We start from the raw sequence: 55,429 nt of genomic DNA on the forward strand, positions 1-55,429 counted from the left end.
TGGTCAATGACGGGCTGGGTATTGCGGTGTCGCGTGCCACGCTGAACCGCTATCTGCACCCTGTACATCAGCGCCCCAAAAGCCCAGCGCAGGGGAAAAAAGCGCTGAAGGCAGGTGCGGTGCCTGGGACCTTACAATTGCACTATCGGCGTTTATCGCTGGGGATGGATGACGGCGGCGATCGTCATTTGCTGTGGGCGCGGGAACCGATTAGCGGCTGGTGTCAGGCGCGGGTCTATTCCGGCATCTCGCTGGCACTGGTCAAAAACTGGCTGAATGATACCCTGGCACGCTGTCCGGCTGAGATTCAATGTCTTGAGACTGAAAGGGTGAAGTGGCTGGAGATTGAGTTGCCGGGCATGACGACCACCCGTCTGCCGCCGCCGGATATTACGACCCTCGCTTTCAGCGAGCCATTGCCGACGCTTATCCCCGCAGCAACGGATGCTGATGCGCTGGTGCAACGGTTGTGTGAACTGTGGAATACCGGGAAAAAGCAGAAGAAACTGGGGGAGTGTACGCCGCAGGGTTTTCTACAAACCTACGCTGCGGCGTTAAGGTCTAGATGATTTCCAGCACCTGTTCCGGCGGGCGACCAATGCGCGCCTGACCGTCTTTCACCACAATCGGGCGTTCCATCAGCTTCGGATGGGCTACCATCGCGGCAAGCAGCGCGTCTTCGCTCAGCGCGCCGTCAGCCAGATTCAGCTCTTTATACAGATCTTCTTTCTGGCGCATCAGCTCCCGGGCGCTGTCCATGCCGAGCATTTTCAGCAGCGTTTTAAGCGTCTCCGCCGTTGTCGGGGTGTCGAGGTACAGCACCACGTCCGGCTCAACGCCGTTTTCTGTCAACAGCGCTAAGGTTTCGCGGCTCTTGGAGCAGCGTGGGTTGTGGTAAATCGTAACCGCATGACTCATCGGGGGTCCTTACATCTTGGTATAGGGTTTAAACGTCTCTTGCAACTGCCGGAACTGATCGATGCGTGCATCATACCGGGCCTGTTGCAGGCTGCCGAGTTTGACCTGCGAACTGGCGCTACTCAGCAGGGAGATCGCCTGATCGAGGCGGCCAACCAGCGCCATGTTTTCGGCACGCGCGGCGAGTTCCTGGTCACGATTGCCGAGCTTGCCTTCTGCCTGCGCCAGCAAATCCCAACCGTTCACGTCGTCTTTGTAGGTAAAGGTGTAGCGATTGAGCAGGGTAGCCGCTTCCGCCGCTCTGCCTGACTGCAGCAGGGCGTTGGCGAGGTTCAGCTGTAATACGGGACTGACGCGCAAATCTTTCGCTGCTTTCAGGCGATTGACCGCTTCATCGTTCTTATTCTGCCCCAGCGAAATGTCGGTGGCGAGGTCGAGATACCAGGCGTTCTGTGGATCGGCGGCCAGCAAAGGCTGCAACTGTTTAGTGGCTTCCGCATAGTTGCTGGACTCCATCGCCTGTAGAGCACGACCGTACTGGGCGGCATGTTGCTCGCGAATATTGCCTTTCGCCCAGGTATTGAGCAGATCGGTATCCAGCTGATTTTTCCCGCTGTTATACATGCCCAGCGTGCGTGCTTTGGCCATGTAGAAATCCTCCGAAGACTGCACCACCACCGGGCGCATCTGGTTGGCGCGGTTACGGGCATCGGACAGTCGGCTTTCCGGCAGGGGGTGGGTCAGCAGCATCTCTGGCGGTCTGGACGAATAGCGTGACTGGTCCATCAGCTTATCCATAAACTGCGGCATCGCTTGCGGATCGAACCCGGAACGTTGCAGCACTTGAATGCCGATGCGGTCAGCCTCTTCTTCGTTCTGACGGGTGAAGCTGATAAGCCCCTGTTGGGTGCCTGCCAGGGTGCCGGTCAGCGCCGCCATCCCGGCCTGTGGGCTGGCCATCGCCAGCAGAATAGAACCTAACGCGCCGACCCAGGTCAGGGGCGCGTTACGTTTCTGATCTTCCATCGCACGGGCAAGGTGGCGCTGGGTGACGTGTGAAATTTCGTGCGCCATGACCGACGCCAGCTGGCTTTCGCTATCGGCATAGCGGAACAGCGCCGAGTGCAGCACCACGTTTCCGCCGAAGAAGGCGAAGGCGTTAAGTTCGTCGTTATTAATCAAGAAGAAATGGAACGGGGTTCGTACTGAGTTAGCATGAGACACCAGGCGCATACCGAGGCCGTTGATGTATTGCACCAGCAGGGGATCGTTAATAAGCGGCGCACTGCCGCGCAGCTGACGCACATAAAAGTCGCCCATCTGCAACTCTTGTCCGATAGACAAGGTGCTTCCTGCGGTGGTGCCCATATCCGGCAGCGAGTCTGCGGGGTCCGCCAAGGCGGGTAAGGCCGGGCCCAGGGTCAACGACGCGATGAGAGTCGCAACCAGCGTTTTTTTTAACTGCCTGAACATAACTCGGTCCTGTAAGTAGGGTGTGCCAGTTTGACCGACAACACGGCGTAACGTTCCACTGTCGGTTGCACTGGCAGTTTAGCTGGCTGTTGCACGCCTGGAAATACCCCTGCGTGACTTTTGCTTTCCGGTGCGATGGGGTTAAAAAGCGCAGGCAATTTTGTGACATTTCGATACAATTCACGCGGGCCTTTTGCCCGCAATTCAGGGAACGGTGTAGTTATGCTCCAAATGTTAATGCAGTGGTATCGTCGTCGTTTCAGCGACCCGGAAGCGATAGCGCTGCTGGTCATTTTAGTTGCCGGTTTCGGCATTCTGTTTTTCTTCAGTGGGTTGCTGGCTCCGCTTTTGGTGGCGATTGTTCTGGCCTACCTGCTCGAATGGCCTACCGTCCGGCTGGAGCGTATTGGCTGCTCGCGGCGCTGGGCCACCTCCATTGTTCTGATCTTTTTTGTCGGCATTCTGATGCTAATGGCCTTTGTGGTGATGCCGGTGGCCTGGCAACAGGGCATCTATCTGATCCGCGATATGCCCGGGATGCTTAACAAGCTCTCTGATTTCGCCGCCACATTGCCGCGTCGTTATCCGGCCCTGATGGATGCCGGGATTATTGACGCGATGGCGGAAAATCTGCGCACCCGTATGCTCGGCATGGGCGACTCGGTGGTGAAATACTCGTTGGCGTCGCTGGTTGGGCTGCTGACGCTGGCGGTCTATCTGGTGCTGGTACCGCTGATGGTGTTCTTCCTCGTTAAAGATAAAGAGCAGATGCTCAACGCGGTGCGCCGCGTGCTGCCGCGTAATCGCGGGCTGGCAGGGCAGGTATGGAAGGAGATGAACCAGCAAATCACCAACTACATTCGCGGCAAAGTGCTGGAGATGATTGTCGTCGGGGTTGCCACCTGGATTGGCTTCATCCTCTTTGGCCTCAATTACTCGCTGCTGTTGGCGGTGCTGGTGGGGCTGTCGGTATTAATCCCTTACATCGGCGCGTTCGTGGTCACTATTCCGGTTATTTGCGTGGCGCTGTTCCAGTTCGGGCTCGGCACCGAGTTCTGGAGCCTGTTCGCGGTGTACCTGATTATTCAGGGTCTTGACGGCAACTTGCTGGTGCCGGTGCTGTTCTCCGAAGCGGTGAACCTGCATCCGCTGGTGATCATTCTGTCGGTGGTCATTTTCGGCGGCCTGTGGGGATTCTGGGGCGTATTCTTCGCCATTCCGCTGGCGACGCTAATCAAAGCGGTGGTTCACGCCTGGCCGGATACCGTGGCGGTTGAGGATGCGAACTAAACGCTTCACGACTCACAGGGGCTGAGTGACAACGATGTTGAGAAGCCATTATTTAAAGGATTACACCGCGCAGCAGATAGTCCAGCGCGCGATGCGCATCATCCCCTACTCGGTTAACGTGATGGATGAGCATGGGGTGATTATCGCCTCCGGCGAGCCCGCGCGTATTCAGCAGCGCCATGAAGGGGCGATTCTGGCGCTGAAAGAGAACCGGGTGGTCGAGATTGATTCGGCCACCGCCAATCAGCTGAAAGGCGTAAGGCCCGGAATCAATTTGCCGATCTCCTTTAACGGACAGTTGATTGGTGTGCTGGGCATTACCGGCGAGCCGGACAAAGTCAGGGCCTACGCCGAACTGGTGAAAATGGCCTCTGAGCTGATCATCGAGCACATGGCGCTTATCGAACAGAAACAGTGGGATAAGCGCTATCGTGAGGAGTTGATCAACAAGCTAATTCAGTTTGAAAACTCACCGGAATCGCTACAGTCGATGGCGGCGTATCTGGGGATCGACCTGGCGCAGCCGCGGGTGGTGATGGTTATCGAACTGCGCCAGCCGGACAGAGAAGCACTGCGCAATCTGATCGACTATTTCGATACCCGCGCCCGCGATCATCTGGTGACCTTCACCGATTTCAATGAGCTGATTATCATCAAGCCGATCGTCCTGAAAAATGGCGAATGGGACGTCCGCCAGGAGATGAGCGCCCTGCAAAGCTTTAAATCCTGGGCGACCTCTTCGGGCTTTAGCCGGATTATTATTGGCGGCTATTTCCCCGGCGATACCGGGCTGCACCGCTCGTTACAGTCAGCCCGTGCCACCCAGGCGCTGGTCAAACGGCAGAAGCTCAAAAATCAGTATGTTTTCTATCACGACCATGCGCTGCCTGCGCTGCTCGGCGGCGTGTCCGAGAGCTGGCAGGTGCAGGAACTGTCACGTCTGTGGCTGCATCTGGTGGCCAACGATCCCAAAGGCGTCCTGCAGCAGACCCTGCGGGCATGGTTTGAGCAGAACTGTGACCTTACTCAAACGGCGAAGGCGCTGCACATTCACGTCAATACCTTACGTTACCGTTTGCAGCGTTGTGAAGAGATTACCCGTATAAAAATCAACGAGTTGAAGAATATGCTCTGGCTGTATATCGGCATGGAGCTGCAATGTGAATCTGTCGGATCCCACAATTTACCCCCCTCATCGACGGCCAAAGTTCGTTAAAAGCGCCAGGTAAACCGTCGACGATCGTTCGCATACTGCGCCTTCACAACATGGAGGCGCAACGCATGACGTCGATATCCGCATTAGGAGCCATTGCTGCACTGGTGGTGGCCATCGTTTTAATTCTGAGAAAGGTTTCTCCCGCTTACGGCATGATGGTCGGGGCGCTGGTCGGTGGCCTGGTGGGCGGTGCAGATTTGTTGCAAACCGTGACGCTAATGGTGACCGGGGCGCAGGGCATCACTAACGCCGTGCTGCGTATTCTCGCGGCCGGGGTGCTGGCTGGCGTGCTAATTGAATCCGGCGCGGCGAATACCATTGCCGAAACGGTGGTGAAGAAGGTGGGCGAAACGCGGGCGCTGCTGGCGCTGGCGATTGCTACAATGTGCCTGACGGCAGTGGGTGTTTTTATCGACGTAGCGGTGATCACCGTGGCCCCGATTGCGCTGTCGATTGCCCGTCGGGCTTCGCTTTCAAAAACCGCCATTTTGCTGGCGATGGTCGGCGGCGGTAAAGCGGGGAACGTGATGTCGCCGAACCCGAACGCCATTGCCGCAGCCGATAACTTCCACGTGCCGCTGACCTCGGTGATGTTGGCCGGGGTGATCCCGGGCCTGTTCGGGTTGGCGCTGGCCTATCTGCTGGCAAAACGGCTGAGCAAAAAAGGCAGCCCGGTCACCGAAGACGAAGTGATTTCCCACGGCGACACGCGCGCAAAACCGGGTTTCCTGGTCTCAATTAGTGCCCCGCTGGTGGCGATTGTACTGCTGTCGCTGCGCCCGATTGCCGGGATTGCTATCGATCCGCTGATTGCGCTGCCGCTCGGCGGGCTGATCGGGGCGTTGCTGATGGGACGCATTAAGCAAAGCAACCACTATATGACCGCCGGTCTGGCGCGTATGGCACCGGTGGCGATCATGCTGCTGGGCACCGGTACGCTGGCAGGGATCATCGCCAATTCGGAATTAAAGGATGTTCTGATTAATGGCCTGACGGCCTCGGGTTTACCGGCGTATCTGTTGGCACCGATTTCCGGGGCGATCATGTCGATGGCGACCGCCTCAACGACCGCAGGCACCGCCGTGGCATCGGGCGTGTTTGCGCCTACGCTGATTGAGCTGGGCGTTTCCGCTCTGGCTGGAGCGGCGATGATCCACGCGGGGGCCACGGTGCTCGACCATTTGCCGCACGGCAGCTTCTTCCACGCCACCGGGGGCAGCGTCAGCATGATCATCCGCGAACGTTTGAAACTGATGCCGTATGAAACGCTGGTCGGTCTGGCGATTACGATTGTTTCTACCCTGATGTTTGGCGTCTTTGGACTTGCAGGATAACCGTTATGAAAATTGTTATTGCCCCGGATTCATTCAAGGAAAGTTTGTCGGCGATGGCGGTTGCGACTGCCATTGAACAGGGATTTCGTCAGATTTACCCGGACGCACAGTACGTCAAAGTGCCGATGGCCGATGGCGGCGAAGGCACGGTGGAATCGATGGTGGAAGCCAGCGGCGGCCAGTACCTATATCAGCAGGTGAGGGGGCCGCTCGGGCAGCCGGTGCAGGCGCGTTGGGGGCTGATGGGCGATGGCGAAACGGCCATCATTGAAATGGCCTCGGCCTCCGGGCTGCATCATGTGCCGATGGCGCAGCGTAATCCGCTGATAACCACCAGCTACGGCACCGGGGAACTGATTCAGGCGGCGCTCGAGCGCGGCGTGAAGCGCATCATTCTGGGGATTGGCGGCAGTGCGACTAACGACGGCGGGGCGGGTATGATGCAGGCGCTTGGCGTGCGGTTGACCGATGCGCAAGGCCAGGAACTTGCCCCCGGCGGTGAGGCGCTCCGCACGCTTACAGGCATCGACCTCCGCGCCTGCCATCCGAAACTGGGTGACGTGACGCTGACCGTGGCCTGCGACGTGAATAATCCGCTGTGCGGCCCGCAGGGCGCATCGGCGATATTTGGGCCGCAGAAAGGGGCGACGCCAGAGATGATCGACACACTCGACGCCGCGCTGTCGCAGTGGGGCATGCTCATCGAACAGCAGACCGGGCGTGAGGTGCTGAACGCGCCGGGGGCAGGTGCGGCAGGCGGCATGGGCAGTGCGCTGCTCGGGCTGCTGAACGCCGAACTGCGGGCCGGGGTTGAGATTGTGGTGGAAACGCTCAAGCTTGAACAGGCGGTGCAGGATGCGGATTTGGTCATCACCGGTGAAGGGCGGCTCGATAGCCAGAGTATTTTCGGCAAGACGCCAATTGGCGTGGCGCGGGTGGCGAAGCTGCACGGTAAGCCGGTCATCGCCCTGGCCGGTGGCCTGAAAAACGATCACGAAGTTGTGTATCAGCACGGGATTGATGCCGCGTTTTCGATTCTGACCGGGGTGGTGACGCTGCCGGAAGCCTTAGAGGCGGCGGAATACAATCTGCGGATAACTGCCCGTAACGTAGCGGCGGTATGGAAGATGGCAGGTCATTGAGTTTGTATGCCCGGTAAGCGCTAGCACCACCGGGCACACTGCTATCAGGCGTTCTCTTTCAGCCAGTTCAGCACCACGTCGTGGTGATTGCTGGTTTTGAAATCGTCGAATACGTGCTCGACTTTGCCATCGGCGTCGATCAGGAAACTGATGCGATGGATACCGTCGTAGGTTTTACCCATGAACGTCTTCTCGCCCCAGATACCAAACTGTTCGCAGACCTGATGGTCCTCGTCAGAGAGCAGGGTAAAATTCAGCAGTTCTTTTTCGGCAAAACGGGAGAGCTTTTCCGGTTTGTCGGTGCTGATACCCAGCACTTCAACACCCACTTTCTTTAACTCGTCCATATTGTCACGTAAGCCACAGGCCTGCACGGTGCAGCCCGGAGTCATGGCTTTCGGGTAGAAATAAACCAGAACACGCTGTCCCTGGAAGTCGGTTAAATTTACTTGCTCACCGTCTTGATCGGCCAAGCTAAATTTCGGTGCGATGTCACCGGCTTTCAGTGGGGTCATTACGAAACTCCATCTTGTTCATCATGCTGTGAATAATTGACGATGTTTATACTGCCTTGCGCTTTCAGTTCTGTACACAGGTCTTTAAAGGCTTGCTCGATCTTTGCCGCATTTTGCGACATCGGACTGTGGGCGGTAACCTGAATAAACAGCTGCGGCGCGGTCTCTTTTTCACCCGGTTGGGTACGGGAAACCAGCTCCGCGATATTCATCCCGTGCGCGTCCAACAGTCCGGTGAAGCGCTCGATAATATGCGGTGAGTCAGGCACTTCCACCTGCACCCATACGGTGGAAGGCTGTGCCGGGCGCGGCTGTGCTGAGGTGCGCTTCATCACAATCAGCAGATCCAGTTCCGCCCCTTTTAACGGCAACGTAGATTCAATGAGGGTAATGGCATTCCAGGTGCCGGAGAGCAGCATAATAAAGGTAAATTCATCGCCGAGCATCGCCAGGCGGCTGTCCTCGATATTACAGCCACAGCTACTGACGTGACGCGTGATGGTGTTTACGATCCCTGGGCGGTCGGCACCCAGCGCGGTAATCACCAAATAGTGATGTAGGGAGGCTGTCAAACCTGTTCTTCCTGTGAAAAGGGGAGGTTGCGTCTAGGAAAGCATAAAAAAAACCGGCATACAACATCCTGAGTGCCTCCGGTCTCTTGCTTTTATAACAAGACCAAACGTACCATTGAGGCTCTTGTCCGCACATCTGCACTGAGGATGGCCCATGTTCACGGGAAGTATTGTAGCGCTTGTCACGCCGATGGATGACAAAGGTCAGGTCGACCGCTCCAGCCTGAAAAAACTGATTGATTACCACGTCGCCAATGGAACCTCGGCGATTGTGTCGGTAGGGACTACCGGTGAGTCTGCCACCCTCAGCCATGACGAGCATGGTGATGTGGTATTGATGACCGTTGATCTTGCCGATGGCCGCATTCCGGTGATTGCAGGCACGGGGGCGAATGCCACCTCAGAGGCTATTAGCCTGACCCAGCGCTTCAATAACAGCGGTATTGTCGGTTGTCTGACGGTAACCCCGTACTACAACCGCCCGACGCAGGAAGGTCTGTTCCAGCATTTCAAAGCGATTGCAGAACATACTGATTTGCCACAAATTCTGTATAATGTGCCGTCCCGTACCGGCTGCGACATGCTGCCGGAAACCGTAGGACGTCTGGCCAACGTAAAAAATATTATCGGTATTAAGGAAGCCACCGGGAACTTAAGTCGCGTTCACCAGATCAAAGAGCTGGTTTCAGACGACTTTATTCTGCTCAGTGGTGACGATGCGACCGCGCTCGACTTCATGCAGCTGGGCGGCCACGGGGTCATTTCCGTGACCACTAACGTAGCCGCGCGCGAAATGGCAGAAATGTGTAAACTGGCCGCCGAAGGTCGCTTTACCGAAGCGCGTGCGATTAACCAGCGTCTGATGCCGTTGCACAATAAATTATTTGTCGAACCCAATCCTATCCCAGTGAAATGGGCGTGTATGGAGTTGGGTCTTGTGGCGACCGATACGCTGCGCCTGCCAATGACCCCGATCACTGCCCATGGCCGTGACGAGGTGGCATCCGCGCTGAAGCATGCCGGTTTGCTGTAAAGTTTAGGGAGATTTGATGGCTTACTCAGTACAGAAGTCGCAGCTGGCAAAAGTTGCGGGTGTTTCGCTTGTTCTGCTGCTCGCAGCCTGTAGTTCGGATTCGCGCTATAAGCGCCAGGTGAGTGGTGATGAGGCCTATCTGCAGGCACCGCCGCTGGCTGAACTTCACGCGCCTGCTGGCATGATCCTGCCGATTCAGAACGGCGATTACAACATCCCGGTTGCTCGCGGCGACGGAGCCACGGGTAAAGCGCTGGACATTCGTCCGCCTGCGCAGCCGTTAGCGCTGGTCTCCGGGGCGCGTACCCAGTTCACCGGTGATACCGCATCGCTGTTGGTCGAAAGTGGCCGTAGCGGCAATTTGTGGCCGCAGGTCGTGAGCATCATTCAGGGCAAGAATTACACCATTGACAAGCGTGATGATGCCTCTCAGTCTTTGACCACCGACTGGATCCAGTGGAGCCGTCTGGACGAAGATCAGCAGTATCGCGGTCGTTATCAGGTCTCCGTCAAACCGCAGGGCTATCAACAAGCCGTGGTGGTGAAACTGCTGAATCTGGAACAGGCAGGCAAACCGGTGGCTGATGCCGCGTCGTTGCAGCGTTACAGCGCTGAAATGCTGAACGTGATTTCTGCGGGTCTCGATAAGAACGCCACCACCGCGCAGAACGCTGCGCAGAGCCGTGATGGGGCAACCTTTGACGTGCAGAGCGCTGCGGATGACACCGGCCTGCCAATGCTGGTGGTGCGTGGACCGTTCAACCAGGTGTGGCAGAAACTGCCAGCCACGCTTGAGAAAGCGGGTATGAAAGTGACTGACAGCAACCGTTCTCAGGGCAGCATCAACGTTACCTACAAACCGTTGTCTGACAGCAGCTGGCGTGACCTCGGTGCAAGCGATCCTGGCCTAAGCTCTGGAGACTACAAACTCCAGGTCGGCGACCTCGATAACCGCAGCAGCATGCAGTTCATCGATCCGAAAGGACATACGCTGACCCAGTCGCAGAACGACGCTCTGGTGGCCGTATTCCAGGCAGCATTTAAGTAAGAAATAAAAGGGCTGGAGCAATCCGGCCCTTTTTTCTGTTATCATACGCAAACGTGTGCGTCGGCAGAAAAACCCGATTTTAATGTCTAATTTCCTACCCGGAGTATTGAAAGATGCAAAAGCAAGCTGAGTTGTATCGCGGCAAAGCGAAAACCGTTTACAGCACGGAAAACCCGGACCTGTTGGTGCTCGAATTCCGCAACGATACGTCAGCAGGTGACGGAGCGCGTATTGAACAGTTCGATCGTAAAGGGATGGTGAATAACAAGTTCAACCATTTCATCATGACCAAACTGGAAGAAGCGGGCATCCCGACCCAGATGGAACAGCTGCTGTCCGATACCGAGTGTCTGGTGAAAAAGCTGGAGATGGTGCCGGTGGAGTGCGTTATCCGCAACCGTGCGGCGGGCTCGCTGGTCAAGCGTCTGGGCATTGAAGAAGGTATCGAACTGAATCCACCGCTGTTCGACCTGTTCCTGAAAAACGATGAAATGCACGACCCGATGGTGAACGAGTCCTACTGCGAAACCTTTTGCTGGGTCAATAAAGAAAACCTGGCGACCATGCGTGAGCTGACCTACAAAGCCAACGACGTGCTGAAGAAGCTGTTTGACGATGCGGGTCTGATCCTCGTCGATTTCAAACTGGAGTTCGGTCTGTTCAACGGCAAAGTGGTGCTGGGTGATGAATTCTCCCCGGACGGCAGCCGCCTGTGGGATAAAAACACCATGGATAAAATGGACAAAGACCGTTTCCGCCAGAGCCTCGGCGGCCTGATTGAAGCCTACGAAGAAGTGGCGCGTCGTCTGGGTGTTAAGCTAGATTAAGGCTAACGCCTTATAAACTAAGAGGATGCCTGGCATCCTCTTTTGTTATCTACCTTGTTAACTATGGTAATTCTCCGCTTAACCGCCTACGATCACTGTATCAGAAACACGAAATACAGAGGTTGTTATGCGTTGGCAAGGTCGTCGTGAAAGCGACAATGTAGAAGACAGACGAAACGATTCCGGCGGAATGCCACCTATGATGGGCGGCGGGCGCGGCGGTTTTCGTCTCCCCAGCGGCAAAGGCGGGATCATTCTGCTGATTGTGGTGGTGGTCGCGGGCTATTACGGCGTCGACCTCACCGGCATGCTTACCGGCCAGCCAATGCAGCAACAGCAATCGACGCAGCGCTCCATCAGCCCGAATGATGACGAAGCCGCTAAATTCACCTCGGTTATTCTCGCCACCACCGAAGATACCTGGGGCCAGATTTTCCAGAAAATGGGCCGTCAGTATCAGCAGCCCAAACTGGTGATGTATCGGGGCGCGACCCGGACCGGGTGCGGCACCGGCCAGTCGGTAATGGGACCGTTCTACTGCCCGGCAGATGCCACCGTGTATATCGATCTCTCCTTCTATGATGACATGAAAAACAAACTCGGTGCCGACGGTGATTTCGCCCAGGGCTACGTGATTGCGCATGAAGTCGGTCATCACGTGCAGAAACTGCTCGGTATCGAGCCGAAAGTGCGGCAGATGCAACAGAATGCCTCCCAGGCTGAGGTCAATCATCTGTCGGTCAAAATGGAGTTACAGGCGGATTGCTTTGCGGGCGTCTGGGGCCACAGTATGCAGCAGCAGGGCGTGCTGGAAGCCGGGGACGTACAGGAAGCACTAAACGCAGCCGAAGCGATTGGCGACGATCGCCTGCAACAGCAGAGTCAGGGGCGCGTGGTGCCGGACAGCTTCACCCACGGCACTTCTGAGCAGCGCTACAGCTGGTTCAAACGTGGCTTTGACGGCGGTGACCCGGCGCAGTGCAACACCTTCGGTAAAACCGCGCTCAACTAAATCATGATCGACAGGGAAGGTTTTCTCGCGTTCAGCGCGACCATGAAAGTGCAGGGCATTCGCCGCCTGCTGGTGTTGAGCGGCGAGGCCGACTGGAGCGCACAGCAGGCATTATGCCTGCGTCAGTGGCTGGGTGGCGACGGGCTGTTTGTCAGCCCGGCCCCGCAGCCGGGACCTTACTGTGCCCCGTCGGCGCTCAAAACTCTGCTCGGGCGTGAGTTTGAACATGCCTTTTTTGATGCCCGAAGTGGTTTTGACGTCGCGGCCTTCGCTGCCCTCGCCGGAACGCTCACCGCCGGAAGCTGGTTGGTGCTGCTGGTGCCGGATTTTCATCGCTGGCTGTTGTTGCCTGATACCGATTCGGTTCGCTGGAGCGAGAGCGCCGCCGCCATTCCCACCCCGCATTTCGTCCACCATTTTTGCCGTACCTTACAGGCCGATCCCGAGGCCCTGGTCTGGCATCAGCATCAGCCTTTGGTATTACCGGACGTTATCGCTCGTCCGCGCTGGTACGCAGCAAACGGGGAGCCGCAGGCCGAACAGGCGGCGATCCTCGCCGCCCTGAACACCCTGCCGCCGGGCGTGGCGGTAGTGACCGCCGAACGCGGACGCGGCAAATCTGCACTGGCGGGAATGCACCTGCGTACGCTCTCTACCCCGGCAGTCGTCACTGCTCCGGCGAAAGCTGCCACCGACGTGCTGGCCCACTTCGCCGGGGAGCATTTTCACTTTATGGCCCCCGATGCGCTACTGGCTTCCACGGCACAGGCCGACTGGCTAATCGTCGATGAAGCCGCCGCCATTCCCGGTCCGTTGCTCGAGCGGCTGGTTAGCCGTTTTCCCCGCACGCTGTTGACCACTACCGTGCAGGGTTATGAAGGCACCGGGCGCGGGTTTCTGCTCAAGTTCTGCGCTCGCTTTCCACATCTGACCGCCTTCAGCCTTAATCAACCTGTGCGCTGGGCCAGCGGCTGTCCACTTGAAGCCTTTATCAGCCGCGCACTGCTATTTGACGACCACTTGCCTGCGCTGTCGGCTCCCGGCCCGCTTAACATTCAGCCTGTGGAACAAGGTGCCTGGGAACAGGCACCCGACCTGCCCATGGCGATGTATCGTCTGCTGAGCGCCGCGCATTATCGCACTTCGCCGCTTGATTTACGGCGGATGATGGACGCCCCGGGCCAGCATTTTATCCGCGCCCATGAAGATGAAGCGCTTACCGGGGCCCTGTGGCTGGTGGAGGAGGGCGGGCTCAGTCCGGCGCTGAGCGAAGCGGTCTGGGCAGGCTTTCGTCGACCGCGCGGCAATCTGGTGGCGCAGTCTCTGGCGGCGCATGGCGGCAGCCCGCAGGCGGCAACGTTGCGCAGCCGACGCATCAGCCGGATTGCCATTCATCCGCAGCGCCAGCGCCACGGCATCGGCCAGCGGATGATTGAGAGCGTTATCGCCCGGACGCCCGACAGCGATTACCTGTCGGTCAGCTTTGGTTTCACCGATGAGCTGTGGCGTTTCTGGCAGCGCTGTGGCTTTCGTCTGGTGCGCCTTGGCACTCATCGTGAGGCCAGTAGCGGCTGCTATACCGCGATGGCGGTCTATCCGCTCACCGCCGCAGGCCATCAGCTGGCAGACCGGGAACAGGCCCGCTTCGAGCGTGATACTCCCTGGCTCGCCGCCTGGCGAGATGAGGGTATTCCGACTGCGAACCTGCCGTCAGAAGCTATTCTTACAGAAGATGACTGGCGCGAACTGGCCGGATTTGCCTTCGCCCATCGTCCGCTGATGGCGGCGCTGGGCAGCCTCAACCGATTGATAACGTCGGTCGAGTTACCGCTGCCTGCGCTGAGAGATGCTCTTCAGCCACAAAACACTCCGCTTGCAGTGCAGGGCGGCCGTAAAGCCCTGCTGGCGATGCAGCGCCAGGACGTCGCCACCGCGCTGGAGTTTCTCGATGCAGATCGTTGCCGGACGCTGGCGGAACAGGTCAAAAACCTGCAATTTTTTTAACCAAGTCATTCAGTTAAATGTCATGGTGATTACCCTTCAGCGGCGTAAACTTTCGGGTAACAACGTAAGGAGATAACCATGAAACATGATCATTTTGTTGTGCAAAGTCCCTCGGCTCCGGCGAAGCAACTGCTGCTGCTGTTTCATGGTGTGGGCGATAACCCTGTGGCGATGGGGCTGATTGGTAGCGGATTTGCGCCGTTGTTTCCAGACGCGCTGATTGTCAGCGTCGGTGGCGTTGAGCCGTGCGGCCCGACGGGTCGGCAGTGGTTTTCGGTGCAGGGCGTAACGGAAGAAAACCGTCAGCAGCGCGTCGATACCATCATGCCGACCTTTATCGATACCGTGCGCCACTGGCAGAAAGAGAGCGGCGTCAGCCCGCAGGCCACCGCGCTGATTGGTTTCTCGCAGGGGGCTATCATGTCGCTCGAAAGCACCAAAGCCGCGCCGGGTCTCGCATCACGGGTGATTGCCTTTAATGGGCGTTTCGCCACGTTGCCGACACAGGCCAGCACTGCGACCACCGTGCATCTGATTCACGGTGGTGAAGACCGGGTGATTGATTTGGCCTATGCGGTAGCGGCTCAGGAAGCGCTCATCCAGGCAGGCGGCGACGTTACCCTGGATATCGTCGACGAGCTCGGTCACGCGATAGATGACCGCAGCATGCAGCTCGCACTCGATCACCTGCGCTTCACCGTGCCGAAGCACTATTTCGACGAAGCGCTCAGCGGCAGCAAACCGCAGGACGGGGATATTGTTGAGTTTCTGTAGTCTTCGCCTATCGGAATCAACGAGGGTCAAGACAATGCTTCTGGAAATGCTGATAACGAGAGACATAGCCGCGATTCGCCTGGCGGCACTACGTTTGCTGAGCCTACGCGCCCTGTAGGCCTGCTAAGCGCAGCGCCAGCAGGCAGCCATACCAGATCCAATAAAAAAGCGCCCATGGGGCGCTTTCGTGTTTTGCTTAAGGCTTCTTCTTCGGCCACTCGTCGTCGTCATCCCATTTATCGTTGAAATCACGATGCGGGGGAAGGTCCGGCTTGTTTGCCAGAAACTTTTTATGGTCAACGCGCTTGAGATCTTTGATGACGTTAAGGATAACGCCCAACAAAAATACCAGCACCAGGATCCACCAATATTTAGCCAGCCAGTCCATGCCTGATACCTCTTCGAGTGATGCCGCTTACGCGACCAGTTGTTCCATGATCCGCTGATACATCCGGGCCAAAAGCTGCAGGTCGGCGGCGTTAACACATTCATTGATTTTATGAATAGTGGCATTCACCGGACCCAGCTCCACCACCTGTGCGCCCATCTGTGCGATAAAGCGCCCGTCGGAGGTGCCACCCGTGGTCAGCAGCTGCGGTTTAATTTCATTATAGTGCTCAATGGCGTTCACTACCGCATCGACCAGCTTACCGCGTCCGGTAAGAAACGGTTGGCCTGACACCCACCACTCCACGCTGTAGCGCAGCTGATGTTTCTCCAGCAGCGCCACGACCTTCTGTTTGATCATCTCGTCGGTCAGTTCGGTGCTGAAACGGAAGTTGAACTGCACGAACAGATCGCCCGGAATAACGTTGTTGCTGCCAGTGCCTGCCTTGATATTGGCAATCTGCATGCTGGTTTGCGGGAAGAATTCGTTGCCCTGATCCCACTCGATTTGCACCAGCTCGTTGAGCATCGGTGCCGCGCGGTGAACTGGGTTATCCGCCAGGTGCGGATAGGCCACGTGACCCTGCACGCCATGAATGGTCAGGTTGCAGGTCATCGAGCCGCGACGGCCATTTTTGACCACGTCGCCGACCACTTCGGTGCTGGACGGTTCGCCGACCAGGCAGTAGTCGAGGCGTTCGTGGCGGGCCATCAGCGCTTCGACCACTTTGACGGTGCCGTGTGTGGCGCTGGCTTCTTCATCGGAGGTAATTAAAAACGCCAGACGGCCTTTATGGTGAGGGTGCTGAGCGACGAAGCGTTCAGCCGCGACGACCATGGCCGCCAGCGAGCCTTTCATGTCCGCCGCGCCGCGACCGAACAGCATCCCGTCGCGGATGGTCGGTTCAAACGGAGGATTAATCCAGCGGTCGGCATCGCCTGCTGGCACCACGTCGGTATGGCCTGCAAACGCGAGGGTTTCCCCTTTGCCGCGCCACGCCCAGAAGTTCTGGGTATCGCCGAAGTCCATCGCTTCAACGGTAAAACCAATCGCACGCAGGCGCTCAATCATCAGCGCCTGGCAACCCGCATCATCGGGGCTAAGAGAAGGGCGGCGAATAAGCTGCTGAGCCAGCTCAATGACCGGGCATGACATACACTACACCTCGTTAAACGTCTGGTAACTGGAATCGCTAAAACCCAGCAGCATAGGCTGACCGGGCGCGCAGAGCAATGGGCGTTTGATGATCGCTGGCATTTCGAGCATCAGCGCGGCGGCGGCATCGGCGTGAGTGATGCTGGCCCGCAGTGATTCATCCAGTTTGCGCCAGGTCGTTCCGCGCGTATTCAGCAGCGCTTCCCAGCCCAGTTCGGCGATAAACGTGTCGAGTAATGCACGGTCAAGGCCATCTACCCGGTAATCGTGGAAGCGGTAGTCCAGCTGGTGGTCCTCCAGCCAGCGGCGAGCCTTCTTAATCGTGTCGCAGTTTTTAATGCCATACATCGTTATCATGATGAATCCTTTTGCGCTGTAGCAGGTGAATCGCTCATATATTTTAATAAGCCAGAAATCATACGCGAAATAGCGCTTAGACCCTACTTATCCGCCAGCAAAATATCAACCCAGGCAAACTGCCTGGAATTTCAGTTAAAGCGCATAATCATGTGAACTCCGGTGAAAGCATGAATGTTTCAAAATATTGCAGTGAGTCACATTAAAGTTCTGGCTATCGGTCATAGTGACTGTAAACCCCGCGGTACGGTGTCTGGTGACAGTTCTCACAGTATTACGTGATGTCATCTTCACAATTCCGGGCGCTTTTTGTACACTACCCACAATAATAAGAGAGGCTGTTATGATCGAACGTGAACTGGGTAACTGGAAAGATTTTATCGAAGATATGCTTCGTAAATAATCTTTTTGTGGGTAATGCGCGTACTGTTTAAACACATTTGTGCAACACCGCAGCAATAATAAAAGGCGACCTCAGGTCGCCTTTTGCTTTTTATTGTTCAGATTATTGCGGCTTCTCTTTCAGCGGGAAGCGACGACGCACTAACACGAAGAACAGCGGCACGAAGAAGATAGCCAGAACGGTGGCGGAAATCATCCCGCCTATCACACCGGTTCCAACCGCGTGCTGACTGCCAGAGCCAGCGCCGGTGCTGGTGGCCATCGGCAGCACGCCGAAGATAAACGCCAGCGAGGTCATCAGAATAGGACGCAGACGCTGACGACAGGCATACAGCGTGGCCTCCAGCAAATCACGGCCTTTCTCATTCATCTCATTGGCAAACTCGACGATCAGAATAGCGTTCTTCGCCGCGAGGCCGATAACCGTCAGCAGCCCGACCTGGAAGTAGACGTCATTTTCGAGCCCGCGCATCCAGGTGGCAAACAGCGCGCCGATAACCCCAAGCGGCACCACCAGCATCACCGAGAACGGTACTGACCAGCTCTCATACAGCGCCGCCAGACACAAGAACACCACCAGCAGCGAAATCGCATACAGCGCCGGGGCCTGCGCCCCTGAGAGACGTTCCTGATACGACATCGCCGTCCACTCCAGACCAAAACCGGTCGGCAACTGGGTGACCAGGTTCTCCATGATTTGCATCGCGGTGCCGGTACTCACCCCCGGGGCGGCCTCTCCGACAATTTCCAGGGCGGAATAGCCGTTGTAACGCTCCAGTCGCGGCGAACCGGTTTCCCAGCGCGAGGTAGCGAAGGCCGAGAAGGGCACCATCCCGCCGTTGCTGTTGCGCACATACCAGTAGTTAATGTCATCCGGCAACATGCGATACGGTGCGGCAGACTGGACGTACACTTTCTTGGTACGGCCCCGGTCCATAAAGTCGTTCACGTAATCCGAACCCCAGGCGGTTTTCATGGTGTCATTGATGTCGTCAATCGATACCCCGAGTGCCTGCGCCTTGCGCTGGTCGATATCAATCTGCAACTGCGGGCTGTCATCGAGGCCGTTGTGGCGAACGCGGGTCAGTTGCGGATTATCGTTAGCAAGATCCAGCAGTTTGTCGCGCGCCGCCATCAGAGCGTCATGCCCCAGTCCGGCGTGATCCTGCAGCTCCATATCGAAGCCCGCCGAGCTGCCCAGGCCGCTGATTGCCGCCGGGCTGTTGGCAAATACGCGGGCTTCTTTAATGTCATTAAACGCTTTGGTGGCGCGTTCAATAATGGCAAACGAGGTGCCGGTTTTGGTATCGCGATCGTCCCAGTCTTTCAGGCGGATAAACATACGCGCCACGTTCTGGCCGTTACCGCCAGGGCCAGAGCCGATAGTGGCAAAAATCGATGCGACGTTAGCCTGCTCATTTTTAAAGAAGTAGTCTTCGACCTTTTCCACCACTTTCAGCGTCTGTTGCTGGGTGGCACCGCTTGGCAGCTGGATGGAGGTCAGGAACATGCCGCGGTCTTCCTGCGGCAGGAAGGAGGTCGGCAGTTTGAGGAACAGGAACACCATCCCACCGAGCAGCAGGGCGTAAATCAGGATCCAGCGCAGGCTGCGGTGCAGGATTTTACCGACCCGCGTTTCATAGCGTTGGGCGCTTTTGTCGAACATCCGGTTGAACCAGCCGAAGAAGCCCTTCTGACCGTGCTGTTCGCCCTTATGCAGCGGTTTGAGCAAGGTGGCGCACAGGGCAGGGGTCAGGATCATCGCTACCAACACCGACAGCACCATTGCCGACACAATCGTTACCGAGAACTGCCGATAAATCGCCCCGGTGGTGCCGCCGAAGAAGGCCATCGGGATAAAGACCGCCGATAGCACCATCGCGATGCCGACCAGTGCGCCCTGAATTTGCCCCATCGATTTGCGCGTCGCTTCTCTGGGCGACAGCCCTTCGGTGGTCATGATGCGCTCGACGTTCTCCACCACCACGATGGCATCATCCACCAGCAGGCCGATAGCCAGCACCATCGCAAACATCGTCAGGGTGTTTATCGAATAACCGAACGCGTACAAAATGGTGAAGGTGCCCATTAACACCACCGGTACGGCGATGGTCGGAATAAGCGTGGCGCGGAAGTTTTGCAGGAACAGATACATCACCAGGAACACCAGGGCGATCGCTTCCAGCAGGGTTTTCACCACATCGTGAATCGAGGCTTTAACAAACGAGGTGGTCTCGTAGGCAATCTTGTATTCGAGCCCGTGCGGGAAGTAGTGCGAGAGTTCATCGAGCCGCGCCAGCGTCGCTTCGGCGGTCTGCATTTCGTTGGCACCGGAGGCGAGCTGAATACCTAAGCCGGAGGCCGGTTTACGGTTATAGCGGCTCAGGTAATCGTAGTTTTCGGCCCCAAGTTCCACCGTGGCGACATCACCCAGGGTGACCAGCGAACCGTCTTTATTCACCCGCAGGGTGATATCGCGGAACTGCTGCGGGGTTTGCAGCAGCGACTGGGCGTTGACCGTGGCGTTCAGCGCCTGTTTATTGACCGACGGTGTACCGCCCAACTGACCGACCGCCACCTGGGCGTTCTGCGAACTGACCGCGTTGGTTACGTCCTGGGTGGTCATCTGGTAGCTATTGAGCTTCGCCGGATCGAGCCAGATGCGCATCGAGTACTGTGAACCGTAGGCGCTGATGTTACCCACGCCGTTCACGCGGCTCAGCGGTTCCTGCACGTTACTGGCCACGTAGTCGGCGATATCCTGCTTATCCATGCTGCCATCCGTTGAAACGAAGGCAATGGTCAGAATATTGGTATCCCCGGTTTTACGCACCGTGACGCCCTGGTCCTGCACGGCCTGCGGCAGTTTTTTCAACGCCGACTGCAGCTGGTTTTGCACCTGCTGCATCGCTTCGTTCGGATCGGTGCCCGCGGCAAAGGTAATGGTGATCGTCGCCTGGCCGGCAGAGCTGCTCTGGGACGACATGTACATCATGTTATCGAGCCCGGTCATGTTCTGCTCAATGACCTGGGTGACAGTATTTTCCAGGGTCTGAGCGGAAGCACCGGGATAATTGGCGGTGATGCGCACGTTAGGCGGAGCGAGATCGGGGTATTGCTCAACGGGTAAAGACAAAATGGCCAGCGTCCCCGTCAGACACAGCAGGATAGCCAGCACCCAGGCAAAAATGGGGCGATCGATAAAGAAATTCGCCATTGGAATCAGGACCTCATTGCGCGTATTTTTTTGTTATGAAAGGCGTTCAATACTGTAGCGGCAAGGTCTGGGCGAAACGTGGAGAAAATAAGGAGATAGTGTAAATTATGATGCTACTTTTAAGCATAAATATACACAAACCCTTCATACTTCAAATTGAAACCAACGTAACGACAAACTTTGCCACGACGAGTAGACTGAGGTGCAAATTCTGACGCTGTGGAGCCGTAATGTCATTCAATATCGAAATTATCAAAGACAAAATCCTGTCGGAAAATTACTTCGTCCTGCGCAACATCACCTACGATTTGACGCGCAAGGATGGGGAAGTCATTCGCCACAAGCGCGAAGTTTACGATCGGGGTAACGGGGCGACTATCCTGCTGTATAACCCGCAGAAGAAAACCGTGGTGCTGGTACGCCAGTTCCGCGTGGCGACCTGGGTTAACGGCAATGCGGACGGCAGGCTGATTGAAACCTGTGCCGGGCTGCTCGACGACGATGAGCCGGAAGCATGCATTCGCAAAGAAGCGGTGGAGGAAACCGGCTATCAGGTTGACCAGGTGCGCAAAGTTTTCGAGCTGTATATGTCCCCGGGCGGCGTGACCGAGCTGGTGCATTTCTTTGTCGCTGAATACCACGAAAGCCTGCGTGCCACGGCGGGCGGAGGCGTGGAAGATGAAGATATCGAGGTACTGGAGATGCCGTTCGAACAGGCGCTGGCGATGGTCAAACGCGGCGAGATCCGTGACGGTAAAGCGGTCATCCTGCTGCAATATTTGCACACCAACGGTTTAATGGACTAATCCGATTGAGTAAGAGGTGGCCGCCAGGCGAGGATACGCGCAGTTTTAAGCGTCTTTCTGTTCTGGGGTCATCTCGTGTATCACCGTCTCTTTTTCCTTTTGCTGCTGGTCGGGTTACCGTCGACGCTGACGTGGGCTGCGCCTGTGCAACAGGAATTCAGCGACTGGCAGGTCACCTGTAATAATCAGAATTTCTGCACCGCGCGTAACGTCGGCCTCCATCATGGCCTGGTGATGACCCTCACTCGCAGCGCGGGGGCGCACAATGATTCCACCTTACGCATCGAACTGGGCGGCCCGGAAAACGTGCTGCCCAAAATCGCGCCGATAGCCCCGCGTTTGCTGCTCGACGGTGCGCCACTAAAACTGCCGGGTGAACACTGGCAGATAACGCCGTGGCATCTCAGTAGCACCGACAGCGTCACCATCAACGCATTTCTCCAGCATATTCAGGACGCGCAGGCACTCACCCTGGTGCGGGGCACGCAAAGCATCTCATTGCAGGGCCTGAAAGCGGCGCTGCTGTTTGTGGATGACCGGCAAAAGCGTGTCGGCAGTGAAACAGCGTGGATTGGCAAAGGCGACGATCCGCCGCTGAGCGTACCGCCTGCCCCGGCGCTGAAAACGGTGGTGAAGGTTAATCCCACCCCGACGCCGTTCAGCCGGGAAGAATTTAACGCATTGCTGGATTACGGCACGATGCGCATGAACAACAGCCAGTGCTCACTCGACCCGCTGCGTCGGGAAGTGTGGGTCACACCGCTCACCGATGATAAAGCGCTGCTGATGCAAAGCTGTGAATCGGGAGCGTACAACACCATTTACCGCGCCTGGCTGGTCACCCGACAGAAACCCTTTGTCGCGCAGGCCGTACGGCTTCGGCTGCCGTTCCAGCCAGCGGACAGCGATGAACGCGAAATAGAATTAGTTAATCTGACGTTTGATGAAAAAACACGAGAGCTGACCACGGTGGATAAAGGCCGTGGTCAGGGCGACTGCGGGGTGCAAACGCGCTGGCGTTATGATGGCCAGCGCTTTCGTCTGGTGCGTTATGCCGGTCAACCGACCTGTGATAATTGGCAGGGGCCAGATGCCTGGCCCACGTTATGGATCACAAGATAACATTCATTGCCTGATGGCGGCGCTGCGCCCCTTATAAGGCCTACAAAACCGTAGGCCCGGTTAGCGCCACCGGGCGTTCCTTACTTACTCAGCACTTTCTTCGCTTTTTCAACAATATTCTCCACCGTAAACCCGAAGAACGGGAACAGCTTGTCGGCTGGGGCCGATTCGCCGAAGGTGGTCATGCCGACAATCGCGCCTTTCAGGCCGACGTATTTGTACCAGTAGTCGGCAATTCCGGCTTCGACCGCCACCCGGGCAGAGACGTCAGACGGCAGCACCGATTCCCGATACGCTTCATCCTGGGCGTCAAACACATCAGTCGACGGGAGGGAGACCACCCGCACGCTGTGTCCGTCGGCGCGCAGTTTTTCCGCCGCCAGCACGGTTATCTCCACTTCTGAACCCGTCGCAATCAGGATGATATCCGGCTTGCCGCCCGCGTCTTTCAGGATGTAGCCGCCACGCGCGATATTCTTCACCTGATCCGGGGTCCGTTCCATTTGTGCCAGATTCTGGCGGGAGAGGATCAGCGCGGTTGGCCCGGTATGGCGTTCGACGGCTGCTTTCCACGCCACCGCAGTTTCAACCTGATCGCAAGGCCGCCAGGTGCTGAAATTCGGTGTCAGACGCAGACTGGCGAGCTGTTCCACCGCCTGGTGCGTCGGCCCATCTTCACCCAACCCGATGGAGTCGTGGGTGTAGACCATGATTTGCCTGGCCTTCATCAGCGCCGCCATACGCGCCGCATTGCGGGCGTACTCGACGAACATCAGGAAGGTGGCGGTATAGGGCACAAAACCGCCGTGATGGGCGATGCCGTTGGCAATGGCGGTCATCCCGAATTCACGTACGCCGTAGTGAATGTAGTTCCCGGCGAGATCTTCTTTCAGCGAGACCGATTCTTTCCAGATAGTCAGGTTACTCGGGGCGAGATCCGCAGAGCCGCCGAGCAGTTCGGGCAGAATTGGCCCATAGGCGTTGAGCGTATTCTGCGAGGCTTTGCGGCTGGCGATTTTCGCCGGTTCCGACTGCAGTTTCTGGATGTAATCCACCGTGGTTTTTTGCCAGCTTTCCGGCAGCTCACCGCTCATGCGTCGCAGAAATTCAGCAGCCAGCTCCGGATGCGCTTTTTTATAGGCGGCGAGTTTCTCATTCCAGCTTTGTTGGGCTTTTTCCCCTTTCTGATGGGCGTCCCAACCGGTGTAAACCTCTTTCGGGATCTCAAACGGTGGGTATTTCCAGCCGAGTTGTTTCCGCGCCAGGGCGACTTCTTCCTCACCCAGCGCCGCGCCGTGCGACTCCTCTTTCCCGGCTTTGTTCGGCGAACCGAAGCCAATGACCGTCCGGCAGATAATCAGCGACGGTTTGTCCGTCACGCTCTGCGCTTCAATAATCGCCTTTTTCACCGCCTCCGGGTCATGCCCGTCGACATCATGCACCACGTGCCAGTGATAAGCTTCGAAGCGTTTGGCGGTGTCATCGGTGAACCAGCCCTCGGTTTCACCGTCAATCGAGATGCCGTTACTGTCATAGAAGCCAATCAGTTTGCCCAGCCCCAGCGTGCCCGCCAGCGAGCAAACTTCATGTGAAATACCTTCCATCAGGCAGCCGTCGCCCATGAAAACGTAGGTGTAGTGGTCGACAATCTCATGGTCCGGCTGGTTAAACTGTGCCGCCAGCGTGCGTTCAGCAATTGCCAGACCCACCGCATTGGCCAGCCCCTGACCGAGCGGCCCGGTGGTGGTTTCAATCCCGGGGGTATAGCCGATTTCCGGGTGCCCTGGGGTTTTGGAATGCAGCTGGCGGAAGTTTTTCAGCTCTTCCATCGGGAGGTCATAGCCGGTCAGATGCAGCAGGCTGTACAGCAGCATTGAGGCGTGACCGTTGGAGAGAATAAAGCGGTCACGATCGTACCAGTGGGGATCGGTCGGGTTGTGCTTCAGGAAATCATTCCACAGCACTTCGGCAATGTCTGCCATCCCCATCGGCGCACCGGGGTGGCCGGAATTGGCTTTCTGCACGGCGTCCATGCTCAGGGCGCGAATCGCGTTGGCTAGCTCTCTACGGGACATAACGTTCCTCCGTGGCAAAAGTTACAGTTTGGCGGCAAGCAGGTCTTCCAGTTTGCGCTGGTCGACGGCGAACAGGCGGATACCTTCCGCCAGCTTATCGACCGCCATCGGATCCTGGTTATGCTCCCAGCGGAATTCAGCTTCGGTCAGCGGGGTAGGGCGGTTGAAGTACTGGGCGGTCGGGATAAGCTTGCGTTCGACCAGCTCTTCTTTCTCTTGCAGCTCTTTGAGCAGCGCCGGGGCGATGGTCAAACGGTCGCAGCCCGCGAGGGCCAGAATTTGTTCGGTGCGGCGGAAACTCGCCCCCATCACGATGGTTTCGTACCGGTGTTGCTTGAAGTAATCATAAATATTGCGCACCGATTTCACGCCCGGATCTTCTTCCACCACGTACGGGTCCATTGGTTCTCGCTGCTGATACCAGTCGTAAATACGCCCGACAAACGGGGAAATCAGGAACACGCCCGCTTCGGCGCAGGCGCGGGCCTGGGCGAAGGAGAACAGCAGCGTCAGGTTGCAGTGAATGCCTTCTTTTTCCAGCACCTCTGCGGCGCGAATACCTTCCCAGGTTGAGGCGAGTTTGATAAGGATCCGCGATTTATCGATGCCCTGATCGGCATACAGCTCAACCAAGTGGCGCGCTTTGGCGATGCTTTTTTCCTGGTTGAACGACAGGCGGGCATCCACTTCGGTGGACACTCGGCCAGGGATACTTTTCAGAATTTCCGCACCGAAATTCACCGCCAGTTTGTCGCAGGCATCACTGACCTGCTGCTCACGGCTGCTACCCTGTTTTTTGGCATACGCCACCGCGTCGTCGAGCAGGTGACCGTAGTGCTCAAGCCCGGCGGCCTTCAGCAACAGCGAAGGGTTGGTAGTGGCGTCTTCCGGTTGATAGTGGCGAATGGATTCGATATCGCCGCTGTCGGCGACCACGGTGGTGAACTTCTTGATTCCGTCTAGCTGGTTCATGAAAAGAGACTCCTTATTTCGTCATGCATAACTAAAAAGCATAGCAGACAGGTGCGCCTTGGTTTACGACACCCCTTAACAGGAGTGTTAAAAATTAATAACAAAAGCGCGTTTTCATGACGAGAGTATGGCGGCCTTCAAAGTTTACGCAGCCGCGAACGGCGATACTCAGGAGTTAACACCGGGAACACTTTTCTGACGTGACGTAAAAGGAACATAGAATGGATGACCAGTTAAAACAAAGCGCCCTCGATTTCCACGAATTCCCGACACCGGGGAAAATTCAGGTCTCTCCGACCAAACCGCTGGCGACGCAGCGTGATTTGGCGCTGGCCTATTCGCCGGGCGTTGCTGCCCCGTGCCTCGAAATCGAAAAAGATCCGCTGGCGGCCTTCAAATACACCGCCCGTGGCAACCTGGTGGCGGTGGTGTCGAACGGCACCGCGGTGCTGGGGCTGGGCAATATCGGCGCGCTGGCCGGGAAACCGGTCATGGAAGGTAAAGGGGTACTGTTCAAAAAATTTGCCGGGATTGACGTGTTCGATATCGAAATTGACGAACTCGATCCGGATAAGCTGATTGATGTGGTGGCTGCTCTGGAGCCGACTTTCGGCGGCATCAACCTCGAAGATATCAAAGCGCCGGAGTGCTTCTACATTGAGCAGAAGCTGCGCGAGCGCATGAAAATTCCGGTGTTCCACGACGATCAGCACGGCACGGCGATCATCAGCACCGCTGCCATTCTCAACGGCCTGCGTGTGGTTGAGAAAAACCTGTCTGATGTGCGGATGGTGGTTTCCGGGGCGGGTGCCGCAGCGATTGCCTGTATGAACCTGCTGGTAGTGCTCGGGATGCAGAAGCACAACATCGTGGTCTGCGACTCCAAAGGCGTTATCTACAAAGACCGAGAGCCGAACATGGCGGAAACCAAAGCCGCCTACGCGGTGGTCGATGACGGCAAACGCACCCTGGACGATGTGATTGAAGGGGCCGACATTTTCCTCGGCTGTTCAGGCCCGAAAGTGCTCACCCAGGAGATGGTCAAGAAAATGGCGCGCGCGCCAATGATCCTCGCGCTGGCGAACCCGGAGCCGGAAATTCTGCCGCCGCTGGCGAAAGAAGTGCGTCCGGACGCGATAATTTGCACCGGGCGTTCCGACTACCCGAACCAGGTCAACAACGTGCTGTGCTTCCCATTCATCTTCCGTGGCGCACTGGACGTAGGCGCGACGGCGATCAACGAAGAGATGAAACTGGCCGCGGTTCATGCCATCGCTGAACTGGCACACGCGGAGCAGAGTGAAGTGGTGGCCTCGGCCTATGGCGATCAGGACCTGAGCTTCGGCCCGGAGTACATCATTCCTAAACCGTTCGACCCGCGTCTGATTGTCAAAATCGCCCCGGCGGTGGCCAAAGCGGCGATGGATTCCGGCGTGGCGACGCGCCCGATTGCCGATTTTGCGGCGTACGAAGAGAAGCTGAGCGAGTTCGTCTACAAAACCAACCTGTTCATGAAGCCGATTTTCTCTCAGGCGCGCAAAGAGCCGAAGCGCGTGGTGCTGGCGGAAGGCGAAGACACCCGCGTCCTGCACGCTACCCAGGAGCTGATCACTCTTGGCCTTGCCAAACCTATCCTGATTGGCCGTCCGAACGTTATCGAAATGCGCCTGCAAAAACTGGGGTTGCAGATGAAGCCGGGCATCGATTTCGACATCGTGAACAACGAATCCGATCCGCGCTTTAAAGAGTACTGGATGGAGTACTACAACATCATGAAGCGCCGGGGGATAACCCAGGAGCAGGCGCAGCGGCATGTGATCAGCAACACCACGGTGATCGGCGCGATCATGGTTCAGCGTGGTGAAGCGGATGCGCTGATTTGCGGCACGATTGGGGATTATCACGAGCATTTCAACGTTATTCAGCAGCTGTTTGGCTACCGCGACGGCGTGCATACGGCGGGGGCGATGAACGCGCTGCTGCTGCCGAGCGGCAACACCTTTATTGCGGATACCTACGTCAACGACGATCCGACCCCGGAGCAGTTGGCAGAGATTACGCTGATGGCGGCAGAAACCGTGCGTCGCTTCGGGATTGAGCCGCGTGTGGCGCTGTTGTCGCACTCTAACTTTGGTTCGTCCAACTGTGCGGCCGCGACCAAAATGCGTAACACGCTCGATTTAGTCCGCGAGCGCGATCCGGAGTTGATGATTGACGGAGAGATGCACGGCGATGCCGCGCTGGTGGAAAGCATTCGTCATGAACGTATGCCGGACAGCCCGCTGAAAGGGGCAGCGAATATTCTGGTGATGCCAAATATGGAAGCCGCGCGAATCAGCTACAACCTGCTGCGGGTGTCGAGTTCAGAAGGGGTGACCGTCGGACCGGTACTGATGGGCGTGGCGAAACCGGTGCATATTCTGACCCCGATTGCTTCGGTGCGACGAATCGTGAATATGGTCGCCCTGGCGGTGGTTGAAGCACAGACTGAGCCGCTGTAATGCCCTTGGTTTACACCCGGTGGCGCTTCGCCTGCCGGGCGTACGGGTTCTCTACACCCAGTCCCGAACCTGAATAAACTCACTCAAGGCAGCCTCCGGGCTGCCTTCTTCTGGCTGATAGTTATACTCCCAGCGCACCAGCGGCGGCATCGACATCAGAATCGACTCCGTGCGGCCCCCTGTCTGCAAACCAAACAGCGTGCCGCGGTCCCACACCAGATTGAACTCCACGTAACGCCCCCGGCGATAAAGCTGGAAGTCGCGTTCGCGTTCGCCCCAGGCTAGCGCTTTGCGGCGTTCAACAATCGGCAGATAGGCTTCGGTATAGCCGTCGCCCACCGCCTGCATAAAGGCGAAACACGGCTCGAAATCAGGGGTGTTCAAATCATCAAAAAACAGGCCGCCAATGCCGCGCTGTTCGTTGCGATGCTTAAGGAAGAAGTAATCGTCGCACCATTTTTTGTAGCGCGGATAGACATCATCCCCAAACGGCAGGCAGATACGGCGGGCAACGCTGTGCCAGTGAACCGCATCGTCTTCAAAACCGTAATAGGGCGTTAAATCGAAGCCGCCGCCAAACCACCAAACCGGTTCCGCGCCCTCTTTTTCGGCGATGAAGAACCGCACATTGGCATGGCTGGTGGGCACGTAAGGGTTGCGCGGATGTACCACCAGCGATACGCCCATGGCTTCGAAGCGACGGCCTGCCAGTTCCGGGCGGTGGGCGGTAGCCGAGGCGGGCATTGCATCGCCGTAGACGTGGCTGAAATTGACGCCCGCCTGTTCAAAAATACCACCGTCGCGCAGTACACGGCTACGCCCGCCACCGCCTGCATCGCGCTGCCAGCTATCTTCGACAAAATCATGCCCGTCGACTGCGGCGAGCTGTTGGCAGATACGGTCCTGAAGACTCAGTAGAAAGGCTTTTACCTGTGCGGCATCCGGTTTCATTAACGTCTCTTCACATGCGCTTTTTGGTTATCAAACCAGTTGAAATAACTGACGATGCCGGAGGCAATCGCGCTGGCAATTTTTTGCCGGAACGCGGCGGTGCCCAGCAGCTTTTCTTCGCCCGGGTTGGTGATAAACGAGGTTTCCACCAGCACCGACGGAATCGACGGCGACTTCAGCACCACAAACGCCGCCTGTTCAGTATTGCGGCTGTGCAGGCGATGCACCGGTTTAATCTGTTTCAGGATATGCGACCCGAGGGTCAGGCTGTTCTTGATAGTGTCCGTTTGCACCAGATCGAACAACACCTGCTGTAACAGGTGATCTTTATCCAGCGCCTTCTTACCCGCCAGCTCATCGACGGCGTTTTCCTTATCGGAAAGGTATTTCGCCATGGCGCTACTCGCCCCACGGTTAGACAGCGCAAACACCGATGCACCGGCGGCACTCGGGTTAGTAAATCCGTCGGCGTGAATGGACATAAACAGGTCGGCACCGTGTTTATGCGCGATTTCAACCCGGTCATACAGCGGAATAAACGTATCGCCGGTGCGGGTCAAGCGGGCATCAATACCGTGACCGCGCAGAATTGAACGCACGTTTTTGGCGATCGCCAGTACTACATGTTTCTCTTTTGAACCACCGTGACCAATGGCTCCGGTATCTATGCCGCCGTGGCCCGGATCGAGCATCACGATTCGTTTGGCCCTGCTTTTTTTTGCGGCAGGTTTACTGTGACCGTTGCTGGTTTTCAGCGTTTCTTCTTTGGCAATGGCGTTGGACATGCCGGAAAGGGTCAGTGCAGCCAGCCCGGCTTTCAGCACCTGGCGGCGCGAAGCGAGTATTTTTAAGGGTTTGAAAGTGCTCATGCGGCCCGAGTTGTAATAATGATTGATCCATGTGTTATATCGTATCGTGTTTTCCGTTACGACAGTCCGGGATGAGAATTGTTTTACTTTTCATTTCAATACGTGACAATGCAACATTATGCCATTTTTTTGACCTCGATTCCCCAGATATTGGAATATCAGGACGATCACGCCATAATCACTGTTTTTACACCTAAGAAGATGGGCAATACCATGGAGATTCGCGTTTTTCGCCAGTCCGATTTCGAAGAGGTTATTACGCTCTGGGAGCGTTGCGAGCTGTTACGCCCATGGAACGACCCGGAAATGGATATCGAACGTAAGCTCAACCACGACGTGAGCCTTTTCCTGGTCGCGGAGGTGAACGGCGAAGTGGTCGGGACGGTGATGGGCGGCTACGATGGCCATCGCGGCTCGGCCTATTACCTCGGCGTTCACCCGGAGTATCGCGGTCGCGGCATCGCCAATGCGTTGCTCAGTCGTCTTGAGAAAAAACTGATTGCACGCGGGTGTCCGAAACTTCAGATCATGGTGCGTGAAGATAATGATATGGTGCAGGGCATGTATGAGCGCCTCGGCTATGAACATGCTGATGTGGTGGTGCTCGGTAAGCGCCTGATTGAAGATGAAGAATATTGATTTTTTGCCGTCGGCATACGATGGTCACGGGCGGCTTCGGCTGCCTTTTGTGTTCTGGTGCGTGCTGTTATTGCAGGCGCGAACCTGGGTGCTATTTGTGATGGCCGGAGCGTCGCGCCAGCAGGGCGATACGCTGCTGAATCTGTTTTATCCCGATCACGACAATTTCTGGCTGGGCCTGCTGCCCGGCTTGCCCGCGGTGGTCGCCTTTTTAATCAGTGGGCGACGTCATCAGCTTCCGCGCCTGTGGGCAGCAGTACGCTGGCTACTGATTGTGGCCCAGCTCTCGCTGTTGGTCTGGCAGCCGCTGTTATGGTGGCAGGGTGAACCGCTGTCCGGCATCGGACTGGCGCTGGTGATTGTTGACGGTTTTGCTCTCTGGTGGCTGCTCAGCAACCGCCGTTTACGCGCCTGTTTTGCCCCGCATGAGGATTAATGGCACTTTTCTGCCATTCTGGACTCCAACAGGCGTTGTTTTACATACAAGGATCCTGGAATGAAATCATTGCGTTTATTGCTCTGCGCACTGCCTTTGGCGTTAACCGGCTGTGCCACGGTTAGCTCAGGCTTCAGCTCGGTAAACTGGTCGGCAGCCTATCCGTGGAACTGGTTTGGTTCCTCAATGGAAGTCACCGAGCAGGGCGTGGGCAACCTGACGGCTTCAACGCCAATGGATGAGAAGGCCATCGACGATGCGCTGGACGGCGACTATCGTCTGCGCACGGGCATGAAAACCGACCACGGCCAGATCGTGAAATATGTGGAAGCGCTGAAAGACGATAAGGTCGCGTTGGTGGTGAATGGCGACGCGGGCACCGTTAGCCAGATTGAGGTGCTGGATAACGATATCGCCGCCGCCGATGGCACCAAAATCGGTACCCCGTTCAGTGAGGTCTACGACAAAGCCTTCGGCAACTGCGAGAAAGCCAGCGGTGATGACAGTGCCAGCGTCGAATGCAAGGCTAAAGACAGCCAGCATATTCGTTACCTGTTCAGCGGCAGCTGGGGTGGCCCGCAGGAACTGATGCCGCCGGACGACTCCCTCAAATTCTGGAAAGTCAGCAAGATTATCTGGCGACGTTAATTTGCGCCTGAGCAAGCTGTCTCCATAAAAAAGCGGGTATAATCCGCGCCATCAATAATGCCACGTAGTCGTGGCATCTTTTTTGCTTTTCAGGAGAAGCAGCGATGTCTCAGGTTCAGAGCGGCATATTGCCGGAACATTGTCGTGCGGCGATTTGGATTGAAGCCAACGTGACAGGGGACGTTAACGCCCTGCGTGAATGCAGCAAAGTGTTTGCCGATAAGCTGGCAACTTTTCAGGCGAAATTCCCCGATGCACATCTTGGTGCAGTGGTTGCTTTCGGGCACGACACCTGGCGTAGTTTGAGCGGTGGCGTAGGCGCGCCAGAGCTGAAAGACTTCATCCCTTACGGCAAAGGCCTGGCTCCGGCGACGCAATACGACGTGCTGATCCACATCCTCTCCCTGCGCCATGACGTTAATTTCTCCGTCGCTCAGGCTGCACTGGAAGCGTTTGCGGGGGCAGTTGATGTCAAAGAAGAGATCCACGGTTTCCGTTGGGTGGAAGAACGAGACCTCAGCGGCTTCGTTGACGGCACCGAAAACCCGGCGGGAGAAGAGACCCGTCGCGACGTGGCGGTGATTGCGGATGGCATCGATGCGGGCGGCAGCTACGTGTTCGTCCAGCGCTGGGAGCATAATCTCAAACAGCTGAATCGCATGAGCGTTGCCGATCAGGAGATGATGATTGGCCGCACCAAAGAAGCCAACGAAGAAATTGATGGCGACGAACGTCCGGAAACCTCGCACCTGACCCGCGTCGATCTGAAAGAGAACGGCAAAGGGCTGAAAATTGTTCGACAGAGCCTGCCGTACGGTACCGCCAGCGGTACGCATGGCCTGTACTTCTGCGCCTACTGCGCGCGCCTGTACAACATCGAGCAGCAGCTGCTGAGCATGTTCGGTGATACCGATGGCAAGCGTGACGCGATGTTACGTTTCACCCGGCCAGTGACCGGCGGCTATTACTTCGCGCCGTCGTTGGATAAATTGCTGGCACTCTAATGTTTGCATGCCCGATGGCGCTTCGCTTATCGGGCCTACGAGCCCGGTGTTTTGTAAGCCTGGCAAGCGAAGCGCGCCGGGCGTTTCGCTACAACAATCCCTTATCAGTAAACGTCTGGCGGGTGGCGACGTTTAAATCGTACTCGCCAAGCCGCTCCGGGCTGACCCACGCCACGGCCTGAAACTCTTCATTAAATGTCACTTCGCGATTCGCACTCACGCAGTCGAACATCAGGTAAATCATGTAAATCTCTTCCTGGCTGCCGTCGGCATAGGTTTTGATGCGGGTGTCATCGCGGAAATGCCAGGGCGTAATTTTCTCAATTTGCAGCTTATCGCCCAGCTCTTCGCTGATTTCGCGCCGCAGCGCCTGTTCCAGGGTTTCGCCGGGTTCCATACCGCCGCCGGAGAGCGCCCACTGGCCGGGAAACACGCCGCGATCGTCGGCCATTTTGCACAGTAAATACGCTCCGTCGTTCTGAATAATCGGGCAGACAATCGTCCTTTGGCGCATCATTTCTTCCTCGTTAGGTTTTGGCCAAGTGTATCAAACGGGCGGGGTGAAAACTGCCGGATAGCCCTTATTCTCTTTTCAACTTCCAAATCACCAAACGGTATATAAAACCGTTACAGCTTTCATCCTCGTTATAAATATTATGACTGTAGATAGTCATCACATTTATAAGGGTGCGCAATGGCCGTTAAATCACTGAAAAAAGGAACACTGGTGCTGGGAGCCTTGCTGCTGGCGGCTCAGGCACAGGCGACTGAACTGCTGAACAGTTCCTATGATGTCTCCCGCGAGCTGTTTGCTGCCCTTAATCCGCCGTTCGAACAGCAGTGGGCGAAGGATAATAGCGGCGATAAGCTGACCATTAAGCAATCTCATGCCGGTTCATCCAAACAGGCACTGGCGATTTTGCAGGGCCTGAAGGCCGATGTGGTGACCTACAACCAGGTGACGGATGTGCAAATCCTGCACGACCGGGGCAACCTTATCCCAGCCAACTGGCAGAGCCGTTTGCCCAATAACAGCTCACCGTTCTATTCCACTATGGCGTTCCTGGTGCGCAAGGGTAATCCGAAAAATATCCACGACTGGAGCGACCTGGTACGCAGCGACGTGAAGCTGGTGTTCCCGAACCCGAAAACTTCCGGTAACGCCCGTTATACCTATCTGGCGGCCTGGGGGGCGGCGGACCAAGCCGACGGCGGCGATAAAGCCAAAACCGAACAGTTCATGACTCAATTCCTGAAAAACGTTCAGGTATTCGATACCGGCGGACGGGGTGCAACCACTACCTACGTGGAGCGTGGTTTGGGCGATGTGCTGATAAGCTTTGAATCCGAAGTGAACAATATTCGCAAACAGTACGAAGACCAGGGCTTTGAGGTCATCGTGCCGAAAACCAACATTCTGGCCGAGTTCCCGGTGACCTGGGTCGACAAAAACGTCAAAGCCAACGGTACCGAGAAAGCAGCTAAAACGTACCTGACCTGGCTGTACAGTCCGCAGGCGCAGACCATCATCACCGATTATTACTATCGCGTGAATAACCCGGCGGTGATGGACAAACTGAAAGACAAGTTCCCACAGACTGACCTGTTCCGTGTGGAAGACAAGTTCGGTTCATGGCCGGAGGTGATGAAGACCCATTTCGCCAGCGGTGGTGAGCTGGATAAGCTGTTAGCGGCGGGGCATAAGTGATGTTTGCTGTTTCTTCCAGACGCGTGCTGCCGGGCTTTACCTTAAGCCTCGGCACCAGTCTGCTGTTCGTGTGCTTGATTTTACTGCTACCGCTCAGCGCGCTGGTGATGCAGCTGGCGCAGATGAGCTGGGCGCAATACTGGGAGGTTATCACTAACCCTCAGGTGGTGGCGGCTTACAAGGTGACGCTGTTGTCAGCGTTTGTGGCCTCAATTTTTAACGGGGTGTTCGGCCTGCTGATGGCGTGGATCCTCACCCGTTATCGTTTCCCGGGCCGCACGTTGCTTGATGCGCTGATGGATTTGCCCTTCGCGCTGCCGACCGCGGTAGCGGGTTTAACCCTTGCCTCACTGTTTTCGGTGAATGGTTTCTACGGTGAATGGCTGGCGAAATTCGATATTAAAGTGACTTACACCTGGCTTGGGATCGCCGTGGCGATGGCGTTCACCAGCATTCCGTTTGTGGTACGTACCGTACAGCCGGTGCTCGAAGAACTTGGCCCGGAATACGAAGAAGCGGCGGAAACCCTTGGTGCTACCCGCATTCAGAGCTTTCGCAAAGTGGTGCTGCCGGAGCTTTCCCCGGCCTTGCTGGCGGGTGTGGCGTTGTCGTTCACGCGCAGCCTCGGTGAATTCGGCGCGGTAATTTTTATCGCCGGGAACATCGCGTGGAAAACCGAAGTGACCTCGCTAATGATTTTCGTGCGCTTGCAGGAGTTTGACTATCCGGCGGCGAGCGCGATTGCCTCGGTGATCCTCGGGGCGTCGCTGCTGCTGCTGTTTTCCATCAACACCTTGCAGAGTCGCTTTGGTCGACGCGTGGTAGGTCACTAATGGCGGAAGTCACACAATTGAAACGCTACGATGCGCCCCGCATCAATTGGGGAAAATGGTTTCTGATTGGCACCGGGATGCTGGTATCTGCCTTCATTCTGCTGGTGCCGATGATGTATATCTTCGTCCAGGCGTTCAGCAAAGGGCTGATGCCGGTGCTGCACAATCTGGCCGATCCGGACATGCTGCACGCCATCTGGTTGACGGTGATGATCGCGCTGATAACCGTCCCGGTGAACCTGGTTTTCGGCGTGTTGCTGGCCTGGCTGGTGACGCGCTTTACCTTCCCGGGCCGCCAGTTGTTGCTGACGCTACTGGACATTCCGTTTGCGGTCTCGCCAGTTGTAGCAGGCTTGGTCTATTTGCTGTTCTACGGCTCTAACGGCCCATTGGGCGGCTGGCTTGATGAACATAATCTGCAAATTATGTTTGCCTGGCCGGGCATGGTGTTAGCGACGATTTTCGTGACCTGTCCGTTTGTGGTGCGTGAGCTGGTGCCAGTGATGTTGAGCCAGGGAAGCCATGAAGATGAGGCGGCGATCCTGTTGGGCGCGTCCGGCTGGCAGATGTTTCGTCGTGTGACGCTGCCGAACATTCGCTGGGCGCTGCTGTATGGCGTGGTACTGACCAACGCCCGTGCAATTGGCGAATTTGGCGCGGTATCGGTGGTGTCCGGTTCGATTCGCGGTGAAACGCTTTCGCTGCCGTTGCAGATTGAATTACTTCAGCAGGATTACAACACTGTCGGTTCGTTTACCGCCGCAGCCCTGCTGACGTTAATGGCTATAGTGACCCTGTTTTTGAAGAGTGTGGTGCAGTGGCGCCTGGAAAATCAGGAAAAACGCGCGCATCAGGAGACGCATCATGAGCATTGAAATTGCCAGCATTAAGAAATCGTTTGGTCGCACCCAGGTGCTGAATGATATCTCCCTGGACATTCCGTCCGGGCAGATGGTGGCGCTGCTCGGGCCGTCCGGCTCCGGTAAAACCACGCTGCTGCGGATTATCGCCGGACTGGAGCACCAGACCAGCGGCCAGATCCGCTTCCAGGGCACCGACGTTAGTCGTCTGCACGCCCGCGATCGTAAAGTCGGTTTTGTGTTCCAGCATTACGCCCTGTTCCGCCACATGACGGTGTTCGAGAATATCGCCTTTGGCCTGACGGTGTTGCCGCGTCGCGAGCGCCCGAACGCAGCGCAAATTAAAGCCAAAGTGACCCGGCTTCTGGAAATGGTCCAGTTGGCGCATCTGGCTGACCGCTACCCGGCCCAGCTTTCTGGCGGGCAGAAACAGCGTGTCGCGCTGGCGCGTGCGCTGGCGGTCGAGCCGCAAATTTTGCTGCTCGACGAACCCTTTGGCGCGCTGGATGCGCAGGTGCGTAAAGAGCTGCGCCGCTGGCTGCGACAGCTGCATGAAGAGCTGAAATTCACCAGCGTGTTCGTTACCCACGATCAGGAAGAGGCGATGGAAGTCGCGGATCGGGTGGTGGTGATGAGCCAGGGTAATATCGAACAGGTCGATGCCCCGGAGCAGGTATGGCGCGAACCGGCCACCCGTTTCGTGCTGGAGTTTATGGGTGAGGTGAATCGTCTGAAAGGCACCGTGCGCGGGGGGCAATTCCACGTTGGTGCGCACCGCTGGCCGCTGGGTTATACGCCTGCGCATCAAGGGCCGGTGGATCTGTTCTTGCGCCCGTGGGAAGTTGACGTCAGCCGTCGCACCAGCCTCGATTCGCCGCTGCCGGTGCAGGTACTGGAAGCCAGCCCGAAAGGTCATTACACCCAGTTAGTGGTTCAGCCGCTGGGCTGGTATGACGAAACGCTCACGGTGGTGATGCGCGGGGACGATGCCCCGCAGCGCGGCGAACGTCTGTTCGTCGGCCTGCAACATGCCCGCCTGTACTCTGGCAAAGAGCGGATTGAAAACCGAGAGGAAATTAATCCTCTGCTACTGGCCGAAACCGCCTGACGGTTTTCACGCAGATCACGGAGAGGGCCCATGGAAACATGGGCCTTTTTTTATTTCGCTCAAACAAACAGGTTATTCGCACAGTAATGGCGAAAAATGGCGTGACCGTCACAGAGAGTTACGCCTCAATGCCATCGGCGCATAATGACTTGTCACTCCTCTTACTGTTTAATGTTGACATGCCGTGACAAATATCAGTCTTACAAAGCGTAAGGATATTAACGTAATACGTGAGGTCATTTTGGTAGATATTAAACAATGCGAAGATTTTTTTCCCTCCGATGACCATGCGTTTTGCGTGTTTATGTTAAGCAATCAGGCGATGGCCGATCTGCACGGACATGAATTCGATGAACTGGTGATTGTACGCAGCGGTAGCGGGTTTCATATTGTTAACGATCATGCCGAAATGATCCGCCCCGGCGATTTCTTTTTCGTAACCGCCAATGATGTCCACTATTATGAAGCCACTAGTGAACTCTCATTGATTAATATTCTTATTCACCGCCAACGTGCGTTTCAATATATTAAAAACATCGAGCCACTGATTACATCGATCGCTGAAAAGACCCGTCCGTTTAATGACCGCTATCAGCCACTGACGCAACAGGCGCTTAATAGCATCATTACGCTGGCAGAAGGGATCAGCCGTCGGCGCGATGATGCGTTTGATCCGCTCTATTTTTCTGCCACCGAATCCGCTTTTTTGCAAATCCTGACCCTGTTGTGCGAGGGGCAACGTGCCTGCAAAAACGCCGCCGTTGATGAGCGGCGCAAGATTTATTTACTCGATCATATTCGCCAGCACTACGCCCAGGAGATTAACTGGAAAAGCGTGTGCGAGGAGGGCGGCATTGCGCTGCGCACGCTTTACCGTTTCTTCCGCGAAATGACCGGCAGTACGCCGGAAAAATTTCAGCAACTGTATCGTTTACTGAAGGCGCAGGAATTATTGCGCACCACCGATATCCCGGTCAGCCGAATTGCTTTGCTGTGCGGCTTTTTGAACCCACCTCGAATGACCGAAGCCTATCGCCGATACTTTCAACACACCCCTTCGCAGGAGCGACAGTTAAGCACCTCAATTAAAGAAAAACCGTAATACGTTTTAACGGGCATATTTATTCCACACCCTCGGCGGCTTTAATAATAACTGCCCGGCCAAGTATTGCCCGGATTCACCCGCTACACATTGAGTTTATTTGTCAGGAGTGGATTTATTATTCTTACAACCTAGCTGGAGTATTTATTATGCTCAATATTAAACAGCCCAATCCGTGGTACGTTGGTGTTGTTTCCGGCATGGCCTCGTATATTGATTCAGCGGCGATTGTGTCTAATGGCACGGCGCTGGTGATTTATCAAAAGGCCATCGGAACCACCTCAACGGAAATTGGCATTCTGTCTGGCGTTTTGACGTTATGTATTGCTCTGGGTGCATTTACCGGCGGTCGTCTGGGCGATTGTTACGGCAGGCGTAACGTTTTTATTATCACCATGATAATGGTATTTATCGGCACGCTGCTGCTGGCTTTTTCCGGCGGATTTTATTTATTGCTGCTGGGAACCGTCCTCGTCGGGCTGGCAACCGGGGCCGACCTTCCCGTCTCGCTGGCGACGATATCGGAAGCGGCGAGTGATAAGAACCGCGGCAAAATTATCGGCCTGTCTAATTTGCTGTGGTTTGCCGGTATTTGTACCACCATGGCGATTTCGGCGCTGGTCGGCGGATGGGGCCGAACCGGGGCGCAAATCTTATATCTGCACGTCGGTTGCGTGGCGCTCATTCTGCTGGTACTGCGCTGGTCGTTGCCGGAATCGCCGATGTGGCTGACCGCGCATAAAGAACGCAAGGCCGGGCGATCCACCGTCCGGGCGCAAAAAACGTCGGTCAGGGATTTACTGCATGGGAAATACCTCTGGCCCTTTATCGCGCTGTGTCTGTTTTACATGTTTACCAATCTGGCTGCCAATACCGGCGGACAGTTCGGCTCTTATGTCGCAGTGAACGTGGTCGGTATCACGGTCGAAAAAAATGCGCTGTGGAATCTGATAGCGATGCCGGTCGGCGTGCTATCAGGATTACTGTTTATGAAAATGGTGGATACCGAAAAACGTATGCTGGTGTTCATCATCGGGGCCTGCTTCTTTGCTGGCGGCTTCTTCACCCCGGTTCTGCTGAATTTCTCCCCTGTCTCCTGGCTGTGTTTCTTGCTGTTCACTGCGATTGGCAGCGGGATGGCGTTTGAAGGGATCATGAAAGTCTGGTCGCAGGAATCCTTCCCGACCATGCTGCGCGCCACCGCACAGGGGGCGATTGTCGGCCTTGCACGCCTGACCTGCGGCATCCTCGCCTTTGTCACGCCGGTGCTGCTCGATGCCGGGCCGGTGGTGCTGTATCTGTTGCTGTCTGGTCTGGTGGCCTCAGGCATGTTTATCGGCTGGCTGTGCTTCCATGGCAAGCGGCGCACCGAGTTCAGTAGTGAAGCGGAGATTGTGCTCGATAACGCCACCGCGAATGTGTCGGTTGCTGCGCACACCACCACCCATTAATTCTGAAATAAAGTGGAGTCAATGATTATGCTGTCAGTCAGTCAAATAATGTTGAATGGAGAGCCGTGCCTGATGGGGGTGGATGCGCTACCCCTGGTGGGCTGGAAAATCGAAAGTGATAACCACAATGTGCTCCAGCGTGCGTGGCATCTCCAGTGCAGTACCAGAGCAGACTTTTCGTCACTGATTTTTGACAGTGGCGAAGTCGTGAGCGAGCAGTCCAACAATATTGAGTTGGGCGATGCGGTACTTTCGCCGTCGACCCGTTACTACCTGCGGGTGCGCGTCACCGACAATTACGGGGAACGTAGTGCCTGGAGCCCGTCGGCGGCATTTGTTACTGGCATGCTTGGTACTCCGTGGCAGGGCGCGTTTATCTCTGCGGAATCGCCGAGTGACAAAGCCGAGTCGAAAGTGACGCTGCTGCGCAAAGCCTTTGCCCTGTCACCGCACAAAGCGATTACCGCCGCGTGGGTTCATGCCACGGCGCTGGGTATCTATCAGCTGTTTCTCAACGGCGAGCGCGTGGGTAACGATGAGCTAACCCCGGGCTGGACCAGCTATCGCCATCATCTGCTGTACCAAACCTATGATGTCACCGGGTTGCTGGCGCAGGGCGAAAACGTGATAGGCGCAGAGCTGGGCGCAGGTTGGTTTAAAGGCGATATGGGCTTTGCCCGCCACCGCAACTACTACGGAGAACAGACCGCGCTGCTGTGCCAGTTGGTGGTGCAGTATGAGGACGGCACCCAACAGGTGCTGGCATCGGACAACAGCTGGCGCGGGAGTGATTCTGCCTGTGCGTTTGCGGAAATTTATGATGGCGAGCGCTTCGACGCCCGACGGGTGCAGCAGGGCTGGAATCGGCCAGGCTTTAACGAGGCATCATGGCGAGCGGTTAACCGCGTCGATTGGGATAAGCACACCCTGACCGCACAGGGAGCGGGCACCGTCCAGCAAATCGAACGTCTGCCCGCTACAGCGCTAATCGTCACCCCACAGGGCGATAAGGTGCTCGACTTCGGTCAGAACATGAGCGGTTGGGTTGAATTTCGGTTGCGTGGCCAGGCCGGGGACAAAGTGGTATTGCGCCATTTCGAAACGCTGGATGCCAACGGCAACGTCTATCTCAACAACCTGCGCACCGCCCAACAGACCATCGAGTATCACTTAAGCGGGGAGGGGGAGGAAGTATGGCACCCGCGCTTTAGCTGGCAGGGTTTCCGCTATGTGAAGGTCGAGGCGTTTCCCGGTGAGCTGAGTCTGAATCACTTTAGCGCGATTGTGATTCATTCCGCGATGGCACCGACCGGGCAGTTTTCCTGCTCAAATCCCGACCTTAATCAGTTGCATCACAACATTTTGTGGGGGCTGAAAAGTAACTTTGTTGACGTGCCGACCGATTGCCCGCAGCGTGATGAACGCCTGGGCTGGACCGGCGATGCGCAGATTTTCTGTCGTACCGCCAGCTACCTGATGCAAACCCAGACCTTCTTTGCGAAATGGCTGGCTGACCTCAAATACGATCAAACCCCGGAAGGCGGTGTCCCGCACGTGATCCCCGATATCCTTACCGGTCACTGCGACCAGGATAAGTTTCTGGCACAAGGAGGGACACATTCGGCCACGGGCTGGGCGGATGCGGCAGTGGTTAATCCGTGGACCATGTACCTGATGTACGGCGATAAGCGGGTGCTGGAAAACCAGTATGCGAGTATGAAAAGCTGGGTCGATTTTATGCAGGCACATGCGGATAACGACATCTGGCGCTATAAGCTCCAGTTCGGTGACTGGGTAGCGCTGGATGCGGAGGAGGGCAGCTATTTTGGTGCTACGCCGGAAGACTTGATCTGCACCGCCTGGTACGCCCATTCGACGCTGCTGTTGGCGAAAACCGCCCAGGTGCTGGGGCATACTGAGGATTACGACTATTACCACGCACTGCAGGCGCGGATTGTGGCCCGCTTCCGCGAACGCTTTTTTACCGCCGATGGCGAAATGACGGCGCGTACCCAGACGGCGCATATCCTTGCCCTGTGTTTCAATCTGGTGCCTGACATCTGGCGCGAGCGCACTGTCGATACGCTGGTGGAACTGCTGCACGAGCACGGCGGGCATCTGGTGACCGGTTTTCTCGGAACGCCGTATTTCTGCCATGCGTTGAGCCAGAACCAGCATCCGAAAGAGGCCTGGGCCTTACTTCTCAAAGAGGATTTCCCGTCATGGCTGTACCAGGTCAAGGCCGGAGCGACCACTGTCTGGGAGCACTGGGACGGCATTAAGCCGGATGGCTCGATGTGGAGTCCGGATATGAACTCGTTCAACCATTACGCCTATGGCGCAGTTGGCGAATGGCTGTATCGTAGCGTGGCAGGTATTGAGGCAGACGAAACGGCACCAGGATTTAAACACGTCGTGATTACCCCGCTGCCCGGCGGCGGCTTGAGCTGGATGAACGCGCGCTATCGCTCGATTTATGGCGACATCGAGGTGAAATGGCAGGCGCAACAGGGGCGTGTGGTGCTGACGTTCAGCATTCCGGCGAACACGACCGCGACCGTAAAACTGCCGGGTGCGAAAGAAGTGATAGCCTGCGGCGAACTTAAATTTGTTTGCGTCGGGGAGCAATGGTCTGCGCGTTGCGGATCGGGGGAATACCGGATTGAGTATTTGCCTGATGAATCGGTAGACCTGACTTACACAGACTGATAGCTTAACGTTATCACACTGAGCAAGCGGCCCGCGTGGCCGCTTTTTCTATGAAAGTCTGGACCGGAACGTGAACACATTAGAACAAACCATCGGCAACACACCGTTAGTCAAACTACAGCGTATGGGGCCGGATAACGGCAGCGAAATTTGGGTCAAGCTGGAAGGCAATAATCCTGCGGGGTCGGTGAAAGACCGGGCCGCGCTGTCGATGATTGTGCAGGCGGAAAAACGCGGCGAAATCAAACCGGGCGATGTGCTGATTGAAGCCACCAGTGGCAATACCGGCATCGCGCTGGCGATGATAGCCGCGTTGAAAGGCTATCGCATGAAGCTGCTGATGCCTGACAACATGAGCCAGGAACGCCGCGCCGCAATGCGGGCGTATGGCGCGGAACTGATCCTGGTCAGCAAAGAACAGGGCATGGAAGGTGCCCGTGATTTGGCGCTGGAAATGGCCGATCGCGGGGAAGGTAAACTGCTCGATCAGTTTAATAATCCTGATAATCCTTACGCCCATTACAGCACCACCGGGCCGGAAATCTGGCAGCAGACTAACCAACGGATCACCCATTTTGTCTCCAGCATGGGCACCACCGGGACGATTACCGGCGTGTCGCGCTTTCTGCGTGAGCAGGCGAAAAAGGTGTCAATCGTCGGCTTGCAGCCGGAAGAGGGCAGCAGCATCCCGGGCATTCGCCGCTGGCCTGCGGCCTATATGCCAGGCATTTTTAATGCCTCTCTGGTGGATGAGGTCATGGATATTCATCAGCGGGACGCGGAAAATACCATGCGTGAACTGGCGGTGCGGGAAGGCATTTTCTGCGGCGTGAGTTCTGGTGGTGCCGTCGCCGGTGCGCTACGGGTGGCGAGAGCTAATCCGGAGGCCGTGGTGGTGGCGATTATCTGCGATCGCGGCGATCGTTATTTGTCGACCGGCGTGTTTGGAGAAGAGAGTTACAGTCAGGGGGCGGGGATTTAACGGTCATGGAGATGATTCTTTTCCGGGATAAAACCCGGGCGCAACAGGCCGATATTGTGGCCGTGCAGTCTCAGGTGGTTTACGGCAGCGTCGGTAACAGCGTGGCGGTGCCGAATATTAAGCAGCATAACCTCAATGTGCTGGCGGTGCCGACGGTGCTGTTCAGCAATACGCCACATTACGACACCTTCTATGGAGGGGTTATTCCGGATGAGTGGTTCAGTGGCTATCTGCGTGCGCTCGAAGAGCGTGATGCGCTGCGCGAGCTTAAAGCAGTCACCACTGGCTATATGGGCAGCGCCAGCCAGATTGCCATTCTGGCGCAGTGGCTGAAGGCGATGCGGGAAAAACATCCGCAGATGATGATTCTGGTGGACCCGGTGATTGGCGACACCGACAGTGGCGTTTACGTAAAACCGGAAATCCCGGCGGCCTATTGCGAACATCTTCTGCCGCTGGCGCAGGGTATTACGCCGAATGTGTTTGAGCTGGGTGTGCTCAGTGGTAAGCCGTGCGACACGCTGGATAACGCGATTATCGCGGCGAAAAGTTTGCTTTCGGACACCCTAAAGTGGGTGGCGATCACCAGTGCGCCGGTGGCGGATGACAATGACATTCATGTAGTGCTGGTGACGAAAGAGAGTGTGGATGTCAGCGGCTGGCCCCGCGTGGCGACCGATTTAAAAGGTACTGGTGACCTGTTCTGTTCTGAACTGATAAGCGGTGTGGTGCAGGGGAAAACCTTGGCGGATTGCGTACATGCGGCCGGAAACCGAGTGGTCGAGGTGATGCGTTATACGCTGGAAAAAGGCTACGATGAGCTGATTCTGCCACCACGATAACGGTGAACCACAGAAACAAAAATGGCGCCCGAGGGCGCCATTTGTCTATCCGAGCGGCATCAATTACTTCTTGATGCGGATAACCGGAGTTTCACCGACGGTCACGCTACCGGACAGTTTGATCAGCTCTTTGATCTCGTCCATGTTGGAGATAACAACCGGAGTCAGGGTAGACTTGGCTTTCTCTTCCAGCAGGGCCAGATCGAACTCGATCACCGGATCGCCAACTTTAACGCGCTGGCCTTCTTCCGCGATACGTTTGAAACCTTCGCCTTTCAGTTCAACGGTATCGATACCGAAGTGAACGAACAACTCAATACCACTGTCGGACTCGATTGAGAACGCGTGGTTGGTTTCAAAGATTTTACCGATGGTACCGTCTACCGGCGCAACCATTTTGTTGCCGGTCGGTTTGATAGCAATGCCATCGCCCACGATTTTCTCAGCAAAAACAACATCCGGCACGTCTTCGATGTTGACGATCTCGCCAGAGAGCGGAGCAACAATCTCAATAGTTCCGGTGTCTTTCTTATCATCAGAAACCAGAGATTTCAGTTTATCGAACAAACCCATGATCTTCTCCTAAGCAGTAATTTGGGCCGCATCTCGTGGATTAGCAGATTGTTTTTTCTTCAATGAACTTGTTAACCAGCGTCATTAACTCGTCCGTTGTCGGTTGAGCAAGAGCCTGCTCTGCTAAAACCTTCGCATCTTCGAAGTTCGTGTTACGGATAATCTTCTTAATGCGCGGGATGGAAATGGCACTCATAGAGAATTCGTCCAGACCCATACCCAGCAACAGAAGTGTAGCACGTTCATCGCCTGCAAGCTCACCACACATGCCAGTCCACTTGCCTTCAGCATGAGAAGCATCAATAACTTGCTTGATCAGGGTGAGGACAGACGGTGACATCGGCTGGTAAAGATGCGAGATCATATCATTACCACGGTCAACTGCCAGGGTGTACTGCGTTAAATCATTGGTTCCGATACTAAAGAAGTCAACTTCTTTGGCTAAATGACGCGCAATCGTTGCCGCAGCCGGTGTTTCCACCATCACGCCCACTTCGATTGATTCGTCAAACGCTTTACCTTCGTCACGCAGTTCCTGTTTGTAGATTTCGATCTCTTTCTTAAGTGCACGCACTTCTTCAACAGAGATGATCATCGGGAACATGATGCGCAGTTTACCGAAAGCGGATGCACGCAGGATGGCGCGAACCTGGTCACGCAGGATCTCTTTACGATCCATGGCGATACGCACTGCGCGCCAGCCCAGGAACGGGTTCTCTTCTTTTGGGAAGTTCATGTACGGCAGCTCTTTGTCGCCACCGATGTCCATGGTACGGACGATAACCGCTTGAGAGCCACAGGCTTCAGCAACGGCTTTGTATGCGGCAAACTGTTCTTCTTCAGTTGGCAGCGCATCACGGTCCATGAACAGGAATTCTGTACGATACAGGCCGACACCTTCAGCGCCATTGCGCTCTGCACCGTCGATATCACGCACGGTACCGATGTTGGCACAGACTTCAACCTGATGACCGTCGAGAGTAATCGCTGGCAGGTCTTTCAGTTTTGCCAGTTCGGCTTTCTCTTCCGCAACCTGGGTCTGAATCTTACGCAGGGCGTCGATCTCTTCGTTAGTCGGGTTAACGTAAACTTTGTTGTTAACCGCATCGAGGATCAGATAGTCGTCGTTTTTAACTTCGGAAGTCACGCTACCGGTGCCCACGATCGCTGGCAGTTCAAGGGAACGGGCCATGATAGAGGTGTGGGAGGTACGGCCACCGATGTCAGTGATGAAACCCAGCACCTTGTTCAGGTTCAGCTGTGCGGTTTCGGACGGTGTCAGGTCTTTGGCAACCAGGATAACTTCGTCCTGAATAGCGCTCAGGTCGATGATAGCCAGACCCAAAATGTTGCGCATCAGGCGTTTACCGATGTCACGTACGTCAGCCGCACGTTCTTTCAGGTATTCGTCGTCCAGTTCTTCAAGAGCAGTCGCCTGACCTTCGATAATCTCATTGGCTGCTGCATCAGCAGTCATGTGCTTATCTTTAATCAGGGCTATGATTTCCTGCTCCAGCTCCTCATCTTCCAGCAACATGATGTGGCCTTCGAAGATGGCTTCTTTTTCTTCGCCGAACGTTTCACCAGCTTTCGTCTTGATTGCTTCCAGCTGTGCGGACGCCTTCGCGCGACCACTCAGAAAGCGTTCAACTTCCTGGTCAACGCTGTCGGCAGAAATTTTCTTCCGGTCGATGACAATTTCGTCTTCTTTCAGCAGCAATGCTTTGCCGAAAGCGATACCCGGGGATGCTAAAATGCCTGAAATCATAACCCTACCTTACTTGTGACTGATTTTAAAAAGAACTCGTGAACTTACTCGAGTTCAGCCATCAGCTTAACCAGATGTTCAACTGCTTTCTGCTCGTCTTCGCCTTCAGCAGAAATGGTCACCACGGTGCCCTGAGTCAGACCCAAAGTCTGCAGTTTGAACAGGCTTTTAGCGCTGGCGCTTTTGCCGTTGGAGGTTACTGTGATCTCAGAAGCGAAGCCTTTGGCTTCTTTAACAAACTGAGCGGCAGGGCGGGTATGCAGACCGTTCGGAGCGGTAATGGTAACTTCTTGCTGGAACATTATATTTCCCCAACTTATAGGTTTAGTGTTGTGGAACTAAAGTCTAGCCTGGCGACTACACTTTAGCCTGTATTGATTAGCGCCGGCGGATACGAAAGCGATACAGAAGGTCTGACGCGATCCTGGCAGGCACTTCTGGCCGGTGACGTTTAGCTCGTCATTAAACATTATGCCGCGAAAGCAAGATTTGAACCAAATCATAAAATCGATTCAGCTAGCGTAAATGCTCAAATGAATAATTTCGCGCATCAAAATAAATATGAGGGTTAAATACCAGACCCGACAGGGGGAAGCAATGCCAGGTGGACCAAAAGTATGACCTGTGCCACAAAAAAGCACCCTGTCGGGTGCTTTTTTGGTCAACTTTTTACATTTGGCATTACTGTTGCAATTCTTTCTCAGTAAAGAGATCGGCAAACAACGCAGTGCTCAAGTAACGCTCACCCGACGACGGTAGGATAACCACAATGTTCTTATTGGTAAAGGTTTCGTCTTCCTGCAGTTTCAGTGCGGCAGCAACGGCTGCGCCTGACGAAATCCCGGCCAGAATACCTTCTTCCTCCATCAGACGGCGTGCGGTGGAGATGGCTTCTTCGTTAGTGATGGTCACCACTTTATCGATGAGCTTCAGATCGAGGTTGCCCGGGATAAAGCCCGCGCCGATACCCTGAATTTTATGTGGTCCTGGCTTGATTTCATCGCCTGCCAGTGCCTGGGTGATGACCGGGGAATCGGTCGGTTCAACCGCGACGCTAATCAAGTCGGTTTTGCCTTTTGTGCCTTTAATATAGCGAGACACTCCGGTGAGGGTCCCACCGGTGCCGACGCCCGCGATAAACACATCAACCTGGCCGTCAGTGTCTTCCCAAATTTCCGGGCCTGTGGTTTTCTCGTGGATTTCCGGGTTTGCCGGGTTACTGAACTGCTGTAGCAGCAGGAATTTTTCCGGGTTGTCCGCCACAATTTCTTCGGCTTTCTGAATGGCACCTTTCATGCCTTTCGCACCTTCGGTCAGCACCAGATTCGCGCCCAGCGCTTTCAGCAGCTTGCGACGCTCAATACTCATGGTTTCTGGCATGGTCAGCGTCAGTTTGTAGCCCCGCGCGGCAGCCACATAAGCGAGTGCGATCCCGGTGTTACCACTGGTCGGTTCAACCAGTTCGATACCCGGTTTCAGCACACCACGTTTTTCGGCATCCCAAATCATGTTGGCACCGATACGGCATTTGACGCTGAAGCTCGGGTTGCGTGATTCCACCTTCGCGAGGATGCGTCCATTACCGATTCGGTTCAGACGAACCAGCGGCGTATGACCGATTGTCAGCGAGTTATCTTCAAAAATCTTACTCATAGCCCGTCCTTAACTGTATGAAATTTGGGAACGACACCAGCATACGCGGATGGCCCTGATGCGGAAGTAAAGTTTTCGCATATGGTTATTCTGATGTGAAATAACGGTTACCAGTATGGAATAAGGGGGGGCATATGCCACCCCTTATTTACTTTTATATACAGAAGACAGTCACTTCCAGACCGCGTGCTTGTCGCGATAGCAGTCGACCCACATGGCGGTCGCGCCACAAATGGCGACCGGCAGGATCACCAGGTTGAGGACCGGGATCATTGTAAACAGGCTGGTTAACGCGCCAAACTGCATATTGGTGGCTTTGCGGGCGCGCAGCGCTTCACGCATGGTTTTAAACGGCACCTTGTGGTTGTCGAATGGATAGTCACAATACTGAATCGCCATCATCCACGCGCTGAACAGGAACCACAGCACCGGCGCAACGGTCTGGCCGATACCAGGGATGAAGTAAAGCATCAGTAGAATGAGGGCGCGCGGTAAATACCACGCCAGTTTCTGCCATTCACGTTTCATTATGCGCGGCACGTCTTTCATGACGCCCAGCACGCCGGTATCGGGCGGTGTCGCCCCGGTTAATCGGGCTTCGAGCTGTTCTGCCAGCAGGCCGCTGAACGGCGCGGCAATCCAGTTGGTGATGGTCGAGAAGAAGTAACCGAACACCAACAGCACTGAAATCACCACAATGGGCCACAGCAAATAGCTCAGCCATTGCAGCCAGTCCGGAACGTGACTCATCAGCGCGGGGATCCAACCGCCGAGTTCGCTGAACAGCCACCAGAATGCGCCACCCATCAGGATGATATTCACCAGCAGCGGCAGGAAAACGTAACGACGGATCCCCGGCAGGCTTATCAGCTTCCAGCCCTGAGAAAAGTAGTAAGCCCCACTGCGGGGAGAAGAAGAGGAAACCATGGTCAGGTGATGCTCCTTTTAATAAAGTCCAGGTCGTTGCGCGAGTATATTATCGACATGTCGAACGAGATCCAGTTAAGAAATGTTCGAAAAAACAGCAAAAAGCACGATTTGGTTCATCTTTATGCTCCGATTTCCTGGTACGCACTTGCACTTGACGTAATCGGCAAATACTCTTAGTGAGTAAATGTTTGCCGTGGTGGCAAGGTGTTAGAACAACAGAGAATATAATGATGCAGGATTTGCGTCTGATATTAATCATTGTTGGCGCGATCGCCATAATCGCATTGCTGGTTCACGGTTTCTGGACCAGCCGCAAAGAACGTTCTTCGATGTTCCGCGATCGCCCAATGAAACGCATGAAATCGCGTAACGACGATGAGTCGGATGACGACTTCGATGACGAGGTTGAAGGCGTAGGTGAAGTTCGTGTTCACCGGGCTAACCCTGCCCAAAATGTGAATGTCGGGGAGCATGATGCAGCCCGTCAGGTGCCGCAGCACCAGTACCAGCCGCCGTATGAGCGTCAGGTGCAACCGCCTGTTCGCCAGGAAGAGTCTGTGCGCCATTCTCAGCCTCAGCCGCAGCAGCCTCCGGTACATCAGCCGCAGCCCGCACATCAGGCACCTGAACAGCATCAGCCGGTTCAACAGCCTGTCGTGCCACAGCAACCTGCCGCCCCGCAGTATCAGCAGCCGGTACAGCCTCAGGTCGCACAGCCTGCGCCTCAGCCGCACCCGTCTGCCGCAACTGCGCCGGAACCTGTTGCCCCGCAGCCGGTTGCACAGCCTCAGCAACCTGTGGCTGAACCTCAGCCAGAACCGCAGCCGGTGAAGCAGGAGCGCAAAGAAACGGTTATCGTTCTGAGCGTTGCCGCGCATCAAGGGTCGCAGATTAACGGCGAACTGCTGCGTAACAGCGTAGAGCAAACCGGTTTTGTGTTCGGTGATATGAATATTTACCATCGCCATCTCAATCCTGGCGGCGGTGGTCCGGCGTTGTTCAGCCTCGCCAATATGGTGAAGCCTGGCACATTCGATCCGGAAAACATGGCCGATATGCAAACGCCTGGCGTGACCATCTTCATGCAGGTGCCGTCCTACGGTGACGAACTGCAGAACTTCAAACTGATGCTGCAATCAGCGCAGTTTATTGCGGACGAAGTGGGCGGCGTGGTGCTCGATGACCAGCGCCGGATGATCACCCCGCAAAAGGTACGTGAGTACCAGGACCGCATCCGCGAAGTGAAAGACGCCAACGCGTAACCGCCCGGCGTATCACACCCTTCCTGAACCCCCGCCTGTCGGGGGTTTTTTATCATTGATGGTGGGATATGGAACCAATCGAACAACAACTGACTGAACTGCGAACCACGCTTCGCCATCACGAATACCTCTACCATGTCATGGATGCGCCGGAAGTGCCGGACGCGGAATATGACCGCCTGATGCGCGAACTGCGCGAGCTTGAGCAACAGCATCCAGAACTGATTACCCCGGATTCCCCTACGCAGCGTGTCGGAGCCGCACCGCTGGCGTCGTTTAGCCAGATTCGCCATGAAGTGCCGATGCTATCGCTCGATAACGTGTTCGATGAAGAGAGCTTTGTCGCTTTCAACAAGCGCGTGCAGGATCGCCTCAAAAGTACCGATGCCCTGACCTATTGCTGTGAGCTTAAGCTCGATGGTCTCGCGGTCAGTATTCTCTACGAGAACGGCGTGCTGATTCAGGCCGCGACGCGTGGCGATGGCACCACTGGCGAAGATATTACCGCCAATGTGCGTACCATTCGCGCCATTCCGCTCAAACTGCGCGGCGACAATATTCCGGCCCGTCTGGAAGTGCGTGGCGAGGTGTTCCTCCCGCAGGCGGGCTTCGAGAAAATCAATGAAGAGGCACGCCGTACCGGCGGCAAGCTGTTCGCTAACCCGCGTAACGCGGCGGCGGGATCGCTGCGTCAGCTCGACCCGCGCGTGACCGCGAAGCGACCGCTCACTTTCTTCTGCTATGGGGTGGGTGTGCTGGAAGGCGGGGAACTACCGGGCAGCCATCTGGGGCGTCTGCAGCAATTCAAAGCCTGGGGGCTGCCGGTCAGCAACCGGGTGAAGCTGTGCAGTTCGCCAGAGGAAGTGCTCGCTTACTATCACAAAGTGGAAGAAGACCGCCCGACGCTCGGGTTTGATATCGACGGTGTGGTAGTGAAGGTCGACTCGCTGACGTTGCAGGAACAACTGGGCTTCGTGGCGCGTGCCCCGCGCTGGGCGGTGGCGTTTAAATTCCCCGCGCAGGAACAAATGACGTTTGTGCGCGATGTCGAATTCCAGGTTGGACGCACCGGGGCGATCACACCCGTCGCACGCCTCGAGCCGGTACAGGTGGCGGGTGTGCTGGTAAGTAATGCCACCTTGCATAACGCCGATGAAATTGAACGTCTGGGCCTGCGAATTGGTGACAAAGTGGTGATTCGCCGCGCCGGGGATGTTATCCCGCAGGTGGTGAACGTGGTGCTGTCCGAGCGCCCGGCGGACACTCGCCCCGTTGAGTTCCCGGCCCAGTGTCCGGTCTGCGGGTCAGATGTGGAACGCGTGGAAGGTGAAGTGGTCACGCGCTGTACCGGCGGTCTGATTTGCGGCGCACAGCGTAAAGAAGCGCTGAAGCACTTCGTCTCCCGTCGGGCACTGGACGTTGACGGGATGGGCGACAAAATTATCGATCAGTTGGTGGAGAAAGAGTACGTCCACACCCCAGCAGATCTGTTCCGCTTGACGGCGGGCAAGTTGACCGGACTCGACCGGATGGGGCCAAAGTCGGCACAAAATGTGGTCAATGCGCTCGACAAAGCGAAAGAGACCACCTTTGCTCGCTTCCTGTATGCGCTTGGCATTCGCGAAGTGGGTGAGGCAACTGCCGCCGGACTGGCTGCCCATTTTGGTACTCTGGATGCGCTGATTGCCGCTTCCGTTGACGATCTGCAAAAAGTGCCGGATGTCGGCATTGTCGTCGCAACGCACGTCTTCAATTTCTTTGCCGAAGACAGCAACCGCGATGTGATTCAGCAGTTGCAAAACGAAGGCGTGCACTGGCCTGCGCCGGTAATTATTAACGCTGAAGAGATAGACAGCCCGTTTGCCGGTAAAACCGTGGTGCTGACCGGCAGCCTGAGCCAAATGTCACGTGACGATGCCAAAGCGCAGCTGATTGCGCTGGGCGCGAAAGTGGCGGGCAGCGTATCGAAGAAAACCGACCTGGTAATAGCGGGAGAAGCGGCGGGTTCGAAGCTTGCGAAAGCGCAGGAGCTGGGCATTGAGGTTATCGACGAAGCCGAAATGCTGCGCCTGTTAGGAGTCTGACGTGGAAAAAGAGCAGCTGATTGAAATTGCCAATACCGAAATGCCGTTTGGTAAGTACAAAGGCCGGATGTTGATTGATGTGCCCGAGGAGTATCTACTGTGGTTTGCCCGTAAGGATGAATTTCCTGCCGGGCGTCTCGGGGAGTTGATGGCCATCACGCTGCTGATTAAATCGGAGGGGCTGACCCATCTGGTGCAGCCCCTGAAGCGCAGTCGTTAAGCTTTCGCCTCATCAACGGCATTTTTTGCCTGAAGTCGTTCGGTCTGGCGCTTATAGCGACGCGCCAGCACCGCACATACCATCAGCTGGATTTGGTGGAAGATCATTAGCGGCAGCACCATCATGCCAATCATGGCCGTTGGGAACAGAATATTTGCCATCGGGATGCCGTTGGCGAGGCTCTTTTTCGAGCCGCAGAACACAATCGTAATCTCATCCGCTTTATTGAAGCCGCACTTGCGCGCAACTACCGTGTTTACCACGATAACAATCGCCAGCAACACAATGCTTACCACCACGATAAACAGCAGTGAACCCAGACCGACTTTGTGCCAGATACCGTTCACCACTGCTTCACTGAACGCGGAATAGACCACCAGCAGAATGGATGTCTGGTCGGTTTTACTGATCCATTTCTTATTGCGCGTCACCCAGGCTGCGGTCCACGGACGCGATAAATGACCCAGCACGAATGGCAGCAACAGTTGCAGCATAATTTTACCGACCTGTTCCAGGCTACCTTCAGCGCCGTGCAGATTCATCAGCAGGCCGACCAGCAGCGGTGAAACGAAGATCCCCAACAGGCTTGATGCCGATGCAGAGCACACGGCGGCTGCGACGTTTCCACCCGCCATTGAGGTGAAAGCAATGGCCGATTGCACGGTGGCGGGCAGAATGCACAGATACAGGAATCCGTTATACAACGCCGGATCGACATTGACCGGAGCCCATCGGGCGAACAACACCCCCAGAACCGGGAACAGTACGAAAGTGCTGCACATCACCCACAGGTGCAGTCGCCAGTGGCTCCCTCCGGCGATAATGGCTTCCCGAGAGAGCTTCGCGCCGTGCATAAAGAACAGCAGCGCAATGGCGGCGGTAGTCAGGCCTTCAAAAAACGGGACAAAGCCGCCGCGGGCAGGGAACAGCGAAGCCAGCAACACAACGCAGATCAGCGTCAGCGTAAAGGGGTCGAGAATGCGGAAAAGTTTCATAAACGCTCCTGAAAGTCGATGTCGCTATTGTGCTTATTCTGCTTTGAGAAATAAAATTGATTTATTGCATCCATTGATGAATTTAACAGATGAATTATTCCCTGCGTCAGCTGAAAGTTTTTATTACCGTCGCCCAGGCTAAAAGCTTTAGTCGGGCAGGGGAGATGATTGGCCTTAGCCAGTCGGCGGTAAGTCATAGTGTGAAAGAGCTAGAGCATCAAACCGGCGTGAAGTTACTGGACCGTACTACCCGCGAAGTTGTGCTGACCGAAGCGGGACAGCAGCTTGCAGCCCGACTCGAGCGTCTGCTTGACGAGCTGAACAGCACGCTGCGTGAAGCCGGTCGCGTCGGCCAGCAGCTGACCGGCACCGTGCGCGTGGCCGCCAGTCAGACCATTTCGGCACATCTCATTCCGCAATGTATCGCCGCCAGTAATCTGCACTATCCGGAGATCGATTTTGTCCTGCACGATCGCCCACAGCAGTGGGTGCTGGAGAGTATTCGTCAGGGGGAAGTGGATTTCGGCATTGTTATCGACCCTGGTGCCGTCGGTGATTTGCAATGTGAGCCAGTATTGTCGGAGCCGTTTTTTGTGTTATGCCGAACCGATCATCTTTTTGCCAGCCTGCCGAGCGTCAATTGGCAAGAATTACAGGGAACGCGTTTGGTGTTGCAGGATTATGCGTCGGGGAGCCGCCCGTTGATTGATGCCGCGCTGATGCATCACGCAATCACCGCTGAGATTGTGCAGGAGATAGGCCATCCGGCGACCTTATTCCCGATGGTCGAGGCCGGGATTGGGATCAGCATTTTACCGGCGCTGGCACTGCCATTACCGCAGGGAAGCCAGCTGATGGTGAAGCGGTTGACGCCGGTGGTCGAACGTCAGTTGATGCTGGCACGGCGTAAAAACCGCTCGCTTTCCACTGCCGCTCAGGCCCTGTGGGACGTGGTGGGCCAGCAGGCGCAGGCGCTTACCGCCGCCCGCGCTCACGACGTGCTGTATCAGACGTAAATATCAATCTGGTGATCGTCGGAGGGGGTATTGACCCCGGTCATCGGCGTAGCAGACGTCTGCTGGGCCTGTTCTTTCTCCGCCTGCTGGCGCTGGAGCTGAGCCAGTTGCGCTTCGAGCATCGTAATTTGCTCCTGAATCATCTCCGCCTGTTTCTGTTTCTCTTCAGCATCGCCGCTACCGTCAGCAATGGTTTTCAGTTGCTGCGTCAGTTTGGTGATTTGTTGAGTTATGCGGGTCATCTGCGATGAAATATCGTTGCCCTGCGGTGCCGCAGAGCTGGTCGTCGTTTGCAGGCCTGGGGCAGAAGAAGAGGGTAAAGAAATTGCAGCCATGATAAATGCCTTAATGTCGAAATAAGGGTTATCGGCAGAGGCGAGGCAGGCTTGATAGGGAAAGAGTTGGGGAATTCGGCATTTCGTGCAGGATGACTCGCTTCGCTCGCCCTCCGGGTCGTCGCCGCACGCGGCTCCGTTGTCTCACTGCGTTCGACTCGAACCTGCAGCAGGTTCTCATTCTGCACGTTGAGCACTGTGCCCAGAAACAACAAAAGCGCCAGAAGGCGCTTTTGTTTAAATTTGGTGGGTCGTGCAGGATTCGAACCTGCGACCAATTGATTAAAAGTCAACTGCT

At 56.0% G+C, this 55,429-nt stretch carries 52 protein-coding genes and 1 other RNA gene (1 of these 53 only partly in view); 32 read left to right on the forward strand and 21 right to left on the reverse strand.

Features of this window, described 5'->3' with window-relative positions:
* Positions 1–569, forward strand: the 3' portion of a protein-coding gene (locus tag SIK69_RS05740; RefSeq protein ID WP_319785651.1) for a helix-turn-helix domain-containing protein. 262 nt of this gene lie to the left of the window's left edge; 569 of the gene's 831 nt are visible here — the last part of the coding sequence; its start codon lies off the left edge, out of view; it ends in the stop codon at positions 567–569.
* Here the strand turns inward: SIK69_RS05740 and arsC are convergent.
* Together arsC and bepA are read right to left on the reverse strand one after the other, a co-directional pair.
* On the reverse strand, positions 562–918 hold the full coding sequence (gene arsC, locus SIK69_RS05745; protein ID WP_319628036.1) for an arsenate reductase (glutaredoxin): 357 nt from the start codon (positions 916–918) through the stop codon (positions 562–564). The genes SIK69_RS05740 and arsC overlap by 8 nt on opposite strands.
* Before the next feature lie 9 nt (positions 919–927).
* The gene (gene bepA / locus SIK69_RS05750) at positions 928–2,391 is read right to left on the reverse strand and encodes a beta-barrel assembly-enhancing protease (RefSeq protein ID WP_319628037.1); all 1,464 of its coding nucleotides are present in this window, start codon (positions 2,389–2,391) and stop codon (positions 928–930) included.
* 222 nt (positions 2,392–2,613) lie between these two features.
* Here bepA and SIK69_RS05755 point away from each other — a divergent pair, with 222 nt between their 5' ends.
* The 4 genes from SIK69_RS05755 to SIK69_RS05770 all read left to right on the forward strand — a co-directional run bounded on the left by SIK69_RS05755 (position 2,614) and on the right by SIK69_RS05770 (position 7,373).
* Positions 2,614–3,681 (forward strand): AI-2E family transporter, encoded by a 1,068-nt coding sequence (locus SIK69_RS05755; RefSeq protein ID WP_319785640.1) that lies wholly within the window; start codon positions 2,614–2,616, stop codon positions 3,679–3,681.
* Positions 3,682–3,715: 34 nt separating this feature from the next.
* Positions 3,716–4,897 carry a sugar diacid recognition domain-containing protein gene (locus tag SIK69_RS05760; RefSeq protein WP_319628084.1) on the forward strand — a complete coding sequence of 394 codons (1,182 nt, stop codon included), beginning with the start codon at positions 3,716–3,718 and terminating at the stop codon, positions 4,895–4,897.
* Positions 4,898–4,962: 65 nt separating this feature from the next.
* Positions 4,963–6,231 (forward strand): GntP family permease, encoded by a 1,269-nt coding sequence (locus SIK69_RS05765; protein ID WP_319628039.1) that lies wholly within the window; start codon positions 4,963–4,965, stop codon positions 6,229–6,231.
* Positions 6,232–6,236: 5 nt separating this feature from the next.
* On the forward strand, positions 6,237–7,373 hold the full coding sequence (locus SIK69_RS05770; protein ID WP_319628040.1) for a glycerate kinase: 1,137 nt from the start codon (positions 6,237–6,239) through the stop codon (positions 7,371–7,373).
* Positions 7,374–7,417: 44 nt separating this feature from the next.
* On the opposite strand, the gene bcp is transcribed toward SIK69_RS05770, so the two are convergent.
* On the reverse strand, positions 7,418–7,888 hold the full coding sequence (bcp, locus tag SIK69_RS05775; RefSeq protein WP_319628041.1) for a thioredoxin-dependent thiol peroxidase: 471 nt from the start codon (positions 7,886–7,888) through the stop codon (positions 7,418–7,420).
* The gene (locus SIK69_RS05780; protein WP_319628042.1) at positions 7,888–8,460 is read right to left on the reverse strand and encodes a glycine cleavage system transcriptional repressor; all 573 of its coding nucleotides are present in this window, start codon (positions 8,458–8,460) and stop codon (positions 7,888–7,890) included. Before SIK69_RS05780 ends, bcp begins: the two co-directional genes overlap by 1 nt.
* 154 nt (positions 8,461–8,614) lie before the next feature.
* Here SIK69_RS05780 and dapA point away from each other — a divergent pair, with 154 nt between their 5' ends.
* From dapA to ypfH, 6 genes are all read left to right on the forward strand, one after another.
* A complete protein-coding gene (dapA, locus tag SIK69_RS05785) occupies positions 8,615–9,493 on the forward strand; it encodes a 4-hydroxy-tetrahydrodipicolinate synthase (protein ID WP_319628043.1) in 879 nt (292 codons plus the stop codon).
* Between the two features lie 16 nt (positions 9,494–9,509).
* Positions 9,510–10,541, forward strand: coding sequence for an outer membrane protein assembly factor BamC (bamC, locus tag SIK69_RS05790; protein ID WP_319785641.1), 1,032 nt, complete (start codon positions 9,510–9,512; stop codon positions 10,539–10,541).
* Between the two features lie 113 nt (positions 10,542–10,654).
* The gene (purC, locus tag SIK69_RS05795; protein WP_319628045.1) at positions 10,655–11,368 is read left to right on the forward strand and encodes a phosphoribosylaminoimidazolesuccinocarboxamide synthase; all 714 of its coding nucleotides are present in this window, start codon (positions 10,655–10,657) and stop codon (positions 11,366–11,368) included.
* A gap of 127 nt (positions 11,369–11,495) precedes the next feature.
* On the forward strand, positions 11,496–12,380 hold the full coding sequence (ypfJ, locus tag SIK69_RS05800) for a KPN_02809 family neutral zinc metallopeptidase (RefSeq protein ID WP_319628046.1): 885 nt from the start codon (positions 11,496–11,498) through the stop codon (positions 12,378–12,380).
* A 3-nt stretch (positions 12,381–12,383) separates the two neighbouring features.
* Entirely contained in the window at positions 12,384–14,384 is a 2,001-nt protein-coding gene (locus SIK69_RS05805) for a tRNA(Met) cytidine acetyltransferase TmcA (protein WP_319628047.1), read from the forward strand.
* Between the two features lie 78 nt (positions 14,385–14,462).
* On the forward strand, positions 14,463–15,158 hold the full coding sequence (ypfH, locus tag SIK69_RS05810; RefSeq protein ID WP_319628048.1) for an esterase: 696 nt from the start codon (positions 14,463–14,465) through the stop codon (positions 15,156–15,158).
* Between the two features lie 196 nt (positions 15,159–15,354).
* On the opposite strand, the gene SIK69_RS05815 is transcribed toward ypfH, so the two are convergent.
* From SIK69_RS05815 to SIK69_RS05825, 3 genes are read right to left on the reverse strand one after another with little or no spacing between them, the layout of a single operon-like run.
* Positions 15,355–15,546, reverse strand: a complete 192-nt coding sequence (locus SIK69_RS05815) for a YpfN family protein (protein ID WP_319628049.1) — start codon at positions 15,544–15,546, stop codon at positions 15,355–15,357.
* Between the two features lie 27 nt (positions 15,547–15,573).
* Positions 15,574–16,701, reverse strand: coding sequence for a succinyl-diaminopimelate desuccinylase (gene dapE / locus SIK69_RS05820; RefSeq protein WP_319628050.1), 1,128 nt, complete (start codon positions 16,699–16,701; stop codon positions 15,574–15,576).
* A gap of 3 nt (positions 16,702–16,704) precedes the next feature.
* Positions 16,705–17,058, reverse strand: coding sequence for an ArsC family reductase (locus SIK69_RS05825; RefSeq protein WP_319628051.1), 354 nt, complete (start codon positions 17,056–17,058; stop codon positions 16,705–16,707).
* Positions 17,059–17,401: 343 nt separating this feature from the next.
* Between SIK69_RS05825 and ypfM the strand changes: the two genes are divergently transcribed.
* Positions 17,402–17,461 carry a protein YpfM gene (ypfM, locus tag SIK69_RS05830; protein WP_100780840.1) on the forward strand — a complete coding sequence of 20 codons (60 nt, stop codon included), beginning with the start codon at positions 17,402–17,404 and terminating at the stop codon, positions 17,459–17,461.
* Positions 17,462–17,563: 102 nt separating this feature from the next.
* On the opposite strand, the gene acrD is transcribed toward ypfM, so the two are convergent.
* On the reverse strand, positions 17,564–20,677 hold the full coding sequence (acrD, locus tag SIK69_RS05835) for a multidrug efflux RND transporter permease AcrD (RefSeq protein WP_319785642.1): 3,114 nt from the start codon (positions 20,675–20,677) through the stop codon (positions 17,564–17,566).
* A 230-nt stretch (positions 20,678–20,907) separates the two neighbouring features.
* Between acrD and nudK the strand changes: the two genes are divergently transcribed.
* Both nudK and SIK69_RS05845 read left to right on the forward strand, forming a co-directional pair.
* Entirely contained in the window at positions 20,908–21,483 is a 576-nt protein-coding gene (gene nudK, locus SIK69_RS05840; RefSeq protein ID WP_319785643.1) for a GDP-mannose pyrophosphatase NudK, read from the forward strand.
* A gap of 75 nt (positions 21,484–21,558) precedes the next feature.
* Positions 21,559–22,605 carry a DUF1176 domain-containing protein gene (locus SIK69_RS05845; protein ID WP_319628054.1) on the forward strand — a complete coding sequence of 349 codons (1,047 nt, stop codon included), beginning with the start codon at positions 21,559–21,561 and terminating at the stop codon, positions 22,603–22,605.
* Between the two features lie 80 nt (positions 22,606–22,685).
* Here SIK69_RS05845 and tkt read toward each other — a convergent pair whose 3' ends face one another.
* Complete coding sequence (gene tkt, locus SIK69_RS05850) at positions 22,686–24,680, reverse strand: transketolase (RefSeq protein ID WP_319785644.1); 1,995 nt, start codon at positions 24,678–24,680, stop codon at positions 22,686–22,688.
* A 21-nt stretch (positions 24,681–24,701) separates the two neighbouring features.
* The gene (gene tal, locus SIK69_RS05855) at positions 24,702–25,652 is read right to left on the reverse strand and encodes a transaldolase (RefSeq protein ID WP_319628056.1); all 951 of its coding nucleotides are present in this window, start codon (positions 25,650–25,652) and stop codon (positions 24,702–24,704) included.
* Between the two features lie 221 nt (positions 25,653–25,873).
* On the opposite strand from tal, the gene maeB reads away from it, so the two are divergent.
* A complete protein-coding gene (gene maeB / locus SIK69_RS05860; protein ID WP_319628057.1) occupies positions 25,874–28,153 on the forward strand; it encodes an NADP-dependent oxaloacetate-decarboxylating malate dehydrogenase in 2,280 nt (759 codons plus the stop codon).
* 51 nt (positions 28,154–28,204) lie between these two features.
* Here maeB and hemF read toward each other — a convergent pair whose 3' ends face one another.
* Both hemF and amiA read right to left on the reverse strand, forming a co-directional pair.
* Positions 28,205–29,104, reverse strand: coding sequence for an oxygen-dependent coproporphyrinogen oxidase (gene hemF, locus SIK69_RS05865; protein ID WP_319628058.1), 900 nt, complete (start codon positions 29,102–29,104; stop codon positions 28,205–28,207).
* Entirely contained in the window at positions 29,104–29,973 is an 870-nt protein-coding gene (amiA, locus tag SIK69_RS05870) for an N-acetylmuramoyl-L-alanine amidase AmiA (RefSeq protein WP_319628059.1), read from the reverse strand. The genes hemF and amiA overlap by 1 nt, the downstream gene beginning before the upstream one ends.
* A gap of 213 nt (positions 29,974–30,186) precedes the next feature.
* Here amiA and SIK69_RS05875 point away from each other — a divergent pair, with 213 nt between their 5' ends.
* The 4 genes from SIK69_RS05875 (at position 30,187) to SIK69_RS05890 (ending at position 32,700) form a co-directional block, all read left to right on the forward strand.
* Positions 30,187–30,612 carry a GNAT family acetyltransferase gene (locus SIK69_RS05875; protein ID WP_319628060.1) on the forward strand — a complete coding sequence of 142 codons (426 nt, stop codon included), beginning with the start codon at positions 30,187–30,189 and terminating at the stop codon, positions 30,610–30,612.
* Positions 30,599–31,048 (forward strand): DUF2919 domain-containing protein, encoded by a 450-nt coding sequence (locus SIK69_RS05880; protein WP_319628061.1) that lies wholly within the window; start codon positions 30,599–30,601, stop codon positions 31,046–31,048. The genes SIK69_RS05875 and SIK69_RS05880 overlap by 14 nt, the downstream gene beginning before the upstream one ends.
* 60 nt (positions 31,049–31,108) lie before the next feature.
* Complete coding sequence (locus SIK69_RS05885) at positions 31,109–31,696, forward strand: RpoE-regulated lipoprotein (RefSeq protein WP_319628062.1); 588 nt, start codon at positions 31,109–31,111, stop codon at positions 31,694–31,696.
* A 104-nt stretch (positions 31,697–31,800) separates the two neighbouring features.
* Positions 31,801–32,700: a Dyp-type peroxidase gene (locus SIK69_RS05890; protein ID WP_319628063.1), complete on the forward strand. Its 900-nt coding sequence runs from the start codon at positions 31,801–31,803 to the stop codon at positions 32,698–32,700.
* Between the two features lie 88 nt (positions 32,701–32,788).
* Here SIK69_RS05890 and nudI read toward each other — a convergent pair whose 3' ends face one another.
* Positions 32,789–33,214 carry a nucleoside triphosphatase NudI gene (gene nudI / locus SIK69_RS05895; protein ID WP_319785652.1) on the reverse strand — a complete coding sequence of 142 codons (426 nt, stop codon included), beginning with the start codon at positions 33,212–33,214 and terminating at the stop codon, positions 32,789–32,791.
* A 180-nt stretch (positions 33,215–33,394) separates the two neighbouring features.
* Between nudI and SIK69_RS05900 the strand changes: the two genes are divergently transcribed.
* The 9 genes from SIK69_RS05900 (at position 33,395) to pdxK (ending at position 44,295) form a co-directional block, all read left to right on the forward strand.
* The gene (locus tag SIK69_RS05900; RefSeq protein WP_319628065.1) at positions 33,395–34,408 is read left to right on the forward strand and encodes a sulfate ABC transporter substrate-binding protein; all 1,014 of its coding nucleotides are present in this window, start codon (positions 33,395–33,397) and stop codon (positions 34,406–34,408) included.
* On the forward strand, positions 34,408–35,241 hold the full coding sequence (cysT, locus tag SIK69_RS05905) for a sulfate/thiosulfate ABC transporter permease CysT (protein WP_319628066.1): 834 nt from the start codon (positions 34,408–34,410) through the stop codon (positions 35,239–35,241). Before SIK69_RS05900 ends, cysT begins: the two co-directional genes overlap by 1 nt.
* Positions 35,241–36,116, forward strand: coding sequence for a sulfate/thiosulfate ABC transporter permease CysW (cysW, locus tag SIK69_RS05910; RefSeq protein WP_319628067.1), 876 nt, complete (start codon positions 35,241–35,243; stop codon positions 36,114–36,116). Before cysT ends, cysW begins: the two co-directional genes overlap by 1 nt.
* Positions 36,106–37,209, forward strand: a complete 1,104-nt coding sequence (gene cysA / locus SIK69_RS05915) for a sulfate/thiosulfate ABC transporter ATP-binding protein CysA (protein WP_319628068.1) — start codon at positions 36,106–36,108, stop codon at positions 37,207–37,209. The genes cysW and cysA overlap by 11 nt, the downstream gene beginning before the upstream one ends.
* Before the next feature lie 304 nt (positions 37,210–37,513).
* Complete coding sequence (locus SIK69_RS05920) at positions 37,514–38,311, forward strand: helix-turn-helix domain-containing protein (protein ID WP_319785653.1); 798 nt, start codon at positions 37,514–37,516, stop codon at positions 38,309–38,311.
* 149 nt (positions 38,312–38,460) lie between these two features.
* Complete coding sequence (locus SIK69_RS05925) at positions 38,461–39,762, forward strand: MFS transporter (RefSeq protein WP_319785645.1); 1,302 nt, start codon at positions 38,461–38,463, stop codon at positions 39,760–39,762.
* 27 nt (positions 39,763–39,789) lie between these two features.
* The gene (locus SIK69_RS05930; RefSeq protein WP_319785646.1) at positions 39,790–42,471 is read left to right on the forward strand and encodes a glycoside hydrolase family 78 protein; all 2,682 of its coding nucleotides are present in this window, start codon (positions 39,790–39,792) and stop codon (positions 42,469–42,471) included.
* A 70-nt stretch (positions 42,472–42,541) separates the two neighbouring features.
* A complete protein-coding gene (gene cysM, locus SIK69_RS05935; RefSeq protein ID WP_319628072.1) occupies positions 42,542–43,453 on the forward strand; it encodes a cysteine synthase CysM in 912 nt (303 codons plus the stop codon).
* Positions 43,454–43,458: 5 nt separating this feature from the next.
* On the forward strand, positions 43,459–44,295 hold the full coding sequence (gene pdxK, locus SIK69_RS05940; RefSeq protein WP_319628073.1) for a pyridoxine/pyridoxal/pyridoxamine kinase: 837 nt from the start codon (positions 43,459–43,461) through the stop codon (positions 44,293–44,295).
* 63 nt (positions 44,296–44,358) lie between these two features.
* Here the strand turns inward: pdxK and crr are convergent, their stop codons facing one another.
* From crr to cysZ, 5 genes are all read right to left on the reverse strand, one after another.
* Entirely contained in the window at positions 44,359–44,868 is a 510-nt protein-coding gene (gene crr, locus SIK69_RS05945; protein ID WP_110509079.1) for a PTS glucose transporter subunit IIA, read from the reverse strand.
* A gap of 40 nt (positions 44,869–44,908) precedes the next feature.
* Positions 44,909–46,636 (reverse strand): phosphoenolpyruvate-protein phosphotransferase PtsI, encoded by a 1,728-nt coding sequence (gene ptsI / locus SIK69_RS05950; RefSeq protein WP_319628074.1) that lies wholly within the window; start codon positions 46,634–46,636, stop codon positions 44,909–44,911.
* Positions 46,637–46,680: 44 nt separating this feature from the next.
* Positions 46,681–46,938 carry a phosphocarrier protein Hpr gene (ptsH, locus tag SIK69_RS05955; protein WP_004960145.1) on the reverse strand — a complete coding sequence of 86 codons (258 nt, stop codon included), beginning with the start codon at positions 46,936–46,938 and terminating at the stop codon, positions 46,681–46,683.
* A gap of 379 nt (positions 46,939–47,317) precedes the next feature.
* A complete protein-coding gene (cysK, locus tag SIK69_RS05960) occupies positions 47,318–48,289 on the reverse strand; it encodes a cysteine synthase A (protein ID WP_319628075.1) in 972 nt (323 codons plus the stop codon).
* A 171-nt stretch (positions 48,290–48,460) separates the two neighbouring features.
* Entirely contained in the window at positions 48,461–49,216 is a 756-nt protein-coding gene (gene cysZ / locus SIK69_RS05965; protein WP_319628076.1) for a sulfate transporter CysZ, read from the reverse strand.
* 230 nt (positions 49,217–49,446) lie between these two features.
* Between cysZ and zipA the strand changes: the two genes are divergently transcribed.
* From zipA to SIK69_RS05980, 3 genes are all read left to right on the forward strand, one after another.
* Positions 49,447–50,481, forward strand: coding sequence for a cell division protein ZipA (zipA, locus tag SIK69_RS05970; RefSeq protein WP_319785647.1), 1,035 nt, complete (start codon positions 49,447–49,449; stop codon positions 50,479–50,481).
* Positions 50,482–50,549: 68 nt separating this feature from the next.
* Positions 50,550–52,565: an NAD-dependent DNA ligase LigA gene (gene ligA, locus SIK69_RS05975; protein WP_319785649.1), complete on the forward strand. Its 2,016-nt coding sequence runs from the start codon at positions 50,550–50,552 to the stop codon at positions 52,563–52,565.
* Between the two features lies 1 nt (position 52,566).
* Positions 52,567–52,785 (forward strand): DUF3820 family protein, encoded by a 219-nt coding sequence (locus SIK69_RS05980; protein WP_319628079.1) that lies wholly within the window; start codon positions 52,567–52,569, stop codon positions 52,783–52,785.
* On the opposite strand, the gene SIK69_RS05985 is transcribed toward SIK69_RS05980, so the two are convergent.
* Positions 52,782–53,780: a bile acid:sodium symporter family protein gene (locus SIK69_RS05985; RefSeq protein ID WP_319628080.1), complete on the reverse strand. Its 999-nt coding sequence runs from the start codon at positions 53,778–53,780 to the stop codon at positions 52,782–52,784. The genes SIK69_RS05980 and SIK69_RS05985 overlap by 4 nt on opposite strands.
* 89 nt (positions 53,781–53,869) lie before the next feature.
* Between SIK69_RS05985 and SIK69_RS05990 the strand changes: the two genes are divergently transcribed.
* A complete protein-coding gene (locus SIK69_RS05990; RefSeq protein ID WP_319785650.1) occupies positions 53,870–54,796 on the forward strand; it encodes a LysR family transcriptional regulator in 927 nt (308 codons plus the stop codon).
* On the opposite strand, the gene SIK69_RS05995 is transcribed toward SIK69_RS05990, so the two are convergent.
* Together SIK69_RS05995 and SIK69_RS06000 are read right to left on the reverse strand one after the other, a co-directional pair.
* The gene (locus SIK69_RS05995; RefSeq protein ID WP_319628082.1) at positions 54,787–55,131 is read right to left on the reverse strand and encodes a FlxA-like family protein; all 345 of its coding nucleotides are present in this window, start codon (positions 55,129–55,131) and stop codon (positions 54,787–54,789) included. The genes SIK69_RS05990 and SIK69_RS05995 overlap by 10 nt on opposite strands.
* A 76-nt stretch (positions 55,132–55,207) precedes the next feature.
* A non-coding RNA gene (locus SIK69_RS06000) (RtT sRNA) lies at positions 55,208–55,333 on the reverse strand.
* Positions 55,334–55,429 lie beyond the last annotated feature (96 nt).

The sequence above is a fragment of the Scandinavium lactucae genome (assembly GCF_033843265.1).
Lineage (GTDB): Bacteria > Pseudomonadota > Gammaproteobacteria > Enterobacterales > Enterobacteriaceae > Scandinavium > Scandinavium lactucae.

Bases quoted from the DNA above. Each gene is read 5' to 3' on its own strand.
- arsC (WP_319628036.1), bottom strand. From the start codon at position 918: ATGAGTCATGCGGTTACGATTTACCACAACCCACGCTGCTCCAAGAGC.
- bepA (WP_319628037.1), bottom strand. From the start codon at position 2,391: ATGTTCAGGCAGTTAAAAAAAACGCTGGTTGCGACTCTCATCGCGTCG.
- SIK69_RS05755 (WP_319785640.1), top strand. From the start codon at position 2,614: ATGCTCCAAATGTTAATGCAGTGGTATCGTCGTCGTTTCAGCGACCCG.
- SIK69_RS05760 (WP_319628084.1), top strand. From the start codon at position 3,716: ATGTTGAGAAGCCATTATTTAAAGGATTACACCGCGCAGCAGATAGTC.
- SIK69_RS05765 (WP_319628039.1), top strand. From the start codon at position 4,963: ATGACGTCGATATCCGCATTAGGAGCCATTGCTGCACTGGTGGTGGCC.
- SIK69_RS05770 (WP_319628040.1), top strand. From the start codon at position 6,237: ATGAAAATTGTTATTGCCCCGGATTCATTCAAGGAAAGTTTGTCGGCG.
- bcp (WP_319628041.1), bottom strand. From the start codon at position 7,888: ATGACCCCACTGAAAGCCGGTGACATCGCACCGAAATTTAGCTTGGCC.
- dapA (WP_319628043.1), top strand. From the start codon at position 8,615: ATGTTCACGGGAAGTATTGTAGCGCTTGTCACGCCGATGGATGACAAA.
- bamC (WP_319785641.1), top strand. From the start codon at position 9,510: ATGGCTTACTCAGTACAGAAGTCGCAGCTGGCAAAAGTTGCGGGTGTT.
- purC (WP_319628045.1), top strand. From the start codon at position 10,655: ATGCAAAAGCAAGCTGAGTTGTATCGCGGCAAAGCGAAAACCGTTTAC.
- ypfJ (WP_319628046.1), top strand. From the start codon at position 11,496: ATGCGTTGGCAAGGTCGTCGTGAAAGCGACAATGTAGAAGACAGACGA.
- SIK69_RS05805 (WP_319628047.1), top strand. From the start codon at position 12,384: ATGATCGACAGGGAAGGTTTTCTCGCGTTCAGCGCGACCATGAAAGTG.
- ypfH (WP_319628048.1), top strand. From the start codon at position 14,463: ATGAAACATGATCATTTTGTTGTGCAAAGTCCCTCGGCTCCGGCGAAG.
- SIK69_RS05815 (WP_319628049.1), bottom strand. From the start codon at position 15,546: ATGGACTGGCTGGCTAAATATTGGTGGATCCTGGTGCTGGTATTTTTG.
- dapE (WP_319628050.1), bottom strand. From the start codon at position 16,701: ATGTCATGCCCGGTCATTGAGCTGGCTCAGCAGCTTATTCGCCGCCCT.
- SIK69_RS05825 (WP_319628051.1), bottom strand. From the start codon at position 17,058: ATGATAACGATGTATGGCATTAAAAACTGCGACACGATTAAGAAGGCT.
- acrD (WP_319785642.1), bottom strand. From the start codon at position 20,677: ATGGCGAATTTCTTTATCGATCGCCCCATTTTTGCCTGGGTGCTGGCT.
- nudK (WP_319785643.1), top strand. From the start codon at position 20,908: ATGTCATTCAATATCGAAATTATCAAAGACAAAATCCTGTCGGAAAAT.
- tkt (WP_319785644.1), bottom strand. From the start codon at position 24,680: ATGTCCCGTAGAGAGCTAGCCAACGCGATTCGCGCCCTGAGCATGGAC.
- tal (WP_319628056.1), bottom strand. From the start codon at position 25,652: ATGAACCAGCTAGACGGAATCAAGAAGTTCACCACCGTGGTCGCCGAC.
- maeB (WP_319628057.1), top strand. From the start codon at position 25,874: ATGGATGACCAGTTAAAACAAAGCGCCCTCGATTTCCACGAATTCCCG.
- hemF (WP_319628058.1), bottom strand. From the start codon at position 29,104: ATGAAACCGGATGCCGCACAGGTAAAAGCCTTTCTACTGAGTCTTCAG.
- amiA (WP_319628059.1), bottom strand. From the start codon at position 29,973: ATGAGCACTTTCAAACCCTTAAAAATACTCGCTTCGCGCCGCCAGGTG.
- SIK69_RS05875 (WP_319628060.1), top strand. From the start codon at position 30,187: ATGGAGATTCGCGTTTTTCGCCAGTCCGATTTCGAAGAGGTTATTACG.
- SIK69_RS05880 (WP_319628061.1), top strand. From the start codon at position 30,599: ATGAAGAATATTGATTTTTTGCCGTCGGCATACGATGGTCACGGGCGG.
- SIK69_RS05885 (WP_319628062.1), top strand. From the start codon at position 31,109: ATGAAATCATTGCGTTTATTGCTCTGCGCACTGCCTTTGGCGTTAACC.
- SIK69_RS05890 (WP_319628063.1), top strand. From the start codon at position 31,801: ATGTCTCAGGTTCAGAGCGGCATATTGCCGGAACATTGTCGTGCGGCG.
- nudI (WP_319785652.1), bottom strand. From the start codon at position 33,214: ATGCGCCAAAGGACGATTGTCTGCCCGATTATTCAGAACGACGGAGCG.
- SIK69_RS05900 (WP_319628065.1), top strand. From the start codon at position 33,395: ATGGCCGTTAAATCACTGAAAAAAGGAACACTGGTGCTGGGAGCCTTG.
- cysT (WP_319628066.1), top strand. From the start codon at position 34,408: ATGTTTGCTGTTTCTTCCAGACGCGTGCTGCCGGGCTTTACCTTAAGC.
- cysW (WP_319628067.1), top strand. From the start codon at position 35,241: ATGGCGGAAGTCACACAATTGAAACGCTACGATGCGCCCCGCATCAAT.
- cysA (WP_319628068.1), top strand. From the start codon at position 36,106: ATGAGCATTGAAATTGCCAGCATTAAGAAATCGTTTGGTCGCACCCAG.
- SIK69_RS05920 (WP_319785653.1), top strand. From the start codon at position 37,514: ATGTTAAGCAATCAGGCGATGGCCGATCTGCACGGACATGAATTCGAT.
- SIK69_RS05925 (WP_319785645.1), top strand. From the start codon at position 38,461: ATGCTCAATATTAAACAGCCCAATCCGTGGTACGTTGGTGTTGTTTCC.
- SIK69_RS05930 (WP_319785646.1), top strand. From the start codon at position 39,790: ATGCTGTCAGTCAGTCAAATAATGTTGAATGGAGAGCCGTGCCTGATG.
- pdxK (WP_319628073.1), top strand. From the start codon at position 43,459: ATGGAGATGATTCTTTTCCGGGATAAAACCCGGGCGCAACAGGCCGAT.
- crr (WP_110509079.1), bottom strand. From the start codon at position 44,868: ATGGGTTTGTTCGATAAACTGAAATCTCTGGTTTCTGATGATAAGAAA.
- ptsI (WP_319628074.1), bottom strand. From the start codon at position 46,636: ATGATTTCAGGCATTTTAGCATCCCCGGGTATCGCTTTCGGCAAAGCA.
- ptsH (WP_004960145.1), bottom strand. From the start codon at position 46,938: ATGTTCCAGCAAGAAGTTACCATTACCGCTCCGAACGGTCTGCATACC.
- cysK (WP_319628075.1), bottom strand. From the start codon at position 48,289: ATGAGTAAGATTTTTGAAGATAACTCGCTGACAATCGGTCATACGCCG.
- cysZ (WP_319628076.1), bottom strand. From the start codon at position 49,216: ATGGTTTCCTCTTCTTCTCCCCGCAGTGGGGCTTACTACTTTTCTCAG.
- zipA (WP_319785647.1), top strand. From the start codon at position 49,447: ATGATGCAGGATTTGCGTCTGATATTAATCATTGTTGGCGCGATCGCC.
- ligA (WP_319785649.1), top strand. From the start codon at position 50,550: ATGGAACCAATCGAACAACAACTGACTGAACTGCGAACCACGCTTCGC.
- SIK69_RS05985 (WP_319628080.1), bottom strand. From the start codon at position 53,780: ATGAAACTTTTCCGCATTCTCGACCCCTTTACGCTGACGCTGATCTGC.
- SIK69_RS05990 (WP_319785650.1), top strand. From the start codon at position 53,870: ATGAATTATTCCCTGCGTCAGCTGAAAGTTTTTATTACCGTCGCCCAG.
- SIK69_RS05995 (WP_319628082.1), bottom strand. From the start codon at position 55,131: ATGGCTGCAATTTCTTTACCCTCTTCTTCTGCCCCAGGCCTGCAAACG.